Origin of the sequence: Pseudomonas parafulva NBRC 16636 = DSM 17004 (assembly GCF_000730645.1) — a bacterium.
Classification (GTDB): Bacteria; Pseudomonadota; Gammaproteobacteria; order Pseudomonadales; family Pseudomonadaceae; genus Aquipseudomonas; species Aquipseudomonas parafulva.
In genome coordinates this window covers 1-53,872 of record NZ_BBIU01000028.1, presented here as the reverse complement: position 1 = coordinate 53,872, position 53,872 = coordinate 1, and the positions used below count along the sequence as shown (strand labels likewise).

68 protein-coding genes and 1 tRNA gene (1 of these 69 cut by a window edge) are annotated in these 53,872 nt (G+C 61.8%); 13 read left to right on the top strand and 56 right to left on the bottom strand.

Annotated elements, in window-relative coordinates:
* Together dxs and PPA02S_RS17500 are read left to right on the top strand one after the other, a co-directional pair.
* On the top strand, window positions 1-430 hold the final stretch of the coding sequence (gene dxs, locus PPA02S_RS17505) for a 1-deoxy-D-xylulose-5-phosphate synthase (RefSeq protein ID WP_028633039.1). The gene continues 1,466 nt to the left of window position 1, outside the view; 430 of the gene's 1,896 nt are visible here — the last part of the coding sequence; its start codon lies off the left edge, out of view; it ends in the stop codon at window positions 428-430.
* A 60-nt stretch (window positions 431-490) separates the two neighbouring features.
* Window positions 491-2,365 carry a TonB-dependent receptor domain-containing protein gene (locus PPA02S_RS17500; protein WP_028633040.1) on the top strand — a complete coding sequence of 625 codons (1,875 nt, stop codon included), beginning with the start codon at window positions 491-493 and terminating at the stop codon, window positions 2,363-2,365.
* Here the strand turns inward: PPA02S_RS17500 and PPA02S_RS17495 are convergent.
* The 12 genes from PPA02S_RS17495 to nrdR form a co-directional block, all read right to left on the bottom strand.
* Window positions 2,343-3,155, bottom strand: a complete 813-nt coding sequence (locus tag PPA02S_RS17495; RefSeq protein WP_028633041.1) for a cobalamin-binding protein — start codon at window positions 3,153-3,155, stop codon at window positions 2,343-2,345. The genes PPA02S_RS17500 and PPA02S_RS17495 overlap by 23 nt on opposite strands.
* On the bottom strand, window positions 3,155-3,574 hold the full coding sequence (locus tag PPA02S_RS17490; protein WP_028633042.1) for a hypothetical protein: 420 nt from the start codon (window positions 3,572-3,574) through the stop codon (window positions 3,155-3,157). The genes PPA02S_RS17495 and PPA02S_RS17490 overlap by 1 nt, the downstream gene beginning before the upstream one ends.
* Window positions 3,571-4,188, bottom strand: a complete 618-nt coding sequence (gene ribA / locus PPA02S_RS17485) for a GTP cyclohydrolase II (protein WP_028633043.1) — start codon at window positions 4,186-4,188, stop codon at window positions 3,571-3,573. The genes PPA02S_RS17490 and ribA overlap by 4 nt, the downstream gene beginning before the upstream one ends.
* A gap of 126 nt (window positions 4,189-4,314) precedes the next feature.
* Window positions 4,315-5,058 (bottom strand): substrate-binding periplasmic protein, encoded by a 744-nt coding sequence (locus PPA02S_RS17480; RefSeq protein WP_028633044.1) that lies wholly within the window; start codon window positions 5,056-5,058, stop codon window positions 4,315-4,317.
* A gap of 16 nt (window positions 5,059-5,074) precedes the next feature.
* Window positions 5,075-5,578, bottom strand: a complete 504-nt coding sequence (locus PPA02S_RS17475; RefSeq protein ID WP_028633045.1) for a phosphatidylglycerophosphatase A family protein — start codon at window positions 5,576-5,578, stop codon at window positions 5,075-5,077.
* Entirely contained in the window at window positions 5,575-6,543 is a 969-nt protein-coding gene (gene thiL, locus PPA02S_RS17470; RefSeq protein WP_028633046.1) for a thiamine-phosphate kinase, read from the bottom strand. Before thiL ends, PPA02S_RS17475 begins: the two co-directional genes overlap by 4 nt.
* Window positions 6,544-6,560: 17 nt before the next feature.
* On the bottom strand, window positions 6,561-7,061 hold the full coding sequence (gene nusB, locus PPA02S_RS17465) for a transcription antitermination factor NusB (RefSeq protein ID WP_028633047.1): 501 nt from the start codon (window positions 7,059-7,061) through the stop codon (window positions 6,561-6,563).
* On the bottom strand, window positions 7,058-7,534 hold the full coding sequence (gene ribH, locus PPA02S_RS17460) for a 6,7-dimethyl-8-ribityllumazine synthase (RefSeq protein WP_028633048.1): 477 nt from the start codon (window positions 7,532-7,534) through the stop codon (window positions 7,058-7,060). Before ribH ends, nusB begins: the two co-directional genes overlap by 4 nt.
* Window positions 7,535-7,626: 92 nt before the next feature.
* Window positions 7,627-8,718 (bottom strand): bifunctional 3,4-dihydroxy-2-butanone-4-phosphate synthase/GTP cyclohydrolase II, encoded by a 1,092-nt coding sequence (ribBA, locus tag PPA02S_RS17455; RefSeq protein WP_028633049.1) that lies wholly within the window; start codon window positions 8,716-8,718, stop codon window positions 7,627-7,629.
* Between the two features lie 17 nt (window positions 8,719-8,735).
* Window positions 8,736-9,401 carry a riboflavin synthase gene (locus PPA02S_RS17450; RefSeq protein WP_028633050.1) on the bottom strand — a complete coding sequence of 222 codons (666 nt, stop codon included), beginning with the start codon at window positions 9,399-9,401 and terminating at the stop codon, window positions 8,736-8,738.
* A 41-nt stretch (window positions 9,402-9,442) separates the two neighbouring features.
* A complete protein-coding gene (gene ribD, locus PPA02S_RS17445) occupies window positions 9,443-10,573 on the bottom strand; it encodes a bifunctional diaminohydroxyphosphoribosylaminopyrimidine deaminase/5-amino-6-(5-phosphoribosylamino)uracil reductase RibD (RefSeq protein ID WP_028633051.1) in 1,131 nt (376 codons plus the stop codon).
* A 2-nt stretch (window positions 10,574-10,575) separates the two neighbouring features.
* Window positions 10,576-11,040, bottom strand: a complete 465-nt coding sequence (gene nrdR, locus PPA02S_RS17440; RefSeq protein ID WP_027915127.1) for a transcriptional regulator NrdR — start codon at window positions 11,038-11,040, stop codon at window positions 10,576-10,578.
* 106 nt (window positions 11,041-11,146) lie between these two features.
* Between nrdR and PPA02S_RS17435 the strand changes: the two genes are divergently transcribed.
* The 3 genes from PPA02S_RS17435 to trxA are packed head-to-tail and all read left to right on the top strand — an operon-like array spanning window position 11,147 to window position 13,163.
* Entirely contained in the window at window positions 11,147-11,599 is a 453-nt protein-coding gene (locus PPA02S_RS17435) for a YbaY family lipoprotein (protein ID WP_028633052.1), read from the top strand.
* Window positions 11,600-12,259, top strand: coding sequence for a class I SAM-dependent methyltransferase (locus PPA02S_RS17430; protein WP_028633053.1), 660 nt, complete (start codon window positions 11,600-11,602; stop codon window positions 12,257-12,259).
* A gap of 31 nt (window positions 12,260-12,290) precedes the next feature.
* On the top strand, window positions 12,291-13,163 hold the full coding sequence (gene trxA / locus PPA02S_RS17425; RefSeq protein ID WP_028633054.1) for a thioredoxin: 873 nt from the start codon (window positions 12,291-12,293) through the stop codon (window positions 13,161-13,163).
* Between the two features lie 41 nt (window positions 13,164-13,204).
* Here trxA and PPA02S_RS17420 read toward each other — a convergent pair whose 3' ends face one another.
* Window positions 13,205-13,549, bottom strand: a complete 345-nt coding sequence (locus tag PPA02S_RS17420; protein ID WP_028633055.1) for a hypothetical protein — start codon at window positions 13,547-13,549, stop codon at window positions 13,205-13,207.
* A 132-nt stretch (window positions 13,550-13,681) separates the two neighbouring features.
* On the opposite strand from PPA02S_RS17420, the gene PPA02S_RS17415 reads away from it, so the two are divergent.
* The 5 genes from PPA02S_RS17415 (at window position 13,682) to PPA02S_RS17395 (ending at window position 17,610) form a co-directional block, all read left to right on the top strand.
* A complete protein-coding gene (locus tag PPA02S_RS17415) occupies window positions 13,682-14,263 on the top strand; it encodes a DUF2796 domain-containing protein (RefSeq protein ID WP_028633056.1) in 582 nt (193 codons plus the stop codon).
* Window positions 14,264-14,974, top strand: coding sequence for an ABC transporter ATP-binding protein (locus tag PPA02S_RS17410; protein ID WP_028633057.1), 711 nt, complete (start codon window positions 14,264-14,266; stop codon window positions 14,972-14,974).
* Window positions 14,974-16,239, top strand: a complete 1,266-nt coding sequence (locus PPA02S_RS17405; RefSeq protein ID WP_028633058.1) for an ABC transporter permease — start codon at window positions 14,974-14,976, stop codon at window positions 16,237-16,239. The genes PPA02S_RS17410 and PPA02S_RS17405 overlap by 1 nt, the downstream gene beginning before the upstream one ends.
* Before the next feature lie 65 nt (window positions 16,240-16,304).
* Window positions 16,305-16,817 carry a DUF3299 domain-containing protein gene (locus PPA02S_RS17400; RefSeq protein ID WP_154660058.1) on the top strand — a complete coding sequence of 171 codons (513 nt, stop codon included), beginning with the start codon at window positions 16,305-16,307 and terminating at the stop codon, window positions 16,815-16,817.
* 109 nt (window positions 16,818-16,926) lie between these two features.
* The gene (locus PPA02S_RS17395) at window positions 16,927-17,610 is read left to right on the top strand and encodes an OmpW/AlkL family protein (RefSeq protein ID WP_028633060.1); all 684 of its coding nucleotides are present in this window, start codon (window positions 16,927-16,929) and stop codon (window positions 17,608-17,610) included.
* 54 nt (window positions 17,611-17,664) lie between these two features.
* On the opposite strand, the gene PPA02S_RS17390 is transcribed toward PPA02S_RS17395, so the two are convergent.
* The 3 genes from PPA02S_RS17390 to PPA02S_RS17380 all read right to left on the bottom strand — a co-directional run bounded on the left by PPA02S_RS17390 (window position 17,665) and on the right by PPA02S_RS17380 (window position 20,434).
* The gene (locus tag PPA02S_RS17390; protein ID WP_028633061.1) at window positions 17,665-18,609 is read right to left on the bottom strand and encodes an NAD-dependent epimerase/dehydratase family protein; all 945 of its coding nucleotides are present in this window, start codon (window positions 18,607-18,609) and stop codon (window positions 17,665-17,667) included.
* Window positions 18,602-19,486, bottom strand: a complete 885-nt coding sequence (locus PPA02S_RS17385; RefSeq protein WP_080667833.1) for a sugar nucleotide-binding protein — start codon at window positions 19,484-19,486, stop codon at window positions 18,602-18,604. Before PPA02S_RS17385 ends, PPA02S_RS17390 begins: the two co-directional genes overlap by 8 nt.
* Window positions 19,487-19,624: 138 nt before the next feature.
* Window positions 19,625-20,434, bottom strand: a complete 810-nt coding sequence (locus PPA02S_RS17380; RefSeq protein ID WP_028633063.1) for a helix-turn-helix domain-containing protein — start codon at window positions 20,432-20,434, stop codon at window positions 19,625-19,627.
* A 178-nt stretch (window positions 20,435-20,612) separates the two neighbouring features.
* Here PPA02S_RS17380 and PPA02S_RS17375 point away from each other — a divergent pair, with 178 nt between their 5' ends.
* Both PPA02S_RS17375 and PPA02S_RS17370 read left to right on the top strand, forming a co-directional pair.
* On the top strand, window positions 20,613-22,055 hold the full coding sequence (locus PPA02S_RS17375) for an alanine/glycine:cation symporter family protein (protein ID WP_028633064.1): 1,443 nt from the start codon (window positions 20,613-20,615) through the stop codon (window positions 22,053-22,055).
* A 72-nt stretch (window positions 22,056-22,127) separates the two neighbouring features.
* Window positions 22,128-23,114: an asparaginase gene (locus tag PPA02S_RS17370; RefSeq protein ID WP_028633065.1), complete on the top strand. Its 987-nt coding sequence runs from the start codon at window positions 22,128-22,130 to the stop codon at window positions 23,112-23,114.
* A 3-nt stretch (window positions 23,115-23,117) separates the two neighbouring features.
* On the opposite strand, the gene PPA02S_RS17365 is transcribed toward PPA02S_RS17370, so the two are convergent.
* The 9 genes from PPA02S_RS17365 to PPA02S_RS17320 form a co-directional block, all read right to left on the bottom strand.
* A tRNA-Sec gene (locus tag PPA02S_RS17365) sits at window positions 23,118-23,213 on the bottom strand.
* 6 nt (window positions 23,214-23,219) lie between these two features.
* A complete protein-coding gene (gene selB, locus PPA02S_RS17360) occupies window positions 23,220-25,142 on the bottom strand; it encodes a selenocysteine-specific translation elongation factor (RefSeq protein WP_028633066.1) in 1,923 nt (640 codons plus the stop codon).
* Window positions 25,139-26,566, bottom strand: coding sequence for an L-seryl-tRNA(Sec) selenium transferase (selA, locus tag PPA02S_RS17355; RefSeq protein ID WP_028633067.1), 1,428 nt, complete (start codon window positions 26,564-26,566; stop codon window positions 25,139-25,141). The genes selB and selA overlap by 4 nt, the downstream gene beginning before the upstream one ends.
* A gap of 138 nt (window positions 26,567-26,704) precedes the next feature.
* Complete coding sequence (gene fdhE, locus PPA02S_RS17350; protein WP_028633068.1) at window positions 26,705-27,631, bottom strand: formate dehydrogenase accessory protein FdhE; 927 nt, start codon at window positions 27,629-27,631, stop codon at window positions 26,705-26,707.
* Between the two features lie 4 nt (window positions 27,632-27,635).
* The gene (locus PPA02S_RS17345; RefSeq protein ID WP_028633069.1) at window positions 27,636-28,292 is read right to left on the bottom strand and encodes a formate dehydrogenase subunit gamma; all 657 of its coding nucleotides are present in this window, start codon (window positions 28,290-28,292) and stop codon (window positions 27,636-27,638) included.
* Window positions 28,289-29,236 carry a formate dehydrogenase subunit beta gene (gene fdxH / locus PPA02S_RS17340; RefSeq protein WP_028633070.1) on the bottom strand — a complete coding sequence of 316 codons (948 nt, stop codon included), beginning with the start codon at window positions 29,234-29,236 and terminating at the stop codon, window positions 28,289-28,291. The genes PPA02S_RS17345 and fdxH overlap by 4 nt, the downstream gene beginning before the upstream one ends.
* Window positions 29,236-32,304, bottom strand: coding sequence for a formate dehydrogenase-N subunit alpha (gene fdnG / locus PPA02S_RS17335; RefSeq protein WP_154660057.1), 3,069 nt, complete (start codon window positions 32,302-32,304; stop codon window positions 29,236-29,238). Before fdnG ends, fdxH begins: the two co-directional genes overlap by 1 nt.
* A 246-nt stretch (window positions 32,305-32,550) precedes the next feature.
* Window positions 32,551-33,102, bottom strand: a complete 552-nt coding sequence (locus PPA02S_RS17325) for a single-stranded DNA-binding protein (RefSeq protein ID WP_028633073.1) — start codon at window positions 33,100-33,102, stop codon at window positions 32,551-32,553.
* A gap of 9 nt (window positions 33,103-33,111) precedes the next feature.
* Window positions 33,112-34,506, bottom strand: coding sequence for an MFS transporter (locus tag PPA02S_RS17320; RefSeq protein WP_028633074.1), 1,395 nt, complete (start codon window positions 34,504-34,506; stop codon window positions 33,112-33,114).
* Window positions 34,507-34,635: 129 nt separating this feature from the next.
* Between PPA02S_RS17320 and uvrA the strand changes: the two genes are divergently transcribed.
* A complete protein-coding gene (gene uvrA / locus PPA02S_RS17315; protein WP_028633075.1) occupies window positions 34,636-37,470 on the top strand; it encodes an excinuclease ABC subunit UvrA in 2,835 nt (944 codons plus the stop codon).
* 30 nt (window positions 37,471-37,500) lie between these two features.
* Here uvrA and bfr read toward each other — a convergent pair whose 3' ends face one another.
* From bfr to PPA02S_RS17160, 31 genes are all read right to left on the bottom strand, one after another.
* Entirely contained in the window at window positions 37,501-37,965 is a 465-nt protein-coding gene (gene bfr / locus PPA02S_RS17310; protein WP_028633076.1) for a bacterioferritin, read from the bottom strand.
* 163 nt (window positions 37,966-38,128) lie between these two features.
* Complete coding sequence (locus PPA02S_RS17305; protein WP_028633077.1) at window positions 38,129-39,568, bottom strand: catalase; 1,440 nt, start codon at window positions 39,566-39,568, stop codon at window positions 38,129-38,131.
* A gap of 171 nt (window positions 39,569-39,739) precedes the next feature.
* Window positions 39,740-40,126, bottom strand: coding sequence for a 50S ribosomal protein L17 (gene rplQ, locus PPA02S_RS17300; protein WP_003255451.1), 387 nt, complete (start codon window positions 40,124-40,126; stop codon window positions 39,740-39,742).
* 42 nt (window positions 40,127-40,168) lie between these two features.
* A complete protein-coding gene (locus PPA02S_RS17295; protein ID WP_028633078.1) occupies window positions 40,169-41,170 on the bottom strand; it encodes a DNA-directed RNA polymerase subunit alpha in 1,002 nt (333 codons plus the stop codon).
* A gap of 22 nt (window positions 41,171-41,192) precedes the next feature.
* Window positions 41,193-41,813 carry a 30S ribosomal protein S4 gene (rpsD, locus tag PPA02S_RS17290; protein ID WP_003257114.1) on the bottom strand — a complete coding sequence of 207 codons (621 nt, stop codon included), beginning with the start codon at window positions 41,811-41,813 and terminating at the stop codon, window positions 41,193-41,195.
* Between the two features lie 15 nt (window positions 41,814-41,828).
* Entirely contained in the window at window positions 41,829-42,218 is a 390-nt protein-coding gene (gene rpsK, locus PPA02S_RS17285; RefSeq protein WP_003255454.1) for a 30S ribosomal protein S11, read from the bottom strand.
* An 18-nt stretch (window positions 42,219-42,236) separates the two neighbouring features.
* Window positions 42,237-42,593 carry a 30S ribosomal protein S13 gene (gene rpsM / locus PPA02S_RS17280; RefSeq protein WP_003257112.1) on the bottom strand — a complete coding sequence of 119 codons (357 nt, stop codon included), beginning with the start codon at window positions 42,591-42,593 and terminating at the stop codon, window positions 42,237-42,239.
* A 131-nt stretch (window positions 42,594-42,724) separates the two neighbouring features.
* Window positions 42,725-42,841: a 50S ribosomal protein L36 gene (gene rpmJ, locus PPA02S_RS17275; protein ID WP_002555468.1), complete on the bottom strand. Its 117-nt coding sequence runs from the start codon at window positions 42,839-42,841 to the stop codon at window positions 42,725-42,727.
* 28 nt (window positions 42,842-42,869) lie between these two features.
* Window positions 42,870-44,201 carry a preprotein translocase subunit SecY gene (secY, locus tag PPA02S_RS17270; RefSeq protein ID WP_003257108.1) on the bottom strand — a complete coding sequence of 444 codons (1,332 nt, stop codon included), beginning with the start codon at window positions 44,199-44,201 and terminating at the stop codon, window positions 42,870-42,872.
* Window positions 44,202-44,636: a 50S ribosomal protein L15 gene (gene rplO / locus PPA02S_RS17265; protein WP_028633079.1), complete on the bottom strand. Its 435-nt coding sequence runs from the start codon at window positions 44,634-44,636 to the stop codon at window positions 44,202-44,204.
* Between the two features lie 3 nt (window positions 44,637-44,639).
* Window positions 44,640-44,816, bottom strand: a complete 177-nt coding sequence (gene rpmD, locus PPA02S_RS17260) for a 50S ribosomal protein L30 (RefSeq protein ID WP_023535007.1) — start codon at window positions 44,814-44,816, stop codon at window positions 44,640-44,642.
* A 2-nt stretch (window positions 44,817-44,818) separates the two neighbouring features.
* Window positions 44,819-45,319 carry a 30S ribosomal protein S5 gene (gene rpsE / locus PPA02S_RS17255; protein ID WP_003255465.1) on the bottom strand — a complete coding sequence of 167 codons (501 nt, stop codon included), beginning with the start codon at window positions 45,317-45,319 and terminating at the stop codon, window positions 44,819-44,821.
* A 3-nt stretch (window positions 45,320-45,322) separates the two neighbouring features.
* The gene (rplR, locus tag PPA02S_RS17250) at window positions 45,323-45,673 is read right to left on the bottom strand and encodes a 50S ribosomal protein L18 (protein ID WP_009397496.1); all 351 of its coding nucleotides are present in this window, start codon (window positions 45,671-45,673) and stop codon (window positions 45,323-45,325) included.
* A 10-nt stretch (window positions 45,674-45,683) separates the two neighbouring features.
* Window positions 45,684-46,217: a 50S ribosomal protein L6 gene (gene rplF / locus PPA02S_RS17245; RefSeq protein WP_003255469.1), complete on the bottom strand. Its 534-nt coding sequence runs from the start codon at window positions 46,215-46,217 to the stop codon at window positions 45,684-45,686.
* 12 nt (window positions 46,218-46,229) lie between these two features.
* Entirely contained in the window at window positions 46,230-46,622 is a 393-nt protein-coding gene (rpsH, locus tag PPA02S_RS17240; RefSeq protein ID WP_008089805.1) for a 30S ribosomal protein S8, read from the bottom strand.
* A gap of 209 nt (window positions 46,623-46,831) precedes the next feature.
* On the bottom strand, window positions 46,832-47,137 hold the full coding sequence (gene rpsN / locus PPA02S_RS17235) for a 30S ribosomal protein S14 (RefSeq protein ID WP_009397499.1): 306 nt from the start codon (window positions 47,135-47,137) through the stop codon (window positions 46,832-46,834).
* Window positions 47,138-47,150: 13 nt separating this feature from the next.
* Window positions 47,151-47,690, bottom strand: coding sequence for a 50S ribosomal protein L5 (gene rplE / locus PPA02S_RS17230; RefSeq protein ID WP_003255474.1), 540 nt, complete (start codon window positions 47,688-47,690; stop codon window positions 47,151-47,153).
* Window positions 47,691-47,710: 20 nt separating this feature from the next.
* On the bottom strand, window positions 47,711-48,025 hold the full coding sequence (gene rplX / locus PPA02S_RS17225) for a 50S ribosomal protein L24 (protein ID WP_003255476.1): 315 nt from the start codon (window positions 48,023-48,025) through the stop codon (window positions 47,711-47,713).
* An 11-nt stretch (window positions 48,026-48,036) separates the two neighbouring features.
* Window positions 48,037-48,405, bottom strand: a complete 369-nt coding sequence (rplN, locus tag PPA02S_RS17220; protein ID WP_002555479.1) for a 50S ribosomal protein L14 — start codon at window positions 48,403-48,405, stop codon at window positions 48,037-48,039.
* Between the two features lie 23 nt (window positions 48,406-48,428).
* Window positions 48,429-48,695, bottom strand: a complete 267-nt coding sequence (rpsQ, locus tag PPA02S_RS17215; RefSeq protein ID WP_023534981.1) for a 30S ribosomal protein S17 — start codon at window positions 48,693-48,695, stop codon at window positions 48,429-48,431.
* Window positions 48,696-48,697: 2 nt separating this feature from the next.
* Window positions 48,698-48,889 carry a 50S ribosomal protein L29 gene (rpmC, locus tag PPA02S_RS17210; protein ID WP_002555481.1) on the bottom strand — a complete coding sequence of 64 codons (192 nt, stop codon included), beginning with the start codon at window positions 48,887-48,889 and terminating at the stop codon, window positions 48,698-48,700.
* Window positions 48,889-49,302: a 50S ribosomal protein L16 gene (rplP, locus tag PPA02S_RS17205; RefSeq protein ID WP_003255479.1), complete on the bottom strand. Its 414-nt coding sequence runs from the start codon at window positions 49,300-49,302 to the stop codon at window positions 48,889-48,891. Before rplP ends, rpmC begins: the two co-directional genes overlap by 1 nt.
* A 12-nt stretch (window positions 49,303-49,314) precedes the next feature.
* Window positions 49,315-50,001: a 30S ribosomal protein S3 gene (gene rpsC / locus PPA02S_RS17200; RefSeq protein WP_023535026.1), complete on the bottom strand. Its 687-nt coding sequence runs from the start codon at window positions 49,999-50,001 to the stop codon at window positions 49,315-49,317.
* Window positions 50,002-50,014: 13 nt separating this feature from the next.
* Complete coding sequence (gene rplV, locus PPA02S_RS17195) at window positions 50,015-50,347, bottom strand: 50S ribosomal protein L22 (RefSeq protein WP_003103908.1); 333 nt, start codon at window positions 50,345-50,347, stop codon at window positions 50,015-50,017.
* An 11-nt stretch (window positions 50,348-50,358) separates the two neighbouring features.
* Window positions 50,359-50,634 (bottom strand): 30S ribosomal protein S19, encoded by a 276-nt coding sequence (gene rpsS / locus PPA02S_RS17190; RefSeq protein ID WP_010486981.1) that lies wholly within the window; start codon window positions 50,632-50,634, stop codon window positions 50,359-50,361.
* Window positions 50,635-50,650: 16 nt separating this feature from the next.
* Window positions 50,651-51,475 carry a 50S ribosomal protein L2 gene (gene rplB / locus PPA02S_RS17185; RefSeq protein WP_027915105.1) on the bottom strand — a complete coding sequence of 275 codons (825 nt, stop codon included), beginning with the start codon at window positions 51,473-51,475 and terminating at the stop codon, window positions 50,651-50,653.
* 14 nt (window positions 51,476-51,489) lie between these two features.
* Entirely contained in the window at window positions 51,490-51,789 is a 300-nt protein-coding gene (gene rplW, locus PPA02S_RS17180; RefSeq protein ID WP_003255484.1) for a 50S ribosomal protein L23, read from the bottom strand.
* The gene (gene rplD, locus PPA02S_RS17175; protein WP_003255485.1) at window positions 51,786-52,388 is read right to left on the bottom strand and encodes a 50S ribosomal protein L4; all 603 of its coding nucleotides are present in this window, start codon (window positions 52,386-52,388) and stop codon (window positions 51,786-51,788) included. The genes rplW and rplD overlap by 4 nt, the downstream gene beginning before the upstream one ends.
* Before the next feature lie 12 nt (window positions 52,389-52,400).
* Window positions 52,401-53,036 (bottom strand): 50S ribosomal protein L3, encoded by a 636-nt coding sequence (gene rplC, locus PPA02S_RS17170; protein ID WP_028633080.1) that lies wholly within the window; start codon window positions 53,034-53,036, stop codon window positions 52,401-52,403.
* 80 nt (window positions 53,037-53,116) lie between these two features.
* Window positions 53,117-53,428, bottom strand: a complete 312-nt coding sequence (gene rpsJ / locus PPA02S_RS17165; RefSeq protein ID WP_003186070.1) for a 30S ribosomal protein S10 — start codon at window positions 53,426-53,428, stop codon at window positions 53,117-53,119.
* Between the two features lie 141 nt (window positions 53,429-53,569).
* The coding region (locus tag PPA02S_RS17160) for an EF-Tu C-terminal domain-related protein (RefSeq protein WP_042141835.1) at window positions 53,570-53,872 on the bottom strand (303 nt) is incomplete at its 5' end.

Here is a 53,872-nt window from a genome sequence, read left to right as displayed (position 1 = left end):
CGCGCCGATCAGCGACGACCTGGAGCCGCTTGAAATCGGCAAGGGCGTGGTGCGCCGCCAAGGGAGCAAAGTGGCCCTGCTGGTGTTCGGCGTGCAACTCGCGCCAGCGCTGCAGGTGGCCGAGCAGCTCGACGCTACCGTGGTCGACATGCGCTTCGTGAAGCCGCTGGATGAAGCGTTGGTGCTGCAGTTGGCCGATAGCCATGAACTGCTGGTGACCCTCGAAGAAAACGCCATTATGGGCGGCGCGGGGGCTGCGGTGGGTGAGTTCCTCGCCAGCCAGGCGGTGACCAAGCCGTTGTTGCACCTGGGCTTGCCAGACCTGTATGTGGAGCACGCCAAGCCTGCGCAGATGCTGGCCGAGTGCGGGCTTGATGCGGCGGGGATAGAGGCTTCGGTGAGAGCCCGCATGGGCAAGCTCGGCCTTTGATTTACTGGGCCGCTTTGCGGCCCGATCGCCGGCAAGCCGGCGGTTGCCAGGGTAAAGCCAATGAAACTCCCAACCCTCACCGCGACCCTGCTGTGCCTGCCGGTGCCACTACTGGCGGCTGAGCGTGATGCCCCCCTCAAGCTGCCCGATGTGCTGATCAGCGCCAGCCGCCAGGTGGAATCGCGCACTGCCACCAGCGCGGCCAATACCGTGTTCACCCGCACCGATATCGACCGCCTGCAACCCACCAGCGTCACCGACCTGCTCACCCGCGTACCTGGCGTGCAAGTGGCACCCACCGGTGGTCGTGGCAGCCTGCCTGGTATTTTTATCCGCGGCACCAAGACAGCACAAAGCCTGGTGCTGGTCGATGGCGTGCGTATCGCCAACGCTACCTCCGGTGACAGCGGCCTGCAGTTTCTGAATGTGGACCAGATCGAGCGGGTCGAGGTACTGCGCGGTTCTCGTTCGGCGATTTACGGCAGCGATGCCATTGGCGGGGTTATCCAGATCTTCACTCGGCGCAGCAACGGTGCCGGTTTGCAGCCACGCCTGCGTGTGGCAGCCGGCAGCCACCAGACGTTCCAGCGCAGCCTTGGCCTGGCTGGTGGCGACGGAGCCACACGCTTCAACCTTGGCGCCAGCCTGGATGAAACCGCCGGTATCGATGCGACCGGCCCATCGTTTGCCAGCGACAGCGACCACGATGCCTACCGCAACAAAGCGCTCAACCTCAGCCTGAGCCACACCTTTGGCGAACGCTTCGAGGCCGGCTTGAACCTGCTGAACAGCCAGGGCCGCAGCGAATACGACAACCCCTATGGCCGCTTCGACATGGACACCTTCGAGGTCAGTGGCCAGCAACCCTACACCGACTTTAGCGTGAGCAGCCTGGGTAGCTATGTGGACGCCCAGTTCAGCGACGGCTGGCATTCCAGGCTGGAGCTGGCCCACAGCGAAAACCGCGACGACAAGCGTGACAAGCTCAGCAGCGAACGCTCTGTTTTCAATACCTACCGGGACCAGGTCACCTGGCAGAATGACCTGGTGCTGGACGAGCGCAACAGCCTGCTGGCCGGTGCAGACTGGTACGAAGACCGGGTGCATGCCAGCACCGACTTCACCCAGGACAGCCGCTGGAACCGCGCCGTGTTCATCCAGCACAGGTATACGGGGGAAGGTTTTGCCACGGAACTGGGCGTCCGCCACGACCGCAACCAGCAGTTTGGCGGCCAGACCACCTGGAGCGGCAGCCTGACCCTGCCGCTTGATGAGCGCAACGATGTGCTGCTGTCGTACAGCGAGGGCTTCCGCGCCCCAACCTTCAACGACCTGTACTACCCGCAGTACAGCAACCCTGGCCTCAAGCCTGAGCACTCACGCAGCTACGAGCTGCAGTGGCGCAGCCAGCTGACGACCGACAGCCGGCTGGAAACCTCGCTGTACCGCACCGACCTGCGCGATGCGATCGTGTTCGGTGAGGGCTCGATACCGCGCAACGTCGCCTCGGCACGCATCAATGGCCTGGAAATGGCCTTGGCCCAGCAGTGGGGCGCCTGGCATAGCCAGCTGGGTTTGGCGCTGATCGACCCACGTGACCGCGACAGTGGCCACACCCTCGCCCGCCGCGCTCGCCGTACCTTGAGCCTGGATGTGGACAGGGAACTGGGGCGTTTCAACGTCGGGGCGAGCTGGCAGGCCGTGAGCAGCAGTTATGACGACGAGGGCAACCGTAACCGCATCGGCGGTTATGGGCTGCTGGGGTTACGCGGCAGCTGGGCGGCCACGGATGCGCTGAAGCTGGAGGCCAAGGTGGACAACCTGCTGGGCCGCTCGTACGGCCGGGCACGCTACAGTTATGAAGGGACCAACCCGACTTACCGCGAGGAAGGCCGCACCCTGCTGTTCAGCGTTACCTGGACGCCGGCGCTTTAGCCGCCAGCAGTGCACACAGGCGGGCTGTGGCCTCTATCATTTGCCCGCTGGGCCGCTCCAGCCCTTTGTCGGGCACGACCAGCAGGCGCTGATCGGCTACCGCACGCAGCTGCGGCCAGCGCTTCCAGCCGGCCAACTGGGCTTGGTCTCCGGCCACAACCACCTGGGGGTTGCGCGCCAGCACCGCCTCAACGCTGACCTGCGGTGCCGGCAGGCTCAGGTCGGCGAACACATTGCGTGCCCCACACACGGCCAGGGCGTCGCTGACCACCTGGCGGCCACCGAGGGTATACAACGGTCGGTCCCATACCTGGTAGAACACCTGCAACGGCTCACGCCGCTGGTATTGCTGACGCAGTTGCTGCAGCCGTTGACGCAGTGCCTGTGCGTACCGGCGGCCCTCCTCGCCACGCCCCACCTGTTGGCCAATGGCCTCGATCTGCCCGATCAGTTGGTCGACAGTGCGAGGTTCGGCACTGAAGGTTTCAATGCCCAGGCGCTTTAGCTGATCGCGCTGGGCGGGGCCAATACTGCCCGGCCACAGCAGCAGCAAGTCTGGCTGCAAGCCGACCAGGCGCTCTATGTTCAACTGGCCCTGGCGCCCAACCGAGGGCAGCGCCGCCAGCGCGCCAGGCCGCTCGCCACCGTCGAGCACACCTACCAACAAGTCATCAGCGTGCAGTTCGAGCATGATTTCGGTCATGGAGGGCGCCAGGCTGACGACCCGCAGCGGCGGCGCCGCCATGGCGGTGGATGCCAGCAGCGCCAGCAACCCGAGCAACAGGCGCATCAGCCGAGCTGGCGTGGGATGCGATAGAGGTACAACAGCACCAGCGTCGACAACGCCAGCAGCAGGCGCGGTACCGTCTCAAGGCCTACCAGTACCGACAGCGCCCCGACCCAGGCCGGGAAGCACGCGTACAACATGGCCATACGCCGGGCCCGTGCCAGCTCGATCCAGGCAGCAGGCTCTGCGCGGGTGCCCAATGCCTTGGAAGTGGCGATAAGGGCCAGTTTGTAAGCACCGAAGCGCGGCAGGCTGAGGAACATGGTGGCCGCGCCAGCGATGAACAGCGGCATGGCCAGCACCGGAATCAGCGCATCGCCCCCGCCGAAGGCCCAGGCCATGACAGGCAACGGCACCAGGCCGACCGCCAGGTATTGCCACCAGGCCAGCGCCAGGCGCCGTTTGACCTGGGCGCGGGTCACGCCTGGGGCACCTCGCCCTGGTGTTCATTGCCCAGCATATGGCCCAGCTTGCCGGCCTTGGTCGCCAGGTAGTAGCGGTTGTGCGGGTTGTGGCCGGTGTGCAGCGGCACGCGCTCTGCAACCATGATGTTCATGTCGGTGAGGGCTTTGACCTTGCGCGGGTTGTTGGTCATCAGGCGCAGCGACTTCACCCCGAGGTGCTCGAGCATCGGCAGGCAGATGCCGTAATCGCGCTGGTCGGCGGCAAAGCCCAGGCGCTCGTTGGCTTCGACGGTATCGGCACCGCCGTCCTGCAGTTCATAGGCGCGGATCTTGTTCAGCAGGCCGATGCCACGGCCTTCCTGACGCAGGTACAGCAGCACACCGCGCCCCTCGCGGGCGATGGCCTGCAGGGCAGCTTCAAGCTGCGACCCACAGTCACAACGCTGGCTGAACAGGGCATCCCCGGTCAGGCATTCGGAGTGCAGACGCCCCAACACCGGCTGCCCGTCCGCGATGTCACCCAGGCTGAGCACCACGTGCTCACGGCCCGTGGCTTCATCGAGAAAGCCATGCATGGTGAAGGTCGCAAAGGGGGTCGGGAGTTTAGAGGCGGCAACAAAGACGACGGGCACGTTGTGCTCCTGGCATAAGTAGGTGATTTCTCGTGGGCCGATTGTATCAGCAGGTCGGCGACTGTGCGCTGGCTGAATACGGGCGGTTGATATCGAAAAATTCGATACACCGCTGCTTGCAGGCGATCACTGAGGGGCGCTGCCTGCCCCGAACGGGTACGGCTGCTTCCAGTGCTCGAAAATGGCCTTCAGCTCACCGCTGCGTACCAGTTCGCCCATGCGCTTGTCGAACAGGTCGCGCAAAGCCCTGCCCTGGTCGTGACGGGCAAAGGCCAGGTACAGCGGTAGTTCGGCCACGTGGGTACGGCGAAAATGCTCGGGCCGCGAACTTTGCCCCAACACATAGTCGACTTCGGTAAGCGCGTCTATGTAGAAGTCCACCCGGTCGTGCTCAAGCATCGGCAAGATGCCTTCACGGCGCTGGATTTCACGAAAATCACGAACCCGCGGCAGGTATTTGCCAAAGTCGTAGCCGCGCACCCATGCCAGGCGAAAGTCACCGATGTTCGCCAAGGTGGGGGCTGGCTTGCTGGCCAGCCCCAAGGCGTAGATATGGTCCATGTCGTAGTGCCAGCGCGGGTAGAGGTTGTCTTCGTCCTCTTCCTTGTACGAACCCACCCAGGCATCGGCCTCGCCGCGTTTGACCAGGCCGATGGCCCGGCTATAGGGGGCGCTCTGCACCACCACCTTGACGCCGGCCGGCTCGAATACCTTGCGCATCAGGTCCCAGGCGAGCCCGCTGCCATCAGCATTCGTATAGTCCAGCCATTCTTCGCTGGCCAGGCGCACTTGCTGGGGCAGGCGTTCACCTGCTGCCACCCAAGGGCAAATACTCAGCAGCATTGCCAGCAATACAGCCCTCACGGCCATCCCTACGCTCCCTGTGTCAGGCAACCGCCCAAACCAGCACCTGCATGCCCAGCCAGGCGAACACGCCTGCCAGGATATCGTCCAGCATGATGCCCACACCGCCGTGTACGTGGCGATCGATCCAGCGAATGGGCCAGGGCTTGAGGATGTCGAAGAAACGGAACATCAGGAAGCCCGCCAGCAACCATTGCCACCCGTCCGGCACCAGCCAGAGGGTGATCCACATGCCGACGATCTCGTCCCAGACGATGCCTTCGTGATCGTGCACACGCAAGTCGGTGGCCACTTTGCCGCACAGCCAGATGCCGAACAGCATGCTCACACCCAGCAGCAACCAGTAACCCCAGTCTGGCAGCATCTGCCACAGCGGGATGAACGGTATTGCTACCAGCGAGCCCCAGGTACCCGGGGCCTTGGGCAAAGTGCCCGAACCAAAACCAAAGGCGATGAAGTGCCACGGGTTGCGCCAGACCGAAGGCGGAACGAACTCCGCAGGCACCTGATTGGGGTGGTCGGTCACGGTGTCTCCCTAAAATGTTGGTAGCCCCGCTGCACGGGGGTGATGTCCTGGCCGTCGCGGTCGAGCAAGGTAACGCCCTGCCCTTCCAGTACGCGGCCAATCACATGCACTTCGATAAAGCCCAGGCTGGCCAGCGGCGCCAGGGCCTCGGGCGGCAGTGTGAAGGCCAGCACGTAGTCGTCACCCCCGGTGAGCGCCGCCTGCAACGCAGCGTCATGCCCGAGAAATGCCTGCAAAGCAGGAGACACTGGCACCTGGGCCAGGTTCACCTGCAGCGCCACGCCCGAGGCCTTGGCGATGTGCCCACAATCGGCGAGCAGCCCGTCGGAGATGTCCAGCGCCGCCGTGGCAGAGCCACGCAGCCATTGCCCCAGGGTGAGCTGTGGCATGGGGGCCCAGTAGTGATTGAGCAGCGGCTCGGCCTGCTCGGCAGGCGCCTGGCGCTGGCCCAGTACCAGCGGCAGTGCGCCAGCCGCGTTGCCCAGCGGGCCGCCGACACACAGCACATCCCCAGGGCGCGCACCACTGCGGCGCAGTGCTTGCCCGGCGGGCACACGGCCAAAAACGGTGATAGTGATGCTCAACGGGCCACGGGTGGTGTCGCCGCCCACCAGGCTCATGCGGCAGCGGTGGGCCATACGGCTGAGGCCATTGGCGTAAGCCGCCAGCCAGGCCGGGCCGACCTCGGGCAGTGTCAGCGCCAGGGTGAAGCCGATGGCGGTGGCGCCCATGGCGGCCAGGTCACTGGCTGCCACGGCCAGCGAGCGCTGGCCAAGCAGGCCAGGGTCGCAGGCGTCGGGAAAATGCACCCCGGCCACCAGCGTGTCGGTGGACACGGCCAGTTGCTCGCCGGGTGGCAGGCTGAGCAGGGCGCAGTCGTCGCCGATCCCCAGCACCACGCCCTCACCCCCTTGCGCGCAAGCCGCAGAGGCAAAGTAGTGGTTGATCAGCTCGAACTCACCCATGGCAGCCAGCGCCGGGGTCAGCGCTTGTTAGCCTTGACTTCAACTTCACGCAGCACAGGTGCCAGCTTGTCCAGCACGCCGTTGACGAACTTGTGGCCGTCGGTGGCCCCGAACACTTTCGCCAGTTCCACACCTTCGTTGATCACCACGCGGTACGGTACGTCGACGCGCTTGATCAGCTCCCAGGTGGACAGGCGCAACACGGCCAGCTCAACCGGGTCCAGTTCATCCAGTGCAATGGCCATGCACGGCACCAGCGCGTTGTCGATCTCGTCCTTGCTTGCCGGGACCCCATGCAGGATCTCGCGGAAATAGGCGCCGTCGACATCGGTGAAATCGTTATCGACCCGGAACTGCGCCTCGATCTCGTTCAGCGAATGCTTTGCCATGTGCCACTGGTACAGCGCCTGGGTCGCAAGCTTGCGCGCTTCACGACGCTTGGCGCTCTTCGACGGCTTGCCGGCATCCGCAGGTTTTGGATCGCGCGGGTTGAAACGATCGCTTTCGTCGCTAATCACTTGGCCTCCAACTGCGCCAGCAGGCTGACCATTTCCAGAGCGGACAGGGCGGCTTCGGCACCTTTGTTGCCGGCCTTGGTGCCGGAGCGCTCGATGGCCTGCTCGATGGAATCGACGGTCAGTACGCCGAATGCCACCGGTACGCCGAACTCCATGGACACCTGGGCCAGGCCCTTGGTGCATTCGCCCGCTACATATTCAAAGTGCGGGGTACCACCACGGATCACTGCACCCAGGGCGATGATCGCGTCATAGGCACCTTGCTGGGCGACCTTCTGTGCCACCAGCGGGATCTCGAAAGCACCCGGAGCACGGATGATGGTGATGTCGCTTTCGCTGACACCGTGGCGTACCAGGGCGTCAACGGCACCGCTCACCAGGCTTTCGACGACGAAGCTGTTGAAGCGGCCAACCACCAAAGCATAGCGACCTTTGGGGGCGATGAAGGTACCTTCGATGGTCTTCAGGTTCATTCCGATATTCTCATCTTCAAACGCGAGGCCGCTTGCTGGCGGCCTCGACAGGGGTATGGACTCGAGCTGCAGGGCATCAATGCCGCCTCAAGTCACTCGGAGGGCACGTATTCTACAACTTCCAGGTCGAATCCGGATATCGCGTTGAACTTCATCGGCGAACTCATCAGGCGCATCTTGCGCACGCCCAGGTCCCGCAGGATCTGCGAGCCGGCGCCGACGGTGCTGTAGGTGGTGGGCGCCTTGACCGGGGCATCGCCCGCGCTTTCGCGGATATGCGCCAGCAGCACATCGCCGTCCAGCGGGTGGCCCAGCAGCAACACCACGCCGCTGCCGGCCTCGGCCACGGCGGCCATGGCAGCGCGCAGGCTCCAGCGGCCCGGTTGCTTAACCAGCAGCAGGTCGCGCAACGGGTCCATGTTGTGCACGCGCACCAGGGTCGGCTCTTCGGCGCAGATACTGCCCAGGGTCAGGGCCATGTGCACGTCGCCTTCCACCGCGTCGCGGTAGGTGACCAGGTTGAATTCACCCAGCTCGCTTTCCACGGGCTGTTCGGACACCCGCTGCACGGTGCGCTCGTGGATCATGCGGTAGTGGATCAGGTCGGCGATGGTACCGATTTTCAGGCCGTGCTCGGCAGCGAACACTTCCAGTTCGGCGCGACGCGACATGGTGCCGTCGTCGTTCATCACTTCGCAGATCACGCCGCTGGGCTCGAAACCGGCCATGCGCGCCAGGTCGCAAGCCGCTTCGGTGTGGCCGGCGCGGGCCAGGGTGCCGCCCGGCTGGGCCATCAGCGGGAAGATGTGCCCGGGGCTGACGATGTCTTCGGCCTTGGCGTCCTTGGCAGCTGCCGCTTGCACGGTACGTGCACGGTCGGCCGCGGAGATACCGGTGGTAACACCCTCGGCCGCTTCGATGGACACCGTGAACTTGGTGCCGAAGCCCGAGCCGTTGCGCGGGGCCATCAGGGGCAGCTTCAGGGTTTCGCAGCGCTCGCGGGTCATCGGCATGCAGATCAGGCCGCGGGCGTGCTTGGCCATGAAGTTGATGTGCTCGGGCAGGCAGCATTCGGCTGCCATGATGATGTCGCCTTCGTTCTCGCGGTCTTCGTCGTCCATGAGGATGACCATTTTGCCCTGGCGGATGTCTTCGACCAGTTCTTCGATGCTGTTGAGCGCCACTGGCACCCCCTTCTCAATCAGGATTTCAAGAAGCCGTTGGCGGCCAGGAAGCTTTCGGTTATGCCACTGCCCTTGCTCGGTTCGGCAGCCTTGTCGCCCAGCAGCAGACGCTCCAGGTAACGGGCCAGCAGGTCGACCTCAAGGTTTACCCGACGCCCTGCGCGGTAGTCGGCCATGATGGTTTCGGACAGGGTGTGCGGGACGATGGTCAGCTCGAATTCGGCGCCATCGACCTCGTTGACCGTGAGGCTGGTGCCATCGACGGTGATCGAACCCTTGTGGGCGATGTACTTGGCCAACTCCCTGGGTGCGCGCACACGGAACTGGATGGCGCGGGCGTTATCGCTGCGCGAGATGATTTCGCCCACCCCGTCGACGTGGCCACTGACCAGGTGCCCACCCAGGCGGGTGGTAGGGGTGAGGGCCTTTTCAAGATTGACCTTGCTGCCACTCTTCAGGTCGATGAAGGCCGTGCGCTTGAGGGTTTCGACGCTGACGTCGGCCCAGAAGCCGTTGCCGGGCAGCTCGACCGCCGTCAGGCACACACCATTGACGGCAATGCTGTCCCCCAGCTTGACGTCTGCCAGGTCGAGCTTGCCGGTTTCGACGTATACACGCACGTCGCCCCCCTTGGGGGTGAGGCTGCGTATGGTGCCGATGGATTCGATGATGCCGGTGAACATGGGTCTTCCTCAAAAACGCTTTGCGCGGGGCAAGCCGGGCATTATACGCCGGGCGGCGGCAGCGGGACGGCTGTGACGCGCCAGTCATCGCCTACTGCACGCATGTCGGTGATTTTCAGCCGCGGCGCCTCGCTCATCCTGCTCAGTGGCCACTCCAGCAGCGGCCTGGCGAGGGAGCCGAGGAAGGTGCCAGCGACGAACAGCTGGTACTCATCGACCAGGCCGTGCCGGGCAAACGCCCCCACCAGCCCAGCGCCGGCTTCCAGCAGGATTTCGTTGACGCCCCGGGCCGCCAGGGCGTGCAGCAGCGCCGGCAGGTCGACCTGGGCATTGTCGCCGGGCAGGCTGAGCAGTTCATGGCCTGCTGCGGCATAGCGCGGGTCATCCGCGACAGCGGTCACCACCAGGGCCGGGCCGGCCTGGAAAAAAGGCGCGTCCAGCGGCAAGCGCAGGCGGCCATCGACCAGCACGCGCAAGGGGGGGCGGCTGAGGGCAAGTTGAGTGGTGTCGGCATCCAGGCCCAGTTCATCACCGCGCACGGTCATGCGCGCATTGTCGGCCAGCACGCTGGCCGCGCTGGTCAGCACCGCGCTGGAGCGGGCGCGCAGGCGCTGCACGGCCGAGCGGGCAGCCGGGCCGGTGATCCACTGGCTCTCGCCGCTGGCCATGGCGGTGCGCCCGTCCAGGCTCATGGCCAGCTTGGCGCGAACGAACGGCATGCCGTGCTCCATGCGCTTGAGAAAGCCCGGGTTGAGCGCCCGCGCTTCGGCTTCAAGCACACCGCTGGCCACTTCAATGCCGGCGTCGGCCAGGCGCTGCAAGCCACGCCCTGCCACTTGCGGGTTCGGGTCCTGCATGGCTGCGACCACCCGCGCCACGCCGGCCTTGACCAGGGCTTCGGCGCACGGCGGGGTACGCCCATGGTGGCTGCAGGGTTCGAGGGTCACGTAGGCACAGGCGCCCCGGGCCTGCTCCCCGGCCTGGCGCAGCGCGTGCACCTCGGCATGGGGCTCGCCGGCGCGAACGTGCCAGCCCTCGCCCACCACCTGGCCATCGCGCACGATGACGCAACCCACGCGGGGGTTGGGGTGGGTGCTGTACAGGCCCTTGCGCGCCAGTTCGAGCGCGCGGGCCATGTAGTGGGCATCAAGGGCGGCAGAGGGGCTTTGCATGTTCACTCTTTGGCTGGCTCGCGGGCCAGGCGGTCGATTTCTTCACGGAACTCGTCCAGGTCCTGGAAGCGGCGGTAAACCGAGGCAAAACGGATGTAGGCCACTTCATCGAGCTTGCGCAGCTCGCCCATGACCAGTTCGCCCACCACCAGGGATTTCACTTCACGCTCACCGGTGGCGCGCAGCCGGCTCTTGATGTGCGCCAGCGCAGCTTCCAGGCGCTCGACGCTCACCGGGCGTTTTTCCAGGGCCCGCTGCATGCCGGCGCGTAGCTTGTCTTCGTCGAAGGGCTGACGTGTACCGTCCTGCTTGATCAGCCGGGGCAGCACCAGTTCGGCGGTTTCGAAGGTGGTGAAGCGCTCGCCGCAGGCCACGCACTCGCGGCGGCGGCGCACCTGCTCGCCCTCGGCAACGAGGCGAGAATCGATGACCTTGGTGTCGTTGGCACCGCAAAAGGGACAGTGCATGGTGGCAGGCAACAAAAAAAGGGAGGGCCATGGTAGCGCATTGCACTGGCAAGACAAGCCAAAGGGGTTAACATCCAAGGGAAATCTGCCCGCTAAGGACTCCTCCATGCACCACCGAGCACTCGTTGTGCTGTGCTGCGCCGCCCTGCTCGCCGCGTGTGGCAGCGACAGGCCGAAGACCGACACCCCGCCTGCGCCTGCGCCGGTTGCCAAAGCCAAGCCTGCCAAAGTGCTGGGCCCGCTGCCCGCCTACCAGCGCGAGTTGAGCGGTACCTTGCTGGAGGTGCCGGCCGGGGCCGAGGTTGAACTCGCCCTGCTGGTGATCGACGAGCGCAACCGCCCGCAACGGCTGCTGGCCAGCAGCAACCTGACCGGTACTGGCCAGGCGCTGCCCTACCACTTGCGTTTCAACCCCGAAGCCTTCCCGGCCGGCGCACGTGTAGAGCTGCGCGGCCGCGCCAGCCGCTCCGGCCAGTTGATCCTGCACCTGCCGCCGGTGGCCATCGCCCAGGCGCAAACCCAGGCCACCGGCCCGCTGCGCTTCGAAAAGGCGCCTTGAGTGGCGCCGCTGGCCCTGACGCAGGCGCTTGGCGCGCTGATCGGTGAAGCCCGCCTGGTCGTCAGCGACCTGCCCGGCTGCGACCTGCGGCTGTGGCTGATCGACGAGCAGAACATGGACCGGGCCTTCAGCAGTGATGAAACCCGGCGCATCCTGGAAGAGCCGCCGTACTGGAGCTTCTGCTGGGCCAGCGGCCTGGCCATGGCGCACTTTCTGGCAGAGCACCCGCAATGGGTAGCGGGCAAGCGAGTGCTGGATTTTGGCGCAGGCTCCGGCATCGCCGGTATCGCGGCCGCGCGGGCGGGGGCGCTGGAGGTTGTGGCCTGCGACCTCGACCCGCTGGCCTTGCAGGCATGCCAGGCGAATGCGGCGCTCAATGGCGTGACGCTGGGTTACAGCAGCGATTTTTTTGCCGAAGACGACCGCTTCGACCTCATTCTCGTAGCCGACGTGCTGTACGACCGCGCCAACCTGCCGCTGCTGGATGCCTTTCTCGGCCGCGGCCGCCAGGCGCTGGTGGCAGACTCCAGGGTGCGCGACTTCAGCCACCCGCTGTACCGGCAACTGGGGGTACTGGACGCCCTGACCCTGCCAGACCTGGCCGAACCGCACGAATTCCGCCGGGTCAGCCTGTACCACGCCAGCCGCGACCCCTTATAGTGGTGCCATACACCCGTTTGTGAGAGTCGCGATGACCCAAGACACGCCCTACATTTTCGACGTCACCGATGCCAACTTCCAGCAGCTGGTGATCGAGAACTCCTTCCATAAGCCCGTGCTGGTGGATTTCTGGGCCGAGTGGTGCGCGCCCTGCAAGGCCCTGATGCCGCTGCTGGCAAAAATCGCCGAGGGCTACCAAGGCGAGCTGTTGCTGGCCAAGGTCAACTGCGACGTTGAACAGCAGGTCGTGGCCCAGTTCGGTATTCGCAGCCTGCCCACGGTGGTGCTGTTCAAGGACGGCCAGCCGGTTGACGGTTTTGCCGGTGCCCAGCCTGAATCGGCAATCCGCGCCCTGCTTGAGCCCCATGTGCAACTGCCCGCCCCGGCCGCTGCGTCGCCGCTGGAACAAGCCAAGGCGCTGTTTGCCGAAAGCCGCTTCGCTGAAGCCGAGGCGCTGTTGCAGGCACTGCTGGCTGAGGACAACAGCAACGCTGAAGCGCTGATCTTCTACGCCCGTTGCCTGGCCGAGCGCGGTGAGCTGGGTGAAGCCCAGGTGGTGCTGGATGCGGTCAAAAGTGACGAACACAAAGCTGCACTGGCCGGTGCCAAGGCGCAACTGACCTTCCTGCGCCAGGCCGAGAGCCTGCCGGAAGTGGCTGACCTGAAAAGCCGGCTGGCGCAGAACGCCGAAGACGATGAGGCGGCCTACCAGCTGAGTATCCAGCAGCTGGCGCGCCAGCAGTACGAGGCGGCACTGGAAGGCCTGTTGAAGCTGTTCCAGCGTAACCGCGCTTATGAAAACGGTCTGCCACAAAAAGCCCTGCTGCAGGTGTTCGAGTTGCTAGGCAGTGATCACCCGCTGGTGGGGGTTTACCGGCGCAAGCTGTCGGCGGCGATGTTCTAGCCTTTCCGGGGCCGCCAGCCGGCCCCTGTGTCCAAGGCCTCTCAGCCTACCCAGTGATACACCGGCGCATCCTCGCCACTTGCCACCTTCACCTCGCTGGAGTGGCGCAAGCGCACCAACAGGCGCTTGCCTGCGGCAGTGCTCCCGGCCAGGCCCTCCAGGCGGTCGAGCAATTCCGGCCCGCTCATTTGCCCCGCCACGCGCAACACGTCGCGGGCTGCAGCCCACTGGCCGTCGTCCTGGCGGGGCGCCGCTGCGGCTGGGGGCTGGACAGGCTGCGGGGCAACCGGCAGCTCAGCCTGCCGGCCGAGCTGGGCCCACTCTTCAGGGGCCAGTTCGATTGTCAGGTCCACAGGCCATTGGCCAATCTGTCCACGTATTCTCACGGTGCATTCCTTGAAGCGGGTTGATGCGATGCATGCTACCGCAACATGAAACCTGCGCCACGCAGGCTGGTAGTCGCGGGAGAATTCGTTATAACATAACCGCAACATCCATAACCTGTTCTGGAGCATTCCATGCGTCGTCTGCTGCTCGCCCTGCCCTTCGCCTTGCTGCCACTGGCCGTGGCCTACGCCCATGATGACGATGACCATGATCACGACCATGCCCATGGCACACTCGGCGCCCATGAACACGGGGTGGCCAAGCTCAACGCCGTACTCGATGGCAACAGCCTGGAGCTGGAACTGGACAGCCCGGCGATGAACCTGGTGGGCTTCGAGCACGCCGCCAGCACCGATGCCGACAAGGCCAAGGTAGCGGCGGTGCGCAAACAGCTCGAACAACCCCTCACGCTGTTCGGCCTTGCTGCCGCCGCCGGCTGCAAGGAAGACCAGCAAGCGCTGGAAAGCCCCTTGTTCGGCGATGCCGCCAAGGCTGACAACGACGGTGACGCCCATGAAGATAGCCACCAGCACAGTGATATCGGGGCCCATTACCAGCTCACCTGCAGCAACCCGGGCAAGCTCGCACAAGTAGACCTGGCACCGCTGTTCAAGGCGTTCCCGGCCACCCAGAAAATCAACGTGCAACTGATAGGCCCCAACGGCCAGAAAGGGCTGGAAACCACACCGGCCAAGGCCGTGGTTACGTTCTGAATGGGCCAGCCGCTGATACAACTGCAAGACCTGGTGTTCGCCTGGCCTGGCCAGGCGCCGCTGCTGGATGTGCCGGCATTCCAATTGGATGCCGGTGAGGCCGTGTTTCTCAAAGGCCCCAGCGGCAGTGGCAAAACCACGTTGCTGGGGTTGCTTGGCGGCGTGACCGTGCCCGAGCGTGGCCACATTCGGTTGCTGGGTCAGGACGTGGCCGGCCTGGGGCAAGGCGCCCGGGATCGCTTCCGGGTGGACCACACCGGCTATATCTTCCAGCAGTTCAACCTGCTGCCGTTTCTGTCGGTACGGGAAAACGTCGAACTGCCGTGCCGCTTCTCGGCCAGCCGCAAGACGCGGGCCGAGCAGCGCCACGGCAGCGTCGCCCAAGCGGCGCAAACCTTGCTGGCCCACCTGGGCCTGGATGACAGTGCATTGCAGGCAAGGCGCGCCGACAGCCTGTCGATTGGCCAGCAGCAGCGGGTTGCCGCTGCGCGCGCGCTGATCGGCCAGCCCGAACTGGTGATCGCCGACGAGCCGACATCGGCCCTGGATGCCGATACCCGCGAGGCGTTCATCAGCCTGCTGTTCGCCGAGTGCCGCGCGGCGGGCGCCAGCCTGCTGTTCGTGAGCCACGACCAGAGCCTGGCGCCCCTGTTCGACCGCCACCTTTCCCTGGCCGAACTCAACCGCGCCGCCAAGCCCCGGGAGGTCTGATGTACCTGTTTCGCCTTGCCCTGGCCAGCCTGGCCAACCGGCGCTTTACCGCCTTTCTCACCGCGTTTGCCATTGCCCTGTCGGTCTGCCTGCTGTTGGCCGTGGAACGCGTGCGCACCGAAGCCCGCGCCAGCTTTGCCAGTACCATCAGCGGCACCGACCTGATCGTCGGCGCTCGTTCCGGCTCGGTCAACCTGCTGCTGTATTCCGTGTTTCGCATCGGCAACGCCACCAACAACATTCGGTGGGACAGCTATGAACACTACGCCAAGGACCCGCGGGTGAAATGGGCCATCCCCATTTCGCTGGGCGACTCGCACCGCGGTTATCGGGTGATGGGGACCACCGGCGACTACTTCGAGCACTATCAGTACGGCCGGCGTCAGCACCTGGAGCTGAGCCAGGGCCGCGCCTTTGCCACCGACCCGTTCGAGGTGGTGCTTGGGGCAGAAGTGGCCGAAGCCCTGCACTACACATTGGGCGACAAGCTGGTGCTGGCCCATGGGGTGGCAGCCATCAGCCTGGTGAAACACGACGACAAGCCGTTTACCGTGGTCGGTGTGCTCAAACGCACTGGCACCCCGGTAGATCGCACCCTGCATATCAGCCTGGGCGGCATGGAAGCCATCCACATTGACTGGCACAACGGGGTGCCAGCCCGGGGGGCGGGGCGCATCAGTGCTGAGCAGGCGCGCACCATGGACCTGCAGCCAACCGCCATTACCGCCTTCATGCTGGGGCTCAACAGCAAGATCGCCACTTTCAGCCTGCAACGTGAAATCAACGAGTACCGCAGCGAGCCGCTGCTGGCGATCTTGCCTGGGGTGGCCCTGCAGGAACTGTGGAGCCTGATGGGCACCGCTGAGCAGGCCCTGTTTGTGGTGTCGCTGTTCGTGGTGCTGACCGGTTTGATCGGCATGCTTACGGCGATTCTGACCAGCCTCAATGAGCGGCGGCGGGAGATGGCGATCTTGCGTTCGGTGGGCGCCAGGCCGTGGCATATTGCAGGGCTGCTGGTGCTGGAAGCGCTGGCGCTGGCGGGTGTCGGCATCGTCGCCGGGCTGGGCTTGCTGTATGCGGGCATAGCCCTGGCCCAAGGGTATGTGCAGGCCAACTACGGCTTGTTCCTGCCGTTGGCGCTGCCGAGCGCCCACGAGTGGACGTTGCTGGCTATCATCCTTGGCGCGGCGTTGCTGATGGGTAGCGTACCGGCCTGGCGAGCGTATCGGCAGTCGTTAGCCGATGGTTTGTCGATCCACCTTTGAGTACGTGTTCAATGATCAGACAGCTACTTGACAGCAGTCCGGGCTTGCCCGCGAAAAGGCCGGCACTGCGCTGGTTACTGGCCTTGCTGATGCTCGCCGCGCTGCCAGCATGGGCCGCCGAGCCCAAGGAGCTCGACTGGCCTGCCCTGATCCCCGAGGGCGCCCCGGTCATCCCGCCGCAGCTCACCCCGCTGCACGACATGTCGCAGCTCAGCAATGCGCTTTCTGCCGAGTCTGCCCCCGCTGCGCGCCAACAAGCGCCGGATGCCCCTGTGGTGCAGAGCCTGGACGGGCAGCAGGTCAAATTGCCGGGGTACATCGTGCCGCTGGAAGTGAGCGAGGAAGGCCGCACCACCGAGTTTCTGCTGGTTCCGTATTACGGCGCGTGCATCCACGTGCCGCCACCGCCTTCGAACCAGATCGTGCATATCTTCAGCGAGATGGGCGTGCGGGTGGAGGACCTTTACCAGCCTTACTGGATCGAGGGCCGAATGCAGGTAAAAGCCACCAGCAGTGAACTTGCCGATGCCGGTTACCAGATGGAAGCCGAAAAAATTTACGCCTATGACCTCAAGTAAACGCTGTTTGCAGGGGGTGAAGACGCTTCGTTGAGCTGGGTCAAACTTTCTGTTTAGTTGCATCCGTACCATTGGACTACATGATTATTAACGTCCTCTGGGAGCTTCCATGAACAAGTCCTTGCTCGGTGCCTCACTCGTGGCCCTGGCACTCGCCGCCCCTGCCGCCCACGCCTATCAACCGGGTGATTTCATCATCCGTGCCGGTGCCATCACCACCGCACCCAATGAAAGCAGCAGCGACCTGAAGTTTGATGGCAACAAGGTTTCGGGTACGAAGGCGACCCTGGACAGCGACACTCAGCTGGGCCTGGCATTTGCCTACATGCTCACTGACCACGTCGGCCTGGAGTTGCTGGCTGCAACCCCGTTCCAGCACACCGTGGGCGTTAAAGGCCTGGGTGGCGGCCTGGACGGCAAACTGGCAGACATCAAGCAACTGCCACCGACCCTGTCGCTGCAGTACTACCCGATGGACGCCGCGTCTAAATTCCAGCCATACGCTGGCGTGGGTATCAACTACACCCTGTTCTTCGACGAAGACCTGAGCAGCAACCGTAAACAACAGGGCTTCAGCAACCTGAAACTGCAAGACTCCATTGGCTTCGCCGGCCAGCTGGGCATGGACTACATGCTCACCGACAACCTGCTGGTCAACGCCGCCGTGTGGTACGTGGACATCGACACCAAGGCGAGCGTCAACGGCCCAAGCGCATTGGGCTACAGCAAGACCAAGGTCAATGTGGACGTGGACCCATGGGTGTACATGGTGGGCCTGGGCTACAAGTTCTGATCGAACCCGTTACCGGGGCCGCATCGCGGCCCCGTTTCATTGCAGCCCCTATTTCTACCGAGATGTAGCGGGGCTGCTCAACAGCTGTGCCAACCCTTCGGTCAGTGAAGTGGCCTGGGGGAAATCGAAGCGTGTCAGCAAGCGCTGGTTATCCGCCCGGGAATGGCGAATGTCACCCGCACGCGGCGCGGCATGGCTGATGGCCGGCAGGCTGCCTATCACCTGCTGCAACGCAGCCAGCAGCTGGTTCAGCGAAGTGGCCTGGTTCAGGCCGATGTTCACTGCGCCCTCCCCTACCTGCGCTTGCTCAAGCGCCTGCACCATCACCCGCACCAGGTCGCCGACATAGAGGAAGTCCCGGGTCTGCTCGCCATCGCCGAACACCGTGATCGGCAACCCCTGCAACGCACGTTCGCTGAAAATGCTGATAACGCCGGAATAGGGCGAGGACGGGTCTTGCCGCGGGCCGAAAATATTGAAGAAACGGAACACCACCGGCTCCAGGCCGTGCTGGCGACGGTAGAAGTCCAGGTACTGCTCGCTGGCCAGCTTGTCGACCGCATAGGGTGTCAGCGGTGCCTTCGGGGTATCCTCGGCAATTGCCTGGCCCTCGCCGTTGTTGCCGTACACCGCAGCACTGGAAGCGAACAGCACACGGCGCACACCGTGCACGCGCATGGCCTCGCACACATTGAGGGTGCCGATGAAGTTGCTTTGGTGCGTGCGCACCGGGTCGTCCACCGAGGCCTGGACCGAGGCCACAGCAGCCAGGTGCACAACCGCCTGGCAACCTTCAACCGCCCGCTGAACAAGTGCGGCATCAGCAATATCACCCTCGATCAGTTCGAGCCGGGGGTGCTGCAGTTGCAAGTTGTTGCGCTTGCCCGTGGACAGGTCATCGACAATGCGAACCGCATAGCCTTTATCCAGCAATGCATCGCACAGGTGCGAGCCGATGAAGCCGGCACCGCCGGTGATCAGGATTGGGGAATCAGACATGACGGTAGAACCGGTCCAGTAGGGCCGGCAAGCCGGCACGCCAGGCCCGCGGCTTGATGCCGAAGGTGTGAAGGATTTTCTTGCAGGCCAGCACTGCGTTCTGCGGCTCTTCGCTGGCATCCGGGCGTGCGGCATGGGCTTGGGCGGTCGGCGCCTGCACGGCCAGCTGGCGGTGTTTGCCCGCCTCGGCAAGAATGGCCTGGCCCAGCGCCAGCGGCGTGGTCGCCTCGTTGCCGGCGTAGTGATAGGTGCCCCACAGGGGTGAGCTGCAGTCCAGCTGCTTGAGCACAGACAGTATGACCCTGGCCGCGTCGTCTACTGGCGTTGGGTTGCCGCGCCGGTCATCAGCCAACAGCAGCTCGTGCGGCTGCTCCGCACGGGTCAGGAAACGCCCCAGGGAGCCCTCGAGGGTTTCATCGAGCAGCCAGCCGAAGCGCAGCAATACGTGCTGGGGGCACGCCGCCCGCACGCTTTGCTCGATGCGCCAGAGTGCCTGGCCACGCAGGCCCAGTGGCAGCGGTTCGTCCTTTTCGCTATAGGCGGTAGCCCTTGAGCCATCGAAAACCCGGTAGCTCGAAGGCTGCACCAGGGTGATCTGGTGGTGCTGGCACAATTCGGCCAGCCGCTCCACGGCACGCTCCTGTTGAGCCAGGCGCGGTTCGCTGACCGATTCGGCCTGGAACCAGTCGAAGTAATAGGCCAGGTTGATCACCGCGTCGGGGCGATGATCGTCAAGCAGCTGAGTGAGGCTGGCCGGCGCCCAGCCATCTTCGGGGGGGCGTGGGGCCAGGAAAGCGATGTCCTCCTCGGCCCCAAGACGAATCAGCGCTTGCCCAAGGGCATTGCCACCACCCAACAGCATCAGGCGCATACGCATAGAGTCAGCAGATCCGGAGAGGTTAGTAAAGGAAAGCGGCCATTTTGCGGTTTCCGGGCGGGGAAGTCCAACCACAGGCTCGGTCACACATTAGGCCGCTGCACGTGACCGTACCGAACGCTCAGTACAGATGGCCGCTTACTCGATTTCAAACAGACTGTTACGCAGAGGCCCCACACTCAGCCGCTCCCGTACATCGTCATCTATACGGGGGTCGTCCGGGCGGTACAGTTTGACCTGGCGATAGGCGTTGATGCGATTGATCTCCTGCCCCAGGTACTCCCACACCACCCGCGTACACGCAGGGTTGCGGCGGTCTCCACTGGACACGCCCGACTTCAGCCCATTGAGGCGCGTGATGCGGCTCTTGAAACTGGGAATCAGGATGGTCTGGCTCATCTCGTTGTAGGTCAGCGACTCGTAGTCGATGAGAAACACCCGGTCCTGCAACTGGAACGCGGCGCCCAGGTAGCGGCAGCGCACTTCGGCGTGCTGGTCGGTGGCGGTGGAGCGCTCCTGGCGTTCCTGGCGTTCGAACAGAAAGCGCCCGCGCTCCTCCCACAGGTGCACCAACGACACCAGGATGGTGCCCGGCACCGACATGCAGTTGGAATACTCGAAGTAGTAACCGCAATAGCGCGACAGGTTGCCAGCGTGTTCATGCAGCGGCCGGAACAACTCGCTGATCGGGTCGTCAGGTTGCTCGGCGAGGGTTGAGACGCGCGCACCGATCAGGCGTGAGAACTGCTCGGCAGGCAGGTTGAGCTCGTAATCCTCGACCCCGAAGAAGTCACCGATGCGCTTGAGGTTGTAGGCCGTCGGACGGCTCTGCCCGCTCAGGTATTTGTTGAACTGGGCCCGGTTGATCGACAGCTGCCGGCAAACCTCGGAAATAGAGCGGTAGTGGCTGCAAGCCAGCTTCAGATTGGTAGCGAAATGATCGCTCATGTGCAAAACCCGGATGACGCGAATGGCGCAAGTGTAGCATCAAGTCGCATCAAGTGTGAGCAACCCGCGAAATTGTAACCACTCTTGTCATGGCCAACCATGCGCCCCAACGAATAGCGGTGCGCCTGCCGTCCGCTGGTCTTTCCACACGAAGAATAAGAATCGAGGTCATTTTCCAATGCTCGAAGTAATCAACGATTTCCTCTCGGGGAAACTTCTCATCGTGCTGATCGTGGGGCTGGGTAGCTACTTCACCATCCGTTCCCGATTCGTCCAGTTCCGCCACTTTGCACACATGTTCGGTGTGTTCAAGGAATCGCTGCGTGGCCAGGCAGGCCAACTGAGCTCCTTCCAGGCCCTGATGCTGAGCCTCGCCGGCCGCGTTGGCGCCGGTAACATTGCAGGTGTTGGTATCGCTGTAACCCTGGGCGGCCCTGGTGCCGTGTTCTGGATGTGGGTAACCGCGCTGGTGGGCATGTCCAGCAGCTTCTTCGAATGTACGCTGGCCCAGGTGTACAAGCGCGCCGACGGCGATGGCCTGTACCGCGGTGGCCCGGCCTACTACATCCAGCATGGCCTGAAATTCAAGGGCATGGCGATCGTGTTCTCGATCCTGCTGCTGGTCACCTACGGCTTCGCCTTCATCGGGCTGCAGTCGTACACCGTGACCCACTCGCTGCAGAACGCCTTCAACTTCGATCCGCGCCACACCGGTATCGTGCTGGCGGTGCTGCTGGCCATCACCTTCATCGGTGGTATCAAGCGCATCGCGGCGGTGTCCGACCTGCTGGTGCCGATCAAGACCCTGGCCTACATCGGCGTGACCCTGTACGTGATCGGCACCCAGATCGAACACGTGCCCGCCATGCTCGAAACCATCTTCAAGAGCGCCTTCGGCCTCGATCCTGCCTTTGGCGGCCTGCTGGGCAGTGCCATCGTCATGGGCGTGAAGCGCGGCGTGTTCGCCAACGAGGCGGGCCTGGGCAGTGCGCCTAACGTGGCCGCTGTGGCTGCCGTCAAGCACCCAGGTGCGCAAGGCGTGGTGCAGGCGTTCAGCGTGTTCCTCGATACCTTCGTGATCTGCACCTGCACCGCCCTGCTGATTCTGCTGTCGGGTTTCTACACCCCGGGCTTCGAAGGTGACGGTATCGTGCTGACCCAGAACTCGCTGGCCGCCGTGGTCGGTGACTGGGGCCGCATCTTCGTCAGCGTGGCGCTGTCGCTGTTCGTGTTCACCTGCATCCTCTACAACTACTACCTGGGCGAAAACAGCCTGCAGTTCCTGAGCCGCAACCGCGCAGTGCTGATGGTGTTCCGGGTACTGGTACTGGCCCTGGTGGTATGGGGTTCGATGCAGGACCTGTCGACCGTGTTTGCCTTCGCCGACATCACCATGACCTGCCTGGCCTTCGTCAACCTGATGGCCCTGGCCCTGCTGTTCAAGGTCGGCCTGCGCGTAATGCGCGACTACGATACCCAGCGCAAGGCGGGTATCAAGCAGCCAGTGTTCGACTCGGCCAAGTTCGCCGACCTGGACCTGGACCGCAACGCATGGCCTGCCAACCCGCAGGTGGACACAGCTTCTGACAAAGCAGTCGGCCAGGCCGAACTGCAGCGCTGATACCCTGCCGTGCCAAGCCGCCCCGTTCGCGGGCGGCTTTTCTTTCTCCGCTCACCGCTACGGATGCTCTCCATGCGTGCAGTCAAGAACCTCCTCGTGCTCTACACCGGTGGCACCATCGGCATGCTTGAAACCCCCGAGGGCCTGGCCCCCGCTGGCGGTTTCGATGCCCGCATGCGTGACCACTTCGCCCTGATGGCCGACGCGCCCAAGGTCCAGTGGACCTTGCAGGAACTTAACCCGCTGCTCGACAGCGCCAACATGCAGCAACGCAACTGGCTGGCCATGCGCGATGCCATCGTGCAGGCGGTGGAAGTGGCCGGCCACGATGGTGTGCTGGTGCTGCATGGCACCGATACCCTGGCCTACAGTGCTGCGGCGCTGTCGTTCCTGCTGCTGGGCCTGCCGGTGCCGGTGCTGCTGACCGGCTCGATGCTGCCAGCAGGGGCCCCCGACAGCGATGCCTGGGGTAACCTGTGCGGTGCGTTGCAACAGTTCGAACAGGGCCTTGAAGCCGGCGTACAGCTCTACTTCCATGGCCGCCTGCTGCACGGTTGCCACGCCTCGAAGCTGCGCAGCGAGGCCTTCGATGCGTTCGCGGCGCTGCCCCGTCATCGCCACAGCGAGCGCGCAGCAGAACTGCCCGCTGCATTGACCTACCGCCACCCTCGCCAGCCGGTCAACCTGGCGGTGGTACCGGTGTTCCCAGGCCTGCAGGCCGCGCACGTGCAGGGGTTGCTGGCCAGCGGCGTGCAAGGCGTTCTGCTGGAATGCTACGGCAGCGGCACCGGGCCGTCAGATGACCAGGCACTACTGGACACTCTGCGTGAAGCGCGCCAGCGCGGCGTGCTGCTGGCAGCCATCAGCCAGTGCCCGGAAGGCGATGTGGTGTTCGACACCTACGCCGCAGGCAATCGCCTGCGTGGTGCGGGGTTGGTGAGTGGCGGCGGCATGACCCGCGAAGCTGCGCTGGCCAAGATGTTCGCCCTACTGGGCGCTGGCCTGAACGTCGACGAGGCCGAGCAGTGGTTTGCCCTGGAGCTGTGCGGGGAGCGGTAGAAGTGGCGGAAGGCAGCGGGAGTCGAACCTGCCCGGGAACGGATGCCGTCCCCAACCGGGTTTGAAGCCCGGCCGCGCCACCGGGCGCGATTGCCTTCCTTTGAGTCAGTGCCTGGCCTGCTGCTGGGCCAGGGCGCTGTCAGCGCGAATGTGGCGCTGGTCGGCCACCCTGCGGGTCAGGCCAATACGGTCGAAATACTCCAGAATCTGCACACTGCGCTTGCGACCGATGCCCAACATATCGCGAAACGCCGCAACCTGCACTACCGGCGTGGCATCGATGTGGCTCTGCAACAGCTCTGCCATGCGCTCCAGCGTGGCTTGCGGGTAGAACAGGTCACGCACTACCTGGTGCACCAACCCTAACCGGGCCAACTTGCGCAGCAGCAGGCGGACGTCAGCTTCGGCGCAGTTTTCTTCACTCGCCAGTGTCCTGACCCAGGGCGGGTCGTACAGCCCTGCCAGCAGCCGGGGCTGCAAGCGTGCCCACAATGCCGTGTCTGCGTCGCTCAGCTGAACCTTGTGATCCGGCAGGTGCAGCCAGGCCCCGCTGCTGGCCAGGTCGCCCTGCGCCAACAGCTCATCCACCAGGCTGACGAAGGCCGGGCGCTCAAGGGGCATGGCTGCAAAGCGCCTTAGCCGGTCGCGGTCGGGGCCAAGCTGGTCGGGCTCCTGTGCGTGAAACAGCGCCAGCTGATTGAGCAGTTCTTGCCGCAGTGCCTGCCATTGAGCGTTGGCAAACAACAACTCCCCCTGCCGTGTGGCGATCACCTGGACATCCTCGGGTAATGCCCAGGTATTGCGCAGGCGATTGAATTGCCGCTCCAGGCGCTGGGGGTCGATGCCACCGACGGCACTGGCCAGCAGCCCTGGCAGCGCCTGCTCAAGCCCTGGCGCATCACGCAGCACCTGCAACTGTTGCAGGCGCTGTTCACTGCGGCGCTGCCGGCTGGGGGCGAACGGGTCGAGCACCCTGCCCCCGCCCAGGGTGTGCTGGGCACGCTGGTCACGTAGCACCAGGCGGTCGCCGTGCACGGCCTGCAGGGGTGCGTTCAGCAACAACTGGGCGAACATGCGCTGGCCAGGGGCAAGGCTTGGCCCTTCCAGCAGGGCAACCCTGGCAGTTACATCCTGAGTGCCCAGGTGCACGTGCACAGCATTGAAATGTTCGAATACCCGCCCCTCGCCCGGTAGCAAGTGCAGCTCGATGTCTACCCTTACGCTGGGCGCATGCAGCCACTGGGGCACCAGCCAGTCGCCCCGGCGCACGTGCTCCACCGCCAGGCGCTCGGCAGCGATATTCAGCGCCACCCGCTGCCCCGCTTCTGCCACCAGCGCTGGCTGGTTCTGCGCGTGTAACCCGCGCACGCGTACCGGTTTGGCGGCCTTGCCCAGCAACAGCGTATCGCCAGCCCTTACCTGCCCGGCCAACGCGGTACCGGTTACCACTACACCGGCACCGGTGACGGCGAAGGCGCGGTCTACCGCCAGGCGAAAACCGCCGGCCACGCTGCGGCGCTGCACATCACGCCCCGCCATCACCAAGGCCTGACGCAGCGCCTCCACCCCTGCCCCGGTGATACTCGACACTGCAAACTGCTGCGCGCCGGCATAGGGCCCTGGCGCCAGCAGCTCGCTGACCTGCCGCTGCACCTGCGCTAGGCGTTCAGGTTCGACACGGTCACTTTTGCTGATCGCCACCAGGGCCTGGGGGATGCCCAGCAGCTGGATGATCGCCAGGTGCTCGCGGGTCTGCGGCATGACCCCGTCGTCCGCCGCCACCACCAACAGCACCAGGTCGATGCCGTGGGAACCGGCCAGCATGTTGTGGATGAAACGCTCGTGACCCGGCACGTCGATAAAGCCCGTCAGCGGCGCGCCCTCCGCCAGCGCCGCATAGCGGTAGCCGAGGTCGATGGTCATGCCCCGTGCCCGTTCTTCCTGGCGATGGTCGCCGGCCTGGCCGGTGAGCGCCTGCAGCAAGGCAGTCTTGCCATGGTCGATGTGGCCGGCTGTGCCAACGATCACTGCACCGGCCCCACGTGCAGGCCGGGCAACTGCGCCAGCCACTGGGGCTCGTCGTCCAGTTGGCGCAGGTCGAGCCACAAGGCGTCATCGTCAATGCGGCCAATGACCGGCACTGGCAGCTCGCGCAGTGCACGCTCCAGCGCATGCAGGCTGCGCCCGCGCAACCGCTTGGGCACCAGCGGGCGCACGCACAACGCGGCGCTGGGCAGGCGTGCCACAGGCTGGCTGCCACTGCCGATCATGCCCAAGGCAGGTTGCACGCTCACGGCCCACTGTTCACCCAGGCGGGCCTTCAGCTCGGGTTCCAGGCGTTCGGCCTGCGCCTGGATATCCGTTTGGCTACGGGTAAGCAACTGCAGGCTGGGCAGGCGTTCGGCCAACCGGTCGGGGTTGCGGTACAGCGCCAGTACTGCTTCGAGCGCGGCAAGGGTGATCTTGTCGACGCGCAGGGCACGCTTGAGCGGGTTTTTCTTGATACGGGCGATCAGCTCCTTGCGGCCGACGATAATGCCGGCTTGTGGCCCACCCAGCAGTTTGTCACCGCTGAAGGTAACGATATCAGCGCCGTCAGCCAGGGCCTGGCGAACGGTGGGCTCGGCCGGCAGGCCCCAGCGCGTGAGGTCCAGCAGGCTACCGCTGCCCAGGTCTTCGAGCAGTGGCAACTGGTGCTGACGGGCGATGCGCGCCAGCTCGGCGGTGGGCACCTGGTGGGTGAAGCCTTGGATGCTGTAGTTGCTGCAATGCACGCGCATGAGCAAACCGGTACGCGGGCCGATAGCGGCCTCGTAGTCGCGGGCGTGGGTACGGTTGGTTGTACCGATTTCGTGCAGCTTGACCCCGGCACGGGCCATGATGTCGGGGATGCGGAAGGCGCCACCAATCTCGATAAGTTCACCCCGGGAGATAATGCCTTCCTTGCGCGCGCCCAGGCTGTTCAAGGCCAGCATGACAGCCGCCGCGTTGTTGTTGACCACGGTGACGGCTTCGGCACCGGTCAGCTCGCGCACCAGCCCCTCGATCAGGTCATCACGGTCGCCGCGCTTGCCGGTGGCCAGGTCGAACTCCAGGTTCAGCGGGTAGCGCGCCGCGGTGTGCATGGCCTCGATGGCCTCTTCAGGCAGCAACGCCCGGCCGAGGTTGGTATGCAGCACGGTGCCAGTGAGGTTGAACACCCGGCGAACCTGGCTGCGTTGCTGGCTGGCCAGCCGCTCGCCGGCACGGCCCAGCAGCACTTCGCCAGCCAGCTCGGGGGCGCTGAGTTCGCCAGCGCGGGCCGGTTCGCGCAGGTCGTCGAGCAGTTGACGCAACGTGGCCAGGACGGCGTCGCGGCCGTGGCGGTCGATCAGCGGGTGGCAGGCGGGGTGACGCAGCAGTGTATCGATGGAAGGCAGGCGTGGGGTGTCGCTGGCTAAGCTGAGGGACATGCGGTACTACCCTGGGCTGGTCCGTTTGCGGTACTGGCCTTTGTCGCCAGCGAGCCGGCCCCACAGGCGTTTTCTGTAACCCCTATGGGAGCCGGCTTGCCGACGATGCAGGCGACTCGGTCTTACAGTGTAGACACTCTACCCCTGACCTGGGGCAAGCATCAGGTTCGGCGCCAGGCGATGGAAGCCTTCCTGGTCCAGGCACATGTCCAGCGCCAGCGTTGCCAGGTCGTCAGCCAGTGGCTCAGCCGCCGCGTCGTTTTCCAGGTAATGCTGCTTGAGGTAACTGTTGCAGCCTGGGCAGCACTCCGCGCGCAACGGCGCCTTGCCCGGGGCGTGGCGGTCGTCGTCGAGGGTGGTGTAGCGCAGGCCCTTGCTCGACTCGCAGTACACGCATTTGACGCGCACCACGTGCCATTCACAGGCACACAGCGAGCAGGCCAGGTAGCGCAGGCCATTATGCTTGCCGCGGTTGCGCACCACCCCAGCCATGGCCGGCGAGCCACAGGCCGGGCACTGGGCCAGGCTGGCGGCAGGCTTGAGCTCGGTGCCGGGCAACGCCAGCAGCCAGCTGGACCATGCCGCTTGCAAGGCAGCCCCCATGAACGGCACCAAGGCCGCCGGCACCGCATCGTACTGCCCCGAGAGCAAAGCGATGCCCCAGCCCTTGCGCTGGTTGTCATCACTGCTGCGCAGCAGCTGCACCGCTGCACCCAGCGGGCTATCGGCAGGCTCGTCGAAGTGGCCCAACAGCGCCTGCAACCATGCCAGCCAGGCCCCTTCGCGGACCAGGCTGTCAGCCGCCAAGGGCGGCAGGCCGTGGCTTATACACAAGCGCTGACGGTCCTCGGCAACAGGCAATGCAGAGGGTGGGTTGTCCACAAGCTGCTGCTGAATGCGGCACAGCCGTGCCACCAACAGCAGGTAGCGGCGCAGCGGGTTGCCTTCAGCCAGGCGCTCCAGGCGGGCGGCGCGCAAGGCGAACAGGTTGGCCGGCGGCAAGTGCAGAAACGGCGGCATGACCGCCGACGCTTCGATCTGCCCGGGTTCGAGTATGCTGCTCAAGCGTTCATCCTTCTTTTCTGCGGTGATCGGACGGCGTCTTGTCACCCGTCACTTCGCGGTACCACAACTCATGGTGCTTGCGCGCCCAGGCGCGGCTTACCCAGCCGTGCAGCATGGCGCCAACCGAGCCCTTGATCCAGATGCCTGCGTAGATGTGCACGATGATGCTGAGCACCAGCACGAAGGCCGCCAGGGCATGCAGCAAGGTAGCCAGGCGTATGGCGCCAATGCCGAAATACTGGCTGAAGTAGGCACGCCAGATCACCACGCCACTGACCAACAGAATCAACATGCACACCAGCAGCGTCCAGAACAGCAACTTCTGGCCGGCGTTGTACTTGCCGATTGGGGGCACGCCATCCTCCTGGTTGCGCATCACCCGGTCCACGCGCCGCAGCCATAGCCGGTCGTTGGCGGTGATGAAGTTGGCGCGCCAGAAGCGGATTACCAGGCCAAGGAAGAACACGAACATCGCGACGCCCAGGAACGGGTGCAGAATACGCGTCCACGGCCCACCGCCGAACAGGTTGCTGAGCCAGAACAGCGCCGGGTGGAACAGCGCCAGCCCGGACAGCCCGGCCATGAAGAACAGGATCGCCACCACCCAGTGGTTGGTGCGCTCGTTGGCGTTGTAGCGCAGGATGGGTTTGTTGTCGTTCATGGCCGCTGCTCCCCTTGCCCACCAGGCTTGGTCGGGTCGTACACATGCACTGCCGGGTCCACCTGATGCACGTCATCAGGCGGGGTCGGGTGTTCATCCTCCTCCACCCGCTGAGGCCCGATGCGCACGTAGTGGAAGAACCCGGCCAGCACCGCAGCCCCCATGGCCAACAGCGCCAATGGCTTGGTGAAGCCCTTCCACAGCCCTACCAGTGGGCTGATCACCGGCTGGTCCGGCAGGCCGGCATACAGCTTGGGCGTATCGGCGTGGTGCAGCACGTACATCACATGGGTACCGCCGACGCCATCCGGGTCGTACAGCCCGGCCTTGTCGTAACCCCGTGACTTCAGGTCGACGATGCGCTCGTCGGCATGCACCTTCATCTCGTCCTTGGTGCCGAACACGATTGCGCCGGTCGGGCAGGTTTTCACGCAGGCAGGTTCCAGCCCTACGCTCACGCGGTCCGAACACAGGGTGCACTTGTAGGCCTTGTGGTCCTTCTGCGAGATGCGCGGGATGTTGAACGGGCAGCCAGTGATGCAGTAGCCGCAGCCAATGCAATGGTCCTGGTTGAAGTCGACAATACCGTTGGCGTGCTTGATGATCGCCCCCGGGCTGGGGCACGCCTTCAGGCAGCCTGGCTCTGCACAGTGCATGCAGCCGTCCTTGCGGATCAACCACTCCAGGTTGCCATCGTCGCGCTCATGCTCGGTGAAGCGCATCAACGTCCAGGTTTCGGCACTGAGGTCCTGGGGGTTGTCGTAGGTGCCGTGGTTGTGCCCCACCTCGTCGCGCAGCTCGTTCCACTCCGAGCACGCCACCTGGCAGGCCTTGCAACCGATGCACTTGGTGGTGTCGATCAGCTTGGCGACCTGCTCCTGCTGGCGCACCGAAGGCGGCACGGTGGTGGTGGCCGAGCGGGCAATGATGTCTTGGCTGGCCATCAGCGTTTCTCCACTTTGACGAGGAACGACTTGGACTCTGGTGTCTGGGTATTACCATCGCCCAGGAACGGCACCAAGGTGTTGGTCAGGTACCCGTGGCGGGTCGCCCCGGTGAAGCCCCAGTGCAACGGGATACCGATCTGGTGCACGGTCTGGTTGTTCACCTGCAACGGGCGTATCCGCTTGGTCACCACCGCCACCGCGTCGATATGCCCGCGCTTGCTCGACACCCGTACCCGGTCGCCGGCCTTGATGCCCTTCTCGTTGGCCAGTACTTCGCCAATTTCGACAAACTGCTCGGGCTGGGCAATGGCGTTGAGCCGGCAATGCTTGCTCCAGAAGTGGAAGTGCTCGGTCAGCCGGTAGGTGGTGGCCGCATACGGGAACTCGTCGTGGGTACCGAGGGTTTCCCACACCGAATCGAAGATGCGCCCGGCAGGGTTGCTGATCACCTTCTTGTTGTTCGGGTGCAGCGGGTTGATGCCAATGGGCGTCTCGAACGGTTCATAGTGCTCAGGGAATGGCCCTTCGGCCATCTTGTCGATGGCAAAGAAACGCGCCACGCCCTCGGGGTTCATGATGAACGGGTTCATGCCCGCCTCCGGCGGCGAGTCCACCTTGAAGTCCGGCACGTCAGTACCGCCCCAGGCCTTGCCATTCCACCACACCAGGCGTTTTTTCTCCGGGTCCCAAGGCTTGCCCTGTGGGTCGCTGGAGGCGCGGTTGTAGAGGATGCGGCGGTTGGCAGGCCACGCCCACGCCCAGTTCTGCACCTGGTGCATACCGTAGGGGTCGCTGTTGTCGCGGCGAGCCATCTGGTTGCCCTGCTCGGTCCAGCACCCGGCGAAGATCCAGCAGCCGGACGCAGTACTGCCGTCGTCCTTGAGCTGGCCGAAACCAGAGAGCTGCTGGCCGGCCTTGATGGCGGCGCCGGTTGGGTCGGTGAGGTCCGTTACTGCCCAGCCGTTCATCTCCTTGGCCAGTTCCTCGGGGGATGGTTCATCGGCGATCTTGTACGGCCAGTGGATGTTCAGCAGCGGGTCGGGGTAAGCCCCGCCCTCTTTCTGGTAGCGCTGGCGCATGCGCAGGAACAGCTCGCTCATGATCTGCACATCGGTGCGGGTTTCGCCCGGGCCATCGGCGCCTTTCCAGTGCCACTGCAACCAGCGGCTACTGTTGACCAGCGAGCCGTCTTCCTCGGCGAAGCAGGTGGTGGGCAGGCGGATCACTTCGGTCTGGATGTTGGCCGTGTCCACGTCATTGTATGGCCCCGCGTTGCGCCAGAACTCGGACGTCTCGGTCGCCAGTGGGTCCATCACTACCAGCCACTTGAGCTTGGCCAATGCGGCGGTGACGCGGTTCTTGTCCGGCAACGCGGCGATCGGGTTGAAGCCCTGGCACATGTAGCCGTTGACCTTGCCCTGGCTCATCATCTCGAACATGCGCAGCACGTCGTAGGCCGGCACGTCGAGCTTGGGCAGCCAGTCGTAGCCCCAGTTGTTCTCGGCGGTGGCATTCGGGCCATACCAGGCCTTCATCAGGCTGACGTGGAATTTGCCGTAGTTCTGCCAGTACGACAGTTGCCCAGGGCGCAGCGGCTTGGACGCGCGCTTGTCGATGTAAGCGGTGTAGTCCTGTTCGGCATCGCCAGCCAGGGTGAGGTAGCCGGGCAGCGAGTTGGACAGCAGCCCCAAGTCAGTCAGCCCCTGGATGTTGGAGTGGCCACGCAGCGCGTTGACCCCGCCCCCCGGCATGCCCACGTTACCCAGCAGCAGTTGCACCATGGCCGCACTGCGGATGATCTGCGCACCAATCGAATGCTGCGTCCAGCCCAATGCGTAGAGGATGGTCATGGTCTTGCCGGGTGCCGAGCACGTGGCAATTTCTTCCCACACCTTCATCATCGCGTCCTGGGGCATGCCACAGGTCATGCTCGCCAGTTCAGGGGTGTAGCGGCTGTAGTGCTGCTTCATCAGCTGGAACACGCAACGCGGGTGCTGCAGGGTCGGGTCGACCTTGGCAAAACCGTCGTCACCCAGTTCGTAACCCCAGCCGGATTTGTCGGCATAGATACGCTTGCTTTCGTCGTAGCCGCTGAACAGCCCGTCTTCGAAGCCATAGGTATCTTTGACGATGAACGACACGTCGGTGTAGTTGCGCACGTACTCGTGCTGAATCTTGTCGTTGCTAAGCAGGTAATTGATCAACCCGCCCATGAACGCGATGTCGGTACCGGTACGGATCGGCGCATAGTAATCGGCTACCGAAGCGGTACGGGTAAACCTTGGGTCGACCACGATCAGCCGCGCCTTGTTGTGCGCTTTGGCCTCGGTCACCCATTTGAAGCCGCAAGGATGCGCTTCTGCTGCGTTGCCACCCATCACCAGGACCAGATTCGCGTTGGCGATATCTGACCAATGGTTGGTCATGGCGCCACGGCCGTACGTCGGGGCAAGACTTGCCACCGTCGGGCCATGTCAGACACGTGCTTGGTTATCGAACCCCAGCATCCCTGTAGCGCGGACGACCTTGTGGGTCAGGTAGCCAGCCTCGCTGGAGGCGGCCGATGCAGCGAGAAAGCCGGTGGTAAGCCAACGGTTGACCGTTTGCCCCTGGGCGTTCTTTTCGATGAAGTTGGCGTCGCGGTCTTCTTTCATCAGGCCAGCGACCCGGTCGAGCGCTTCATCCCAGCTGACCCGTACCCATTCATTGCTGCCCGGCTTGCGGACCTCGGGGTACTTGAGACGGCTCTCGCTGTGGATGAAGTCCAGCAGGCCGGCGCCTTTGGGGCACAGGGTGCCGCGGTTTACCGGATGATCGGCATCGCCTTCGATGTGGATGATGCTCTGCTTGACGTTCTTGCCCGCATCACCCTGGCTGTACATGATCAGGCCGCAGCCGACCGAACAGTAGGGGCAGGTGTTACGGGTTTCTTTGGTGTGCGTCAGTTTGAAATGACGCACCTGCTCGGCAAACGCAGGCGTCGGGGCCATACCCAACGCCGCAAGACTCGAGCCTCCAAGGCCGACGGCGGCGACCTTGAAGAATTGCCGACGGTTGAGATCCATCGTGCACTCCTGATCAGGTTTGGACGCGCGGATCATGGCCGGCGCCTCTTGGTAGTCACGGTGGCGACTTTTAAAGGTCACCAATGGTTAAGACTAGCAAGAAAACGTGAAAGTGCGGTGATGCGTGTCACAACCAGATAAATCGCCAGCCGTGGCTGATCGCCGAGTTGTCGCTGTTGATGTGGGTAAAAAAAACCCAGAGCAACTGCCCTGGGTTTCTGGTCTTGCTGAACGCGTGCCGTTCGATCAGAACGGAATATCGTCATCAAAGCTGTCAAAGTCTGCGGCCGGCTGCTGTGCAGGCTGCTGCTGCGGTGCCGGGCGTTGCTGCTGTTGCGGCTGCGGGCGCGGGGCCTGCTGGCGGGGGGCCTGGTTGTATTGCTGCTGCGGCTGGCCGCCACCGTAGTTGCCACCACCCTGATTGTACGGGTCACCGCCTTGCTGCTGGTTCTGCGGGCGACCGCCGAGCAGTTGCATGGTGCCGTTGATGTCGACAATGATTTCGGTGGTGTAACGCTTGATGCCGTCCTTTTCCCACTCGCGGGTCTGCAGCTTGCCTTCGATGTAGCACTGCGAGCCTTTGCGCAGGTATTCGCCGGCAATCTCGGCAACCTTGCCGAACAGCGACACACGGTGCCACTCGGTACGCTCGACCTTCTGGCCCGACTGCTTGTCGGTCCACTGCTCGCTGGTAGCCAGGCTCAGGTTGGTCACGGCGTTACCGTTGGGCAGGTAGCGGACTTCGGGATCCTGGCCACAGGTGCCGACCAGAATGACTTTGTTAACCCCACGGGCCATAACGTTCTCCTAGGCTTCGCACGCCGCTGAGGCTGGGTTTACCAGGCGCTCCAGGGTCGTACGGTCCAAAATTTTCGTATCCAGTTTGATGTAGACGGCTGCTTCCTCTGCCACCACCACGGCGTCGGTCACGCCAGGCACGGCCATCAGCCGCGTGGCCAAGCCGGCTTCGTTTGCGGCCTCAGGCGTCAAGGGCATGCGCAGGCTGGTCACATACGGCGGCTCGTTCATGCTCAAGGCGACGACCAGCCAGATGGCACACAGTATTGCGCAACCGAGGAACACCAGGTTCAGCCCGCCGTGCTGGAACAACCAGCCGCCCATGATGCCGCCCAAGGCCGCACCGAGAAACTGGCTGGTGGAGTAAACCCCCATCGCCGTCCCTTTGCCACCGGCGGGTGACACCTTGCTCACCAGCGAAGGCAGCGATGCCTCCAGCAGGTTGAATGCAGTGAAGAATACCACGGTGCCGATCACCAGTCCGCGCAAACCGTCAGCCCACTGCCAGAAGAACACCTCCACCAGCAGCAGCACACTGACCGCCCCGGCCAGCACGCGTTTCATCTTGCGCTTTTTCTCGCCGTAGATGATGAACGGCACCATTGCAAAAAATGAGACGAACAACGCGGTCAGGTATACCCACCAGTGCTGCTCCTTCGGCAGGCCGCCACGCTCGACGAACGCCAACGGCAGTGCGACAAAGCTCGCCATGAGGATGGCGTGCAGGATGAAGATGCTCGCGTCCAGGCGCAAAAGGTCCGGGTGGCGCAGGGTTGGCCCGATGGCCTGGCGTGCCACGCCGGATTCGCGGTGCTGCAACAGGGTGTGGGTGGCCGGCACCACGAACGCGATGAGGGCGATCCCGACAAGGGCAAGACCTGCAGTGGCAAGGAACAAACCTGATAACCCGAAGGCACTTGTCAGCAGTGGCCCGACGACCATCGCCACGGCGAAGGACAAACCGATGCTCATGCCGATCATGGCCATGGCCTTGGTGCGGTGCTGTTCGCGGGTGAGGTCGGACAGCAGCGCCATGACGGCGGCAGAAATAGCCCCGGCGCCCTGCAGGATGCGCCCGGCGATTACGCCCCAGATCGAGTCTGCCTGGGCCGCCAGCACACTGCCCAGGGCGAACACCACCAGCCCGAGGTAGATCACCGGGCGCCGGCCGATACGGTCGGACACCATGCCGAACGGGATCTGCAACACCGCCTGGGTCAGGCCATAGGCACCGATGGCCAGACCGATCAGCGCCGGCGTTGCGCCTGCCAGGTCCATCCCGTAGGTGGCAAGCACCGGCAAAACCATGAACATGCCCAGCATACGAAAGGCAAAGACCAAGGCCAGGCCGCCAGCGGCGCGGGTTTCGCTGCTGCTCATGCGCTCGTTGTGGGTGTCGTGCATGGATTAATCTCGTATGAACCGGCGGCGATTCTATCAGTCCGACAGCTTGACGGCATCTACGCGACGCTTTGCCGCGTACTGGCAGGGCGCCGTATAATTCTTCGTTTATGCCCGCCGAGCGAGGCCGCAGTGGACAAGATCCTGATTCGTGGGGCACGTACCCACAACCTGAAGAACATCGACCTGACCCTGCCCCGGGACAAGCTCATCGTCATCACCGGCCTGTCCGGGTCGGGCAAGTCATCCCTGGCCTTCGATACCTTGTATGCCGAGGGCCAGCGCCGTTACGTGGAATCGCTGTCGGCCTACGCCCGGCAGTTCCTGTCGATGATGGAAAAGCCAGACGTCGACACCATCGAAGGCCTGTCTCCGGCCATCTCCATCGAGCAGAAGTCTACCTCGCACAACCCGCGCTCTACCGTGGGGACCATTACCGAGATCTACGACTACCTGCGCTTGCTGTATGCCAGGGTCGGCACCCCCCGCTGCCCGGACCACGACATTCCGCTGGAAGCGCAAACGGTCAGCCAGATGGTGGACCTGGTGCTGGAGCGCCCTGAGGGCAGCAAGCTGATGCTGCTGGCCCCGGTGATACGCGAGCGCAAAGGCGAGCACCTTGCCGTGTTCGACGAGCTGCGCGCACAAGGCTTCGTGCGGGCCCGGGTCAATGGCAAGCTGTATGAGCTGGACGAACTGCCCAAGCTGGACAAGCAGAAAAAGCACAGCATCGATGTGGTCGTGGACCGTTTCAAGGTGCGTGCCGACCTGCAGCAGCGCCTTGCAGAGTCGTTCGAGACAGCCCTCAAGCTGGCCGACGGTATCGCGCTGGTCGCGCCGATGGACGATGAACCCGGTGAAGAGACGATTTTCTCGGCGCGCTTCGCCTGCCCCATTTGTGGCCACGCCATCAGCGAGCTGGAACCCAAGCTGTTTTCCTTCAACAACCCTGCCGGCGCCTGCCCCACCTGTGATGGCCTGGGGGTAAAGCAATTCTTCGACACCAAGCGCCTGGTCAACGCCGAGTTGACGCTTGCCGAGGGGGCGATACGCGGCTGGGACCGGCGCAACGTCTACTACTTCCAGATGCTCGGGTCACTGGCCGCGCACTATGGCTTTAGCCTGGACGAGCCCTTCGGCGAGCTGGCCCCTGAACACCAGAAGGTGATCCTGCAGGGCAGTGGCAAGCAGAGCGTTGACTTCAAGTACCTGAATGACCGGGGCGACATCGTCAAGCGCTCGCACCCGTTCGAGGGCATCGTGCCGAATCTGGAGCGCCGTTATCGCGAAACCGAGTCGGCTACCGTGCGCGAAGAACTGGCCAAGTTCCTCGGCACCCAGCCCTGCCCGGACTGCCGCGGCACCCGCCTGCGCCGTGAAGCGCGCCATGTCTGGGTGGGCGAGAAAACTTTGCCGGCCGTCGCCAACATGCCCATCGGCGATGCCAGTGGCTATTTCAGTGAACTGACCCTGACCGGCCGGCGCGGTGAAATTGCATCGAAGATTCTCAAGGAGATCTGTGAGCGGCTGCAGTTCCTGGTGAACGTCGGGCTCGACTACCTGACCCTGGACCGCAGCGCGGAAACCTTGTCCGGTGGCGAGGCGCAGCGTATTCGCCTGGCCAGCCAGATCGGCGCAGGCCTGGTGGGGGTCATGTACATCCTCGATGAGCCGTCCATCGGCCTTCATCAACGGGACAACGACCGCCTGCTGGCCACGCTCAACCACCTGCGCGACCTGGGCAACACCGTGATCGTGGTTGAACACGACGAAGACGCCATCCGCCTGGCTGACTACGTGGTGGATATCGGCCCGGGTGCCGGTGTGCATGGCGGGCAGATCGTGGCTGAGGGGACGCCGCAGGAGGTCATGGACCACCCTGATTCGCTGACCGGCAAATACCTGTCGGGGCGCAAGAAAATCGTCGTGCCGGCCAAGCGTACGCCGCGCAACAAGAAGCTGCAGCTCAAGCTCAAAGGCGCGCGTGGCAACAACTTGCAGAACGTCGACCTGGAAATCCCGATCGGCCTGCTGACCTGCGTGACAGGGGTATCCGGGTCGGGCAAATCGACACTGATCAACAACACCTTGTTCCCCCTGGCTGCTACCGCGCTGAATGGCGCCAGTACGCAGGAAGCAGCGCCACACGCCAGCATGGACGGCCTGCAGCACCTGGACAAGGTGGTAGACATCGACCAGAGCCCCATTGGCCGAACGCCCCGCTCCAACCCGGCTACCTACACCGGCATCTTCACGCCGATCCGCGAGCTGTTCTCCGGCGTGCCAGAGTCACGTTCCCGGGGCTACGGCCCTGGCCGGTTCTCGTTCAACGTGAAAGGCGGGCGCTGCGAAGCGTGCCAGGGCGACGGCCTGATCAAGGTAGAGATGCACTTCCTCCCGGACATCTACGTGCCCTGCGATGTGTGCAAGAGCAAGCGCTACAACCGCGAAACGCTGGAGATCAAGTACAAGGGCAAGAACATTCACGAAGTGCTGGAAATGACCATCGAAGACGCTCGCGAGTTCTTCGATGCCGTACCGGCACTGGCGCGCAAGCTGCAGACGCTGATGGACGTCGGCCTTTCCTACATCAAGCTGGGCCAGTCGGCGACCACGTTGTCGGGTGGTGAAGCGCAGCGGGTGAAGCTGTCACGTGAGCTGTCCAAGCGCGATACCGGCAAGACCTTGTACATTCTTGACGAGCCGACCACAGGGCTGCACTTTGCGGATATTCAGCAGTTGCTGGATGTATTGCACCGGCTGCGCGACCACGGCAACACCGTGGTGGTGATTGAACACAACCTGGATGTGATCAAAACGGCTGACTGGTTGGTGGACCTGGGGCCGGAAGGCGGTTCCAAAGGTGGGCAGATCATTGCCTGCGGAACCCCCGAAGAGCTGAGCAAGATGAAGCAGTCTTATACAGGGCACTACCTCAAGCCGCTGTTGGAACGGGACAAGGCATAAGCAAAAGGGGCCGCTTAGCGGCCCCTTTCATTACATCTGCGACTGCAAGTAGTTCTGCAGGCCAATGGCTTTGATCAAACCCTGCTGCTTCTCCAGCCAGTAGGTGTGATCTTCTTCCGTATCGGCCAACTGGGCTCGCAGAATGTCACGGCTGACATAGTCCTTGTGCAGCTCGCACAGTTCGATGCCTTTGCACAGCGCGCCGCGCACCTTGTACTCCAGCTTCAGGTCGGCTTCGATCATCTCTGGCACCGTGGTACCCACTTCCAGATCGTCCGCACGCATGTCTGGCGTGCCCTCGAGCATGAGGATGCGGCGCATCAACGCGTCGGCGTGCTGGGTTTCTTCTTCCATCTCGTGGTTGATACGTTCATAGAGCTTGGACAGGCCCCAGTCTTCATACATCCGTGAGTGAATGAAGTACTGGTCGCGCGCTGCCAGTTCGCCCTTCAGCAACGTGACGAGGTAATTGATTACGTCCGGGTGGCCTTGCATCGCCCTGCTTCTCCATATGAAAACGTCTATGGCACATAGTGTGAACCAGCTTTGCGCCACGGTCACTGGGAAATGCGCAATTCGATGCAAAAAATCGGGCAAACAGTAGTGATATTCATTGAAAAACCGCCCAAATGAGGGCGGTTCTTCTTATCACTTCGACTTAGGCGAGGTTCACGCCCAACGCGTTGGCAATGCCCTCCCCATACGCCGGGTCAGCTTTGAAGAAGTACTGCAACTGGCGCTGGATGACATCTTCACTCACACCCGCCATGGTGCCGGCAATGTTGTTGATCAGCAGCGACCGTTGGGCTTCGCTCATCAGACGGAACAGCGCCCCGGCGTGGCTGTAATAGTCGTTGTCCACACGGTGGTCGTGGCGGTCTGCAGCACCACTGAGGGCCAAGGCCGGTTCAGCGTGGGCTGGCGACTGCTTGGGGGCGTCAGCGTAGCTATTGGGCTCGTAGTTGGGTGCAGCGCCATAACCGCCCGTGGCCATGGAACCATCACGCTGATAGCTGTTTACGGCGCAGCGCGGCGCGTTTACCGGCAGGTGCTGGTGGTTTGTGCCTACCCGGTAGCGATGCGCGTCGGCGTAGGCGAATACGCGGCCTTGCAGCATGCGGTCGGGCGACAGGCCGACGCCCGGCACCATGTTGCTCGGGCCAAACGCGGCCTGTTCAACTTCAGCAAAGTAGTTGAGCGGGTTGCGGTTGAGTTCCAGCACACCCACTTCGATCAGTGGGTAGTCTTTCTGAGACCAGGTCTTGGTGACGTCGAACGGGTTCTCGGCGCGGTTGGCTGCCTCAGCTTCGCTCATCACCTGGATGCACACCGTCCAGCGCGGATACTCACCGCGGTCGATCGCTTCGAAAAGGTCGCGCTGAGCATAGTCGGGGTCAGTGCCTGCCAGGCGTGCGGCATCGGCAGGTGCGAGGTTCTTGATGCCCTGCTGAGTCTTGAAGTGCCACTTCACCCAGGTGCGCTCACCTTGTGCACTGATCAGGCTGTAGGTGTGGCTGCCAAAACCATGCATGTGCCGGTAGCCATCCGGAATACCCCGGTCGGAGAACAAGATGGTGACCTGGTGCAGCGCCTCAGGCGAGTGCGACCAGAAGTCCCACATCATCTGGGCATTCTTCAGGTTGGTCTGCGGGTGACGCTTTTGGGTATGGATGAAATCCGGGAATTTCAGCGGGTCGCGGATGAAGAACACCGGAGTGTTGTTGCCAACAATGTCCCAGTTGCCTTCTTCGGTGTAAAACTTCACGGCGAACCCGCGCGGGTCGCGCTCGGTGTCAGCCGAGCCGCGTTCACCACCCACGGTGGAGAAACGCAGGAACGTCTCGGTCTGCTTGCCGACTTGATTGAACAGTTTGGCGCTGGTGTATTGAGTGATGTCCCGGGTAACCGTGAAGGTGCCATAAGCACCCGAGCCCTTGGCGTGAACACGGCGCTCCGGAATGTTTTCACGGTTGAAATGGGCGAGCTTCTCGATGAGGTGGAAGTCGTCGAGCAGCAACGGGCCGCGAGGGCCGGCAGATCTAGAGTTCTGGTTATCGGCTACAGGTGCGCCGCTTGCGGTGGTGAGAATCTTGCTCATGGGCTCTCCTTATCAACATTCGGTGCCGTTGGATCGGCTTGAGGGAGAGTATCGACGAGCGGCAGCCTTAAACCAAATTCATTACCTGATTCATATCAATAGAAAAAGACAATTTTAGCGAGCACAAAAAACCGGGCACTAGGCCCGGTTTCTTGTAGCAGACAGAACGTCTTACTCGGCAGCTTCTACAGCACCACCGACTGGACGATCAACCAGCTCGACGTACGCCATAGGCGCGTTGTCGCCAGCGCGGAAACCGCACTTCAGGATGCGCAGGTAGCCGCCCTGACGGGTGGCGTAGCGCTTGCCCAGATCGTTGAACAGTTTGCCAACAGCGGACTTCGAACGGGTACGGTCGAAGGCCAGACGACGGTTAGCAACGCTGTCTTCCTTGGCCAGGGTGATCAGCGGCTCGGCAACGCGACGCAGTTCCTTGGCTTTCGGCAGGGTGGTTTTGATCAGCTCGTGCTCGATCAGCGACACTGCCATGTTCTGGAACATAGCCTTGCGGTGAGAGCTGGTACGGCTCAGGTGACGTCCACTTTTACGATGACGCATGATTCATTCCTTACCAAACACTACGTTCGGTGATTACGACGATCAGGCGGTCGCCTTGTCGTCTTTCTTAAGACTTGCAGGCGGCCAGTTGTCGAGGCGCATGCCGAGAGACAGACCACGAGAGGCCAGGACGTCCTTGATTTCGGTCAGGGACTTCTTGCCGAGGTTAGGAGTTTTCAACAGCTCTACTTCGGTACGCTGAATCAGGTCGCCGATGTAGTAGATGTTCTCCGCCTTCAGGCAGTTGGCCGAACGTACAGTCAGTTCCAGGTCGTCAACCGGACGCAGCAGGATCGGATCGATCTCGTCTTCCTGCTCGACTACGACAGGCTCGCTGTCACCCTTGAGGTCGACGAACGCGGCCAGCTGCTGTTGCAGGATGGTCGCAGCGCGGCGGATAGCCTCTTCAGGATCCAGGGTGCCGTTGGTTTCCAGATCAATGACCAGCTTGTCCAGGTTGGTACGCTGTTCAACACGGGCGTTCTCGACCACATAGGCGATACGACGCACCGGGCTGAAGGAGGCGTCCAACTGCAGACGGCCAATGCTACGGCTTTCGTCTTCGTCGGTCTGACGGGAGTCGGCCGGCTCGTAACCGCGACCACGAGCTACAGTGAGCTTCATGTTCAGGGCGCCATTAGACGCCAGGTTCGCGATTACGTGATCGGGGTTGACGATCTCGACATCGTGATCCAGCTGAATATCGGCAGCGGTAACCACCCCCGAACCCTTTTTCGACAAGGTCAGCGTAACTTCGTCACGACCGTGCAGTTTGAGAGCCAGGCCTTTCAGGTTCAACAGGATTTCAATGACATCTTCCTGTACACCTTCGATCGCAGAGTACTCATGGAGTACGCCATCGATCTCGGCCTCGACTACTGCACAGCCAGGCATGGAGGACAACAGGATGCGGCGCAGCGCGTTGCCCAGGGTATGGCCGAAGCCACGCTCGAGAGGCTCGAGCGTGATCTTGGCGCGGGTCGGACTGACTACCTGCACATCAATATGGCGGGGAGTCAGGAACTCATTTACCGAAATCTGCATGGATGCACCTATTTTCTAGCCCTTACTTGGAGTAGAGCTCGACAATCAGGTTTTCGTTGATGTCGGCAGACAGGTCGCTGCGAGCAGGAACGTTCTTGAAAACGCCCGACTTTTTAGCAGCATCCACATCAACCCACTCAACGCGGCCACGCTGGGCGCACAGTTCAAGGGCTTGAACAATGCGCAGCTGGTTCAGCGACTTCTCACGAACCGCGACCACGTCACCCGGACGAACTTGGTAGGATGGAATGTTTACAGTTTTACCGTTGACGCTGATCGCTTTGTGCGAAACCAGCTGACGGGACTCGGAACGAGTCGAGCCGAAGCCCATACGGTAAACGACGTTATCCAGGCGGCACTCGAGCAGTTGCAGCAGGTTCTCACCGGTTGCGCCTTTTTTCGAGGCTGCAGCCTGGTAGTAACCGCGGAACTGACGCTCCAGTACACCGTAGATACGACGAACTTTCTGTTTCTCGCGCAGCTGGGTACCGTAGTCGGACTGACGGCCACGGCGCTGGCCGTGGATACCTGGGGCTGCTTCGATGTTGCACTTCGATTCCAGAGCGCGAACGCCGCTCTTCAGGAAAAGGTCAGTGCCTTCACGGCGAGACAGTTTGCATTTTGGACCAATGTAACGTGCCATTTATCTGTCTCCTGATTACACGCGACGCTTCTTCGGCGGACGGCACCCGTTATGCGGGATTGGCGTCACGTCGGTGATGCTGGCGATCTTGTAGCCGCAGCTGTTCAATGCACGAACGGCGGACTCACGACCTGGACCTGGACCCTTGACGTTAACGTCGAGGTTCTTCAGACCGTATTCCAGCGCAGCTTGACCAGCACGCTCGGCAGCAATCTGAGCTGCGAACGGGGTGGATTTGCGCGAACCACGGAAACCCGAACCACCGGAGGTCGCCCAGGACAAAGCATTGCCCTGACGGTCGGTGATGGTCACGATGGTGTTGTTGAAAGACGCATGGATGTGGGCGATGCCATCAACCACTGTCTTTTTGACTTTCTTACGAGGACGAGCAGCAGGTTTTGCCATGTCTATATTCCTGGGCGATTACTTGCGGATCGGCTTACGCGGGCCCTTACGGGTGCGTGCGTTGGTCTTGGTGCGCTGACCGCGAACCGGCAGACCTTTACGATGACGCAGGCCGCGGTAGCAACCCAGGTCCATCAAGCGCTTGATCTTCATGTTGATGTCACGACGCAGGTCACCTTCGGTGGTGAACTTCGCAACTTCGCCACGCAGGGTTTCGATTTGCTCGTCGCTCAGATCCTTGATCTTTGCGGCTGGGTTTACGCCAGCGTCTGCACAGATTTTCTGTGCAGTGGTGCGACCAACACCATAGATGTAGGTCAGCGAGATAACAGCATGCTTGTTATCTGGAATGTTAACGCCTGCAATACGGGCCATTCAGTGGGACTCCAATTGACAGCTACCTACGCCCCGGAAGCCAAGAAATAGGGCGCGAGATAATATCGCTGTAGAAACGAATAATCAACCCAGCAGCACACTAGCTGCTGGGTTTGAAGCACAGGTCACACTCAGCCTTGGCGCTGTTTGTGACGCGGTTCTGCGCTGCAGATCACTCGTACGACGCCTTCGCGACGGATGATCTTGCAGTTGCGGCACAGCTTTTTCACCGATGCACGAACTTTCATTACCGACTCCTCGAACCTTAGGGGCGTATCAGCGCAGCAAACCGCTGCCACCGTAGCCTTTCAGGTTGGCTTTCTTCATCAGGGATTCGTACTGGTGCGAAACGAGGTGCGATTGTACTTGGGACATGAAGTCCATCACAACCACTACCACAATCAGCAACGAGGTCCCGCCAAGGTAGAACGGCACATTTGCTGCCACCACCAGGAACTGGGGCAGAAGGCAGACGGCCATCATGTAAAGAGCACCGAACATGGTCAAACGGGTCAGAACGCCATCAATGTAGCGCGCCGACTGCTCACCAGGACGGATACCCGGAATAAAGGCACCGGACTTCTTCAGGTTTTCCGCTACGTCTTTCGGGTTGAACATCAGCGCTGTGTAGAAGAAGCAGAAGAAAATGATCCCTGCACTAAACAGCAAAATGTTCAACGGCTGACCAGGAGCGATCGACTGCGAGATGTCCTGCAGCCAGCCCATACCTTCGGACTGACCGAACCAGGCACCCAGCGAAGCCGGGAACAGCAGAATGCTGCTCGCGAAGATGGCTGGGATAACCCCCGCCATGTTCACTTTCAGCGGCAAGTGGCTGGTCTGCGCAGCGAAGACCTTGCGGCCCTGCTGACGCTTGGCGTAATGAACGGCGATGCGCCGCTGACCACGCTCAATGAACACCACGAAACCGATAATCGCTACTGCCAGCAAACCGATAGCGACCAGGGCGAAGATGTTGATATCGCCTGTGCGCGCAGACTCGAAAGACTGCCCGATTGCTCTCGGAAGACCGGCAACGATACCTGCGAAGATCAACATCGAGATACCGTTGCCCACACCGCGCTCGGTGATCTGTTCGCCCAGCCACATCATGAACATCGCGCCCGCCACAAACGTGGAGACGGCGACGACATGGAAGCCCAGGCCTACAGAAAACGCCACGCCCTGGTTGGCCAGGCCAATGGACATGCCAATGGCTTGTACCAGCGCCAGGATAACGGTGCCGTAGCGGGTGTACTGGCTGATCTTGCGACGGCCAGCTTCACCTTCCTTCTTCAACTGCTCCAGTTGCGGGCTGACCGCGGTCATCAGCTGCATGATGATCGATGCCGAAATGTACGGCATGATCCCCAACGCAAAGATGCTCATGCGCTCAAGCGCGCCACCGGAAAACATGTTGAACAAGCTAAGAATGGTCCCCTCATTCTGCCGAAACAGATCCGCCAGCCGGTCTGGATTGATGCCAGGAACCGGGATATGCGCACCTATCCGATAGACGATGATCGCCATGAACAGAAAGCGCAGACGAGCCCAGAGTTCCGACATCCCGCCCTTACCGAGCGAAGAGAGAGCACCTTGCTTAGCCATTTATTCCTCGAACTTGCCGCCAGCTGCTTCGATAGCCGCACGCGCACCCTTGGTGGCTGCGATGCCCTTGATGGTAACTGCGCGAGTGACTTCGCCAGACAGCATGATTTTCACACGCTGAACGTTCTGGCCGATCACGTTGGCATCCTTCAGGGACTGCACGGAAACCACGTCGCCTTCCACCTTGGCCAGTTCGGACAGACGCACTTCTGCGCGGTCCATGGCTTTCAGGGAAACGAAGCCGAACTTCGGCAGACGACGGTGCAGCGGCTGTTGACCGCCTTCGAAGCCCGGAGCGATGGTGCCACCGGAACGGGAGGTCTGACCTTTGTGACCACGGCCACCAGTCTTGCCCAAACCGCTACCGATACCACGACCCGGACGATGCTTCTCGCGACGGGAACCCGGCGCTGGACTCAGATCATTGAGTTTCATCGATTAGCCCTCGACCTTCAGCATGTAGTAAGCCTTGTTGATCATCCCGCGGTTCTCGGGAGTATCTTGGACTTCTACAGTGTGACCGATGCGACGCAGGCCCAGGCCTTTAACACACAGGATGTGGTTAGGCAGGCGGCCGGCGGTGCTCTTGATCAGCGTTACTTTTACGGTTGCCATGATCAGAAGATCTCCTCGACGCTCTTGCCGCGCTTGGCAGCAATGGATTCAGGAGATTGCATGGCTTTCAGACCCTTGAAGGTGGCGTAAACCACGTTCACTGGGTTGGTCGAACCGTAGCACTTGGCCAGAACGTTCTGAACACCAGCAACTTCCAGGACAGCACGCATTGCGCCACCGGCGATGATACCGGTACCTTCCGAAGCAGGCTGCATGTAAACCTTCGAGGCGCCGTGGGCAGCCTTGGTGGCGTACTGCAGGGTGGTGCCCTTCAGGTCAACCTGGATCATGTTGCGGCGAGCAGCTTCCATGGCTTTCTGGATCGCAGCAGGTACTTCGCGCGATTTGCCACGGCCGAAGCCAACACGACCTTTACCATCACCTACCACGGTCAGCGCGGTGAAGGTGAAGATACGGCCGCCTTTTACGGTTTTGGCAACGCGGTTAACTTGAACCAGCTTCTCGATGTAGCCTTCGTCGCGCTTTTGATCGTTATTTGCCATAACTTAGAACTCCAGCCCGCCTTCACGAGCAGCATCAGCCAGCGCTTTGACGCGGCCATGGTACTTGAAGCCGGAACGGTCAAAGGCAACTTGAGATACACCGGCGGCTTTCGCGCGCTCAGCTACCAGCTTGCCAACCTTAGTGGCCGCGTCGATGTTGCCAGTGGCGCCATCACGCAGTTCTTTGTCCAAGGTCGAGGCACTTGCCAGAACCTTGCTGCCGTCGGCCGAAATGACCTGGGCATAGATGTGCTGCGAGGAGCGGAACACGCACAGGCGCACGACTTCGAGTTCGTGCATCTTGAGGCGTGCTTTGCGAGCGCGACGCAGTCGAGTAACTTTTTTGTCGGTCATTTGCTAGGCCCTACTTCTTCTTGGCTTCTTTACGACGGACTACTTCATCCGCGTAACGCACACCTTTACCTTTGTAAGGCTCTGGCGGACGGAAATCGCGGATTTCAGCGGCCACCTGACCCACCAGCTGCTTGTCGATACCCTTGATCAGGATGTCGGTCTGGCTTGGGGTTTCAGCGGTGATACCGGCTGGCAGTTCGTAGTCCACTGGATGCGAGAAGCCCAGAGCCAAGTTCAGGACGGTGCCCTTTGCCTGTGCCTTGTAACCAACACCGACCAGCTGGAGCTTGCGCTCGAAGCCTTGGCTTACGCCTTGGACCATGTTGTTCACCAGAGCGCGGGTGGTACCGGCCATGGCGCGAGCTTGCTGATCACCGTTGCGAGCGACGAAACGCAGCTCGCCAGACTCTTCGGTAACTTCAACAGACGAGTGAACGTTCAGTTCGAGAGTGCCTTTGGCACCCTTCACCGAAAGCTGCTGGCCGGCGAATTTGACTTCGACGCCTGATGGCAGCTTAACGGGGTTCTTAGCGACGCGAGACATGCCTATCTCCCCTTAGAACACTGTGCACAGAACTTCGCCGCCGACACCGGCAGCGCGCGCAGCGCGATCAGTCATCACACCTTTGTTGGTGGAGACGATAGACACGCCCAAACCGCCACGTACTTTCGGCAGGTCTGTGACGGACTTGTACTGGCGCAGGCCTGGACGGCTGGAGCGCTTCAGTTCCTCGATGACCGGACGGCCTTCGAAGTACTTCAGTTCGATCGACAAGGAAGGCTTGGCCTCACCAGTTACCTGGTAGCCGGCGATGTAACCTTCGTCCTTCAGAACTTTGGCAACCGCGACCTTCAGGGTAGAAGAAGGCATGCTTACGACGGACTTTTCAGCCATCTGGGCATTACGGATGCGAGTTAGCATGTCCGCTAACGGGTCCTGCATACTCATGGGCTAGATGCTCCTGATACAAGAATTATTAGCCTTGCGGCTATCACAACCACCTGAGCAGGCAGGGCAAAGTACCCAGGCCCAGGTGAGCCGGTCATTCTAGACACAACGCAGAAACGAAACAAGCCCCATAGAGGGGCTTGTTTGTGGGCGAGGTCACCGGCGGTCGGAAGATTGCTCCCCTTCCACCGGGATCACACCAGCAGTGCTTACCAGGAGGCCTTGACCAGACCTGGTACGTCACCACGCATTGCAGCTTGACGCAGCATGTTACGGCCCAGGCCGAACTTACGGTATACACCGTGAGGACGACCGGTCAGGCGGCAACGGTTGCGCAGGCGTGCAGCGCTGGCATCACGCGGTTGCTTCTGCAGCGCGACAACGGCAGCGAAACGCTCTTCAGGAGAAGCGTTCAGGTTGACGATGGTCGCTTTCAGCTCGGCACGCTTTTTAGCGTACTTGGCTACCGTGAGCTGACGCTTCAGCTCGCGGTTTTTCATGCTCTTCTTGGCCATTTTCCTACTCCAATCAGTTGCGGAACGGGAACTTGAAAGCACGCAGCAGAGCGCGGCCTTCGTCATCCGAACGAGCAGTGGTGGTCAGGGTGATGTCCAAACCGCGCAGAGCATCGATCTTGTCGTAATCGATTTCCGGGAAGATGATCTGCTCTTTCACACCCATGCTGTAGTTGCCACGGCCATCGAAGGACTTGGCATTCAGGCCGCGGAAGTCGCGAACCCGAGGCAGGGAGATCGCCAGCAGGCGGTCCAGGAATTCGTACATCTTGTCGCTACGCAGGGTCACCTTGACACCGATCGGCCAGCCTTCGCGGACTTTGAAGCCAGCGATGGATTTGCGAGCGAAGGTCACAACCGGCTTTTGACCGGTGATCTTTTCCAGGTCGGCAACAGCGTGCTCGATGACTTTCTTGTCACCGATGGCTTCGCCCAGACCCATGTTCAGGGTGATTTTGGTAACGCGCGGAACTTCCATCACGTTCGACAGCTTAAGTTCTTCCTTAAGCTTAGGAGCGATTTCGTTCCGGTAAATCTCTTTCAGTCGTGCCATGGTCTTCTACCTAGCAGTGTTCAAGCATCAACCGCTTTTTGGGTCGACTTGAAGACACGAATTTTCTTACCGTCTTCTACTTTGAAACCAACGCGGTCAGCCTTGTTGGTTTCACCGTTGAAGATGGCAACGTTGGAAGCGTGCAGAGGCGCTTCTTTCTCGACGATACCGCCCTGAACGCCCGCCATCGGGTTAGGCTTGGTATGACGCTTGACCAGGTTCACGCCACCGATGACCAGACGGTCGTCAGCGAGAACCTTCAGCACCTTACCGCGCTTACCTTTGTCTTTGCCGGCGATCACGATGATCTCGTCGTCACGACGAATCTTTTGCATGTCGGATCTCCTTACAGCACTTCAGGGGCGAGCGAGACGATCTTCATGAACTTCTCGGTACGAAGTTCACGGGTCACTGGCCCGAAGATGCGAGTGCCGATCGGCTCTTGCTTGTTGTTCAGCAGAACAGCAGCGTTGCCGTCGAAACGAATGATGGAACCGTCGGCGCGACGAACACCGTGACGGGTGCGCACAACAACAGCGGTCATCACCTGGCCTTTTTTGACCTTACCGCGCGGAATCGCTTCCTTGACGGTAACTTTGATGATGTCACCGATGCCGGCGTAACGACGGTGCGAACCGCCGAGCACCTTGATGCACATGACGCGACGAGCGCCGCTGTTATCGGCCACATCGAGCATGGATTGAGTCTGAATCATAAAATTTCTCCGACCCCTAGCCCTTAGACTTCAACAGCGCGTTCGAGGACTTCAACCAGTGCCCAGGACTTGGTCTTGGCCAGCGGACGGGTTTCGGTAATGGAAACCTTGTCGCCGATTTTGCACTGGTTGGTTTCGTCGTGCGCGTGCAGCTTAGTCGAACGCTTAACGTATTTACCGTAGATCGGGTGCTTGACGCGACGCTCGATCAGAACGGTGATGGTCTTGTCCATTTTGTCGCTGACGACACGGCCAGTCAGCGTACGGACGGTTTTTTCAGCTTCAGCCATGATCACTTACCTGCCTGCTGGTTGAGCACAGTTTTCACGCGAGCGATGTCACGCTTAACTTGCGAGAGCAGGTGCGACTGCCCCAACTGGCCAGTTGCTTTCTGCATGCGCAGATTGAACTGGTCGCGCAGCAAGCCGAGCAGTTGCTCGTTCAGCTGCTGTGCCGATTTTTCACGAAGTTCATTCGCTTTCATCACATCACCGTCCGCTTAACAAAGGAGGTGGCGAGAGGCAGCTTTGCAGCAGCCAGGGCGAAAGCTTCGCGCGCCAGCTCTTCAGAAACACCCTCGATCTCGTACAGGACTTTACCTGGCTGGATCTGGGCAACCCAGTACTCCACGGAACCCTTACCTTTACCCATACGAACCTCAAGAGGCTTTTTGGAGATCGGCTTGTCCGGGAACACACGGATCCAGATCTTGCCGCCACGTTTTACGTGACGGGTCAGCGCACGACGTGCGGACTCGATCTGGCGAGCGGTGAGGCGACCGCGAGCAACAGCTTTCAGGGCGAATTCGCCGAAGCTGACTTTGCTACCGCGCAGTGCCAGACCACGGTTGTGGCCAGTCATCTGCTTGCGGAATTTTGTACGCTTTGGTTGCAACATTTGGCGTACCCCTTACTTAGCAGCTTTTTTACGAGGCGCTGGTGCTTGTGGTTTCAGTTCTTCTTGGCGACCACCAATTACTTCGCCTTTGAAGATCCAAACCTTCACACCGATCACACCGTAAGTGGTGTGAGCTTCGTAGGTGTTGTAGTCGATATCGGCACGCAGGGTGTGCAGGGGCACACGACCTTCGCGATACCACTCGGTACGAGCAATCTCAGCGCCGCCGAGACGACCGCTCACCTGGATCTTGATGCCCTTGGCACCAATACGCATGGCGTTCTGCACGGCGCGCTTCATGGCGCGACGGAACATTACGCGGCGTTCCAGCTGCTGAGCTACGCTTTGCGCAACCAGCATGGCGTCGAGTTCCGGCTTGCGGATCTCTTCGATGTTGATGTGCACAGGCACACCCATCTGCTTGGTCAGGTCCTGACGCAGCTTCTCGACATCCTCACCCTTCTTGCCGATAACGATACCGGGACGAGCGGTGTGGATGGTGATGCGTGCAGTTTGAGCCGGACGATGAATATCGATACGGCTTACGGACGCGCTTTTTAGTTTGTCGTGGAGGTACTCACGCGTTTTCAGATCCTTCAACAGGTAATCTGCGTAAGTAGCACCGTCTGCGTACCAGACGGAGGTGTGCTCCTTGACGATTCCCAGGCGAATGCCAGTGGGATGTACTTTCTGACCCATCTGATCGACTCCGTTACTTGTCCGCAACCTTGACAGTGATATGGCAAGACCGCTTGACGATGCGATCAGCACGGCCTTTGGCACGTGGCATGATGCGCTTCAGCGAACGCCCTTCGTTGACGAAAACGGTGGAGACCTTCAGGTCATCAACGTCTGCGCCTTCGTTGTGTTCGGCGTTGGCTACGGCCGACTCGAGGACTTTCTTCATGATTTCAGCGGCTTTTTTGCTGCTGAAGGCCAACAGGTTGAGCGCTTCGCCCACCTTCTTCCCGCGGATCTGGTCGGCGACCAAGCGGGCTTTCTGGGCGGAGATGCGAGCGCCCGACAACTTAGCGGCTACTTCCATTTCCTTACCCCTTAACGCTTGGCTTTCTTGTCAGCCACGTGCCCGCGGTAGGTGCGGGTACCGGCGAACTCGCCCAGTTTGTGGCCGACCATGTCTTCGTTCACCAGAACGGGGACGTGTTGACGACCGTTGTGTACGGCGATGGTCAGACCGACCATTTGTGGCAGGATCATCGAACGGCGCGACCAGGTTTTAACTGGCTTGCGATCGTTCTTCTCCACCGCCACTTCGATCTTCTTCAAGAGGTGAAGATCGATAAAAGGACCTTTTTTCAGAGAACGTGGCACTGTCGTATCCCTCTAGTTACTTGCGACGACGGACGATCATGTTGTCGGTACGCTTATTACCACGGGTTTTAGCACCCTTGGTTGGGAAGCCCCATGGCGATACCGGATGACGACCACCGGAGGTACGACCTTCACCACCACCATGTGGGTGGTCAACCGGGTTCATGGCAACACCACGAACGGTTGGGCGAACGCCGCGCCAGCGTTTGGCACCAGCTTTACCCAGCGAACGCAGGCTGTGCTCGGAGTTCGAGACTTCGCCCAGGGTCGCACGGCACTCAGCCAGGACTTTACGCATTTCACCAGAGCGCAGACGCAGGGTCACGTAGACACCTTCGCGAGCGATCAGCTGAGCCGAGGCACCAGCGGAACGAGCGATCTGTGCACCTTTACCCGGCTTCAGTTCGATGCCGTGAATGGTGCTACCTACTGGAATGTTGCGCAGCTGCAGGGAGTTACCGGCCTTGATTGGGGCCAGTGCACCTGCGATCAGCTGGTCGCCAGCGCTCACGCCTTTAGGGGCGATGATGTAGCGACGCTCACCGTCTGCGTAGCACAGCAGGGCGATGTGAGCAGTACGGTTTGGATCGTATTCGATACGCTCGACAGTGGCGGGGATGCCATCTTTGTCGTTGCGACGGAAGTCGACCAGACGGTAATGCTGCTTATGACCACCACCGACGTGACGCGTGGTAATACGGCCATTGTTGTTACGACCACCAGACTTCGATTTCTTCTCGAGCAGCGGTGCGTGAGGAGCGCCTTTGTGCAGCTCCTTGTTGACCACCTTGACCACGAAACGGCGGCCAGGGGAAGTCGGTTTGCATTTAACGATTGCCATGATGCACCCCTTCCTTACTCAGCACTGCTGCTGAAATCGAGATCTTGGCCTGGCTGAAGGGAGACGATCGCCTTCTTCCAGTCATTACGCTTGCCCAGACCACGTGCGGTACGCTTGGTTTTACCCAGAACGTTAACAGTCGACACGTTTTCAACTTTTACGTTGAACAGGCCTTCGACAGCTTTCTTGATTTCCAGCTTGGTTGCATCGGTAGCAACCTTGAATACGAACTGGCCTTTTTTCTCAGCCAGAACGGTAGCCTTCTCGGAAACGTGCGGGCCAAGGAGGACTTTAAATACGCGTTCCTGGTTCATCCCAGCAGCTCCTCGAATTTCTTCACGGCCGAGACAGTGATCAACACTTTCTCGTATGCGATCAGACTGACCGGGTCGGAACCTTGTACGTCACGTACATCGACGTGCGGCAGGTTACGAGCAGCCAGGTACAGGTTCTGATCAACAGCGTCGGAAACGATCAACACATCGCTCAGACCCATGCCGTTCAGCTTGTTCAGCAGATCTTTGGTTTTCGGTGCTTCAACAGCGAAGTCCTGAACCACGACCAGACGGTCGCTACGCACCAGCTCAGCGAGGATGGAGCGCAGGGCAGCGCGATACATCTTCTTGTTGAGCTTCTGCGAGTGATCTTGAGGGCGAGCTGCGAAGGTAACACCACCGCCACGCCAGATCGGACCACGAGTGGTACCAGCACGAGCACGGCCAGTACCCTTCTGACGCCATGGGCGCTTACCGCCACCAGCCACGTCGGAACGGGTCTTTTGCTGCTTGGTGCCCTGACGGCCGCCGGCCATGTAGGCCACGACTGCTTGGTGTACCAGCGTCTCGTTGAATTCGCCACCGAAAGTCAGTTCGGAAACTTCGATCGCCTGAGCGTCATTTACATTAAGTTGCATGTCAGTTTCCCCTTAACCGCGAGCCTTGACAGCTGGACGTACAACCACGTCGCCGCCAGTAGCGCCTGGAACGGCACCTTTGACGAGCAGCAGGTTGCGCTCAGCGTCTACGCGAACAACTTCCAGGGACTGCACAGTCACGCGCTCGGCGCCCATGTGACCGGACATTTTCTTGCCCTTGAACACACGACCAGGAGTCTGGCACTGGCCGATGGAACCTGGGACACGGTGCGACACGGAGTTACCGTGGGTGTTGTCCTGGCCACGGAAGTTCCAGCGCTTGATGGTACCGGCGAAGCCTTTACCTTTGGACTGACCAGTAACGTCTACCAGCTGGCCTGCAGCGAAGAGTTCAGCTTTGATCAGATCGCCAGCCTGGAAATCGCCTTCTTCAAGACGGAACTCCCAAACACCGCGACCAGCGGCAACGTTGGCCTTGGCGAAGTGGCCTGCCTGAGCGGCAGTCACACGCGAAGCACGACGCTCGCCGACAGTGACTTGCACTGCACGGTAGCCATCGGTTTCTTCAGTTTTGAACTGGGTGACACGATTCGGCTCGATCTCGATGACCGTGACCGGAATGGAGACACCTTCTTCGGTGAAAATGCGGGTCATACCGCACTTGCGACCGATTACACCAATAGTCATGTTGTAAACCTCATGAGTGTACGGGGCTTTCACCCGCTATGGCCGCCCATTTCAGAGCGTTACACGACTAGACCGAAGTCTTAGCCGAGGCTGATCTGTACTTCCACACCTGCCGCCAGATCAAGCTTCATCAGCGCATCAACGGTTTTATCCGTTGGCTGGACGATGTCCAGAACACGCTTATGAGTGCGAATCTCGTACTGGTCACGCGCGTCTTTGTTGACGTGCGGGGAGACCAGAACGGTGAAACGCTCTTTGCGGGTAGGCAGTGGAATTGGACCACGCACTTGTGCACCAGTACGTTTCGCGGTTTCCACGATTTCCTGGGTGGATTGGTCGATCAGGCGATGGTCGAAAGCCTTCAACCTGATTCGGATTTGCTGATTTTGCATTGGATTTCAGACTCCAGGCTGTTCCCAACGGACGCACTACGCCCGCTAAAAGGAGGCGTGATTCTATAGACGCCCCCAATTAGTGTCAACCCAATAAAAAAAACCCCCGCTGAGCGGGGGTTTTTTCAATCGGTCGAGTGATTACTCGATGATTTTGGCCACAACGCCGGCGCCGACGGTACGACCGCCTTCACGGATAGCGAAGCGCAGACCGTCTTCCATTGCGATGGTTTTGATCAGGGTAACAGTCATCTGAATGTTGTCACCTGGCATTACCATTTCAACGCCTTCCGGCAGTTCGCAGTTACCGGTCACGTCAGTGGTACGGAAGTAGAACTGAGGACGGTAGCCTTTGAAGAACGGCGTGTGACGGCCGCCTTCTTCCTTCGACAGGACGTAGACTTCTGCGGTGAACTTGGTGTGCGGCTTGACCGAACCTGGCTT

Coding starts and splice junctions, on each gene's coding strand:
- rpsM (WP_003257112.1), bottom strand. CDS start 42,593: ATGGCCCGTATTGCAGGCGTTAACATTCCAGATAACAAGCATGCTGTT.
- rpmJ (WP_002555468.1), bottom strand. CDS start 42,841: ATGAAAGTTCGTGCATCGGTGAAAAAGCTGTGCCGCAACTGCAAGATC.
- PPA02S_RS17500 (WP_028633040.1), top strand. CDS start 491: ATGAAACTCCCAACCCTCACCGCGACCCTGCTGTGCCTGCCGGTGCCA.
- rpmD (WP_023535007.1), bottom strand. CDS start 44,816: ATGGCAACCGTAAAAGTAACGCTGATCAAGAGCACCGCCGGCCGCCTG.
- PPA02S_RS17405 (WP_028633058.1), top strand. CDS start 14,974: ATGTACCTGTTTCGCCTTGCCCTGGCCAGCCTGGCCAACCGGCGCTTT.
- PPA02S_RS17385 (WP_080667833.1), bottom strand. CDS start 19,486: ATGCGTATGCGCCTGATGCTGTTGGGTGGTGGCAATGCCCTTGGGCAA.
- ribD (WP_028633051.1), bottom strand. CDS start 10,573: ATGCAAAGCCCCTCTGCCGCCCTTGATGCCCACTACATGGCCCGCGCG.
- PPA02S_RS17295 (WP_028633078.1), bottom strand. CDS start 41,170: ATGCAGATTTCGGTAAATGAGTTCCTGACTCCCCGCCATATTGATGTG.
- rplE (WP_003255474.1), bottom strand. CDS start 47,690: ATGGCACGACTGAAAGAGATTTACCGGAACGAAATCGCTCCTAAGCTT.
- PPA02S_RS17480 (WP_028633044.1), bottom strand. CDS start 5,058: ATGGCCGTGAGGGCTGTATTGCTGGCAATGCTGCTGAGTATTTGCCCT.
- PPA02S_RS17380 (WP_028633063.1), bottom strand. CDS start 20,434: ATGAGCGATCATTTCGCTACCAATCTGAAGCTGGCTTGCAGCCACTAC.
- PPA02S_RS17325 (WP_028633073.1), bottom strand. CDS start 33,102: ATGGCCCGTGGGGTTAACAAAGTCATTCTGGTCGGCACCTGTGGCCAG.
- rpsC (WP_023535026.1), bottom strand. CDS start 50,001: ATGGGTCAGAAAGTACATCCCACTGGCATTCGCCTGGGAATCGTCAAG.
- rplX (WP_003255476.1), bottom strand. CDS start 48,025: ATGCAAAAGATTCGTCGTGACGACGAGATCATCGTGATCGCCGGCAAA.
- rplC (WP_028633080.1), bottom strand. CDS start 53,036: ATGACTATTGGTGTAATCGGTCGCAAGTGCGGTATGACCCGCATTTTC.
- rpsN (WP_009397499.1), bottom strand. CDS start 47,137: ATGGCCAAGAAGAGCATGAAAAACCGCGAGCTGAAGCGTCAGCTCACG.
- secY (WP_003257108.1), bottom strand. CDS start 44,201: ATGGCTAAGCAAGGTGCTCTCTCTTCGCTCGGTAAGGGCGGGATGTCG.
- rpsJ (WP_003186070.1), bottom strand. CDS start 53,428: ATGCAAAATCAGCAAATCCGAATCAGGTTGAAGGCTTTCGACCATCGC.
- rplB (WP_027915105.1), bottom strand. CDS start 51,475: ATGGCAATCGTTAAATGCAAACCGACTTCCCCTGGCCGCCGTTTCGTG.
- PPA02S_RS17450 (WP_028633050.1), bottom strand. CDS start 9,401: ATGTTCACCGGCATCATCGAATCCATCGGCACCATACGCAGCCTCACC.
- PPA02S_RS17415 (WP_028633056.1), top strand. CDS start 13,682: ATGCGTCGTCTGCTGCTCGCCCTGCCCTTCGCCTTGCTGCCACTGGCC.
- PPA02S_RS17370 (WP_028633065.1), top strand. CDS start 22,128: ATGCGTGCAGTCAAGAACCTCCTCGTGCTCTACACCGGTGGCACCATC.
- rplQ (WP_003255451.1), bottom strand. CDS start 40,126: ATGCGTCATCGTAAAAGTGGACGTCACCTGAGCCGTACCAGCTCTCAC.
- nrdR (WP_027915127.1), bottom strand. CDS start 11,040: ATGCACTGTCCCTTTTGCGGTGCCAACGACACCAAGGTCATCGATTCT.
- bfr (WP_028633076.1), bottom strand. CDS start 37,965: ATGCAAGGCCACCCGGACGTAATCAATTACCTCGTCACGTTGCTGAAG.
- PPA02S_RS17435 (WP_028633052.1), top strand. CDS start 11,147: ATGCACCACCGAGCACTCGTTGTGCTGTGCTGCGCCGCCCTGCTCGCC.
- rpsD (WP_003257114.1), bottom strand. CDS start 41,813: ATGGCACGTTACATTGGTCCAAAATGCAAACTGTCTCGCCGTGAAGGC.
- rplR (WP_009397496.1), bottom strand. CDS start 45,673: ATGACCGACAAAAAAGTTACTCGACTGCGTCGCGCTCGCAAAGCACGC.
- rpsH (WP_008089805.1), bottom strand. CDS start 46,622: ATGAGTATGCAGGACCCGTTAGCGGACATGCTAACTCGCATCCGTAAT.
- rplO (WP_028633079.1), bottom strand. CDS start 44,636: ATGAAACTCAATGATCTGAGTCCAGCGCCGGGTTCCCGTCGCGAGAAG.
- rplD (WP_003255485.1), bottom strand. CDS start 52,388: ATGCAACTTAATGTAAATGACGCTCAGGCGATCGAAGTTTCCGAACTG.
- PPA02S_RS17375 (WP_028633064.1), top strand. CDS start 20,613: ATGCTCGAAGTAATCAACGATTTCCTCTCGGGGAAACTTCTCATCGTG.
- PPA02S_RS17395 (WP_028633060.1), top strand. CDS start 16,927: ATGAACAAGTCCTTGCTCGGTGCCTCACTCGTGGCCCTGGCACTCGCC.
- rplF (WP_003255469.1), bottom strand. CDS start 46,217: ATGTCTCGCGTCGCTAAGAACCCCGTTAAGCTGCCATCAGGCGTCGAA.
- rpsE (WP_003255465.1), bottom strand. CDS start 45,319: ATGGCAAATAACGATCAAAAGCGCGACGAAGGCTACATCGAGAAGCTG.
- fdxH (WP_028633070.1), bottom strand. CDS start 29,236: ATGGCCAGCCAAGACATCATTGCCCGCTCGGCCACCACCACCGTGCCG.
- rpsQ (WP_023534981.1), bottom strand. CDS start 48,695: ATGGCTGAAGCTGAAAAAACCGTCCGTACGCTGACTGGCCGTGTCGTC.
- rpmC (WP_002555481.1), bottom strand. CDS start 48,889: ATGAAAGCGAATGAACTTCGTGAAAAATCGGCACAGCAGCTGAACGAG.
- PPA02S_RS17495 (WP_028633041.1), bottom strand. CDS start 3,155: ATGCGCCTGTTGCTCGGGTTGCTGGCGCTGCTGGCATCCACCGCCATG.
- PPA02S_RS17390 (WP_028633061.1), bottom strand. CDS start 18,609: ATGTCTGATTCCCCAATCCTGATCACCGGCGGTGCCGGCTTCATCGGC.
- trxA (WP_028633054.1), top strand. CDS start 12,291: ATGACCCAAGACACGCCCTACATTTTCGACGTCACCGATGCCAACTTC.
- PPA02S_RS17320 (WP_028633074.1), bottom strand. CDS start 34,506: ATGCACGACACCCACAACGAGCGCATGAGCAGCAGCGAAACCCGCGCC.
- PPA02S_RS17410 (WP_028633057.1), top strand. CDS start 14,264: ATGGGCCAGCCGCTGATACAACTGCAAGACCTGGTGTTCGCCTGGCCT.
- PPA02S_RS17305 (WP_028633077.1), bottom strand. CDS start 39,568: ATGAGCAAGATTCTCACCACCGCAAGCGGCGCACCTGTAGCCGATAAC.
- rpsK (WP_003255454.1), bottom strand. CDS start 42,218: ATGGCAAAACCTGCTGCTCGTCCTCGTAAGAAAGTCAAAAAGACAGTG.
- selA (WP_028633067.1), bottom strand. CDS start 26,566: ATGTCCCTCAGCTTAGCCAGCGACACCCCACGCCTGCCTTCCATCGAT.
- thiL (WP_028633046.1), bottom strand. CDS start 6,543: ATGGGTGAGTTCGAGCTGATCAACCACTACTTTGCCTCTGCGGCTTGC.
- ribH (WP_028633048.1), bottom strand. CDS start 7,534: ATGAACCTGAAGACCATCGAAGGTACCTTCATCGCCCCCAAAGGTCGC.
- rplV (WP_003103908.1), bottom strand. CDS start 50,347: ATGGAAGTAGCCGCTAAGTTGTCGGGCGCTCGCATCTCCGCCCAGAAA.
- rplN (WP_002555479.1), bottom strand. CDS start 48,405: ATGATTCAGACTCAATCCATGCTCGATGTGGCCGATAACAGCGGCGCT.
- rplP (WP_003255479.1), bottom strand. CDS start 49,302: ATGTTGCAACCAAAGCGTACAAAATTCCGCAAGCAGATGACTGGCCAC.
- rplW (WP_003255484.1), bottom strand. CDS start 51,789: ATGAACCAGGAACGCGTATTTAAAGTCCTCCTTGGCCCGCACGTTTCC.
- PPA02S_RS17345 (WP_028633069.1), bottom strand. CDS start 28,292: ATGAACGACAACAAACCCATCCTGCGCTACAACGCCAACGAGCGCACC.